The organism is Isoptericola sediminis (assembly GCF_013085345.1).
Classification (GTDB): domain Bacteria; phylum Actinomycetota; class Actinomycetes; order Actinomycetales; family Cellulomonadaceae; genus Isoptericola; species Isoptericola sediminis.
In genome coordinates, this window is record NZ_JABFAJ010000012.1 from 57672 (window position 1) to 98376 (window position 40705).

At 73.6% G+C, this 40705-nt stretch carries 40 protein-coding genes (1 of these 40 running past the window's edge); 29 read left to right on the plus strand and 11 right to left on the minus strand.

Features of this window, described 5'->3' with window-relative positions; translation table 11 throughout:
* The 3 genes from HLI28_RS07165 to HLI28_RS07175 all read left to right on the plus strand — a co-directional run.
* A protein-coding gene (locus HLI28_RS07165) for an MFS transporter (protein ID WP_343035711.1) crosses the window boundary here: on the plus strand, positions 1-994 show its 3' portion. It extends 389 nt beyond the left edge of the window; the window shows 994 of its 1383 coding nt (coding positions 390-1383); its start codon lies beyond the left edge, outside the window; the stop codon is at positions 992-994.
* Between the two features lie 10 nt (positions 995-1004).
* Complete coding sequence (locus HLI28_RS07170) at positions 1005-1538, plus strand: hypothetical protein (RefSeq protein ID WP_171246827.1); 534 nt, start codon at positions 1005-1007, stop codon at positions 1536-1538.
* A 63-nt stretch (positions 1539-1601) separates the two neighbouring features.
* On the plus strand, positions 1602-2213 hold the full coding sequence (locus HLI28_RS07175; RefSeq protein WP_171246828.1) for an STM3941 family protein: 612 nt from the start codon (positions 1602-1604) through the stop codon (positions 2211-2213).
* On the opposite strand, the gene HLI28_RS07180 is transcribed toward HLI28_RS07175, so the two are convergent.
* Positions 2179-3135, minus strand: coding sequence for an AraC family transcriptional regulator (locus HLI28_RS07180; RefSeq protein ID WP_171246829.1), 957 nt, complete (start codon positions 3133-3135; stop codon positions 2179-2181). The genes HLI28_RS07175 and HLI28_RS07180 overlap by 35 nt on opposite strands.
* Before the next feature lie 140 nt (positions 3136-3275).
* Between HLI28_RS07180 and HLI28_RS07185 the strand changes: the two genes are divergently transcribed.
* Genes HLI28_RS07185 through cutA form a run of 3 tightly spaced genes read left to right on the plus strand, consistent with a single transcriptional unit; the run spans position 3276 to position 4949 of the window.
* The gene (locus HLI28_RS07185; RefSeq protein WP_171246830.1) at positions 3276-4148 is read left to right on the plus strand and encodes a Rossmann-fold NAD(P)-binding domain-containing protein; all 873 of its coding nucleotides are present in this window, start codon (positions 3276-3278) and stop codon (positions 4146-4148) included.
* Entirely contained in the window at positions 4145-4600 is a 456-nt protein-coding gene (locus HLI28_RS07190) for an anthrone oxygenase family protein (protein ID WP_171246831.1), read from the plus strand. The genes HLI28_RS07185 and HLI28_RS07190 overlap by 4 nt, the downstream gene beginning before the upstream one ends.
* A 31-nt stretch (positions 4601-4631) precedes the next feature.
* Positions 4632-4949 (plus strand): divalent-cation tolerance protein CutA, encoded by a 318-nt coding sequence (gene cutA / locus HLI28_RS07195; RefSeq protein WP_171246832.1) that lies wholly within the window; start codon positions 4632-4634, stop codon positions 4947-4949.
* A 24-nt stretch (positions 4950-4973) separates the two neighbouring features.
* Here cutA and HLI28_RS07200 read toward each other — a convergent pair whose 3' ends face one another.
* The 6 genes from HLI28_RS07200 to HLI28_RS07225 form a co-directional block, all read right to left on the minus strand.
* On the minus strand, positions 4974-5711 hold the full coding sequence (locus tag HLI28_RS07200) for a hypothetical protein (RefSeq protein ID WP_171246833.1): 738 nt from the start codon (positions 5709-5711) through the stop codon (positions 4974-4976).
* A gap of 143 nt (positions 5712-5854) precedes the next feature.
* Entirely contained in the window at positions 5855-6424 is a 570-nt protein-coding gene (locus tag HLI28_RS07205; protein WP_171246834.1) for a DUF6318 family protein, read from the minus strand.
* A gap of 158 nt (positions 6425-6582) precedes the next feature.
* The gene (locus tag HLI28_RS07210; protein ID WP_171246835.1) at positions 6583-7428 is read right to left on the minus strand and encodes a hypothetical protein; all 846 of its coding nucleotides are present in this window, start codon (positions 7426-7428) and stop codon (positions 6583-6585) included.
* 10 nt (positions 7429-7438) lie between these two features.
* Complete coding sequence (locus HLI28_RS07215) at positions 7439-8056, minus strand: DUF4126 domain-containing protein (protein ID WP_216077474.1); 618 nt, start codon at positions 8054-8056, stop codon at positions 7439-7441.
* Positions 8056-9120, minus strand: coding sequence for a glutathione S-transferase family protein (locus tag HLI28_RS07220; protein WP_171246836.1), 1065 nt, complete (start codon positions 9118-9120; stop codon positions 8056-8058). The genes HLI28_RS07215 and HLI28_RS07220 overlap by 1 nt, the downstream gene beginning before the upstream one ends.
* A complete protein-coding gene (locus HLI28_RS07225) occupies positions 9117-9719 on the minus strand; it encodes an HhH-GPD-type base excision DNA repair protein (protein ID WP_171246837.1) in 603 nt (200 codons plus the stop codon). Before HLI28_RS07225 ends, HLI28_RS07220 begins: the two co-directional genes overlap by 4 nt.
* A gap of 30 nt (positions 9720-9749) precedes the next feature.
* On the opposite strand from HLI28_RS07225, the gene HLI28_RS07230 reads away from it, so the two are divergent.
* Entirely contained in the window at positions 9750-10136 is a 387-nt protein-coding gene (locus HLI28_RS07230; protein WP_171246838.1) for a DoxX family protein, read from the plus strand.
* 9 nt (positions 10137-10145) lie between these two features.
* On the opposite strand, the gene HLI28_RS07235 is transcribed toward HLI28_RS07230, so the two are convergent.
* Genes HLI28_RS07235 through HLI28_RS07245 form a run of 3 tightly spaced genes read right to left on the minus strand, consistent with a single transcriptional unit; the run spans position 10146 to position 13142 of the window.
* Entirely contained in the window at positions 10146-11048 is a 903-nt protein-coding gene (locus HLI28_RS07235; RefSeq protein WP_171246839.1) for an ATP-binding cassette domain-containing protein, read from the minus strand.
* Positions 11045-12118, minus strand: a complete 1074-nt coding sequence (locus HLI28_RS07240) for a putative F420-0 ABC transporter permease subunit (RefSeq protein WP_171246840.1) — start codon at positions 12116-12118, stop codon at positions 11045-11047. Before HLI28_RS07240 ends, HLI28_RS07235 begins: the two co-directional genes overlap by 4 nt.
* Complete coding sequence (locus tag HLI28_RS07245) at positions 12111-13142, minus strand: putative F420-0 ABC transporter substrate-binding protein (RefSeq protein ID WP_171246841.1); 1032 nt, start codon at positions 13140-13142, stop codon at positions 12111-12113. Before HLI28_RS07245 ends, HLI28_RS07240 begins: the two co-directional genes overlap by 8 nt.
* Before the next feature lie 224 nt (positions 13143-13366).
* Between HLI28_RS07245 and HLI28_RS07250 the strand changes: the two genes are divergently transcribed.
* Together HLI28_RS07250 and HLI28_RS07255 are read left to right on the plus strand one after the other, a co-directional pair.
* Positions 13367-14971: a molybdopterin-dependent oxidoreductase gene (locus HLI28_RS07250; RefSeq protein WP_171246842.1), complete on the plus strand. Its 1605-nt coding sequence runs from the start codon at positions 13367-13369 to the stop codon at positions 14969-14971.
* 88 nt (positions 14972-15059) lie between these two features.
* Positions 15060-15848, plus strand: a complete 789-nt coding sequence (locus HLI28_RS07255) for an SDR family oxidoreductase (protein WP_171246843.1) — start codon at positions 15060-15062, stop codon at positions 15846-15848.
* An 18-nt stretch (positions 15849-15866) separates the two neighbouring features.
* Here HLI28_RS07255 and HLI28_RS07260 read toward each other — a convergent pair whose 3' ends face one another.
* A complete protein-coding gene (locus tag HLI28_RS07260) occupies positions 15867-17216 on the minus strand; it encodes an MFS transporter (protein ID WP_171246844.1) in 1350 nt (449 codons plus the stop codon).
* Between the two features lie 345 nt (positions 17217-17561).
* Between HLI28_RS07260 and ileS the strand changes: the two genes are divergently transcribed.
* From ileS to rplS, 20 genes are all read left to right on the plus strand, one after another.
* Positions 17562-20912 (plus strand): isoleucine--tRNA ligase, encoded by a 3351-nt coding sequence (gene ileS / locus HLI28_RS07265; RefSeq protein WP_171246845.1) that lies wholly within the window; start codon positions 17562-17564, stop codon positions 20910-20912.
* Positions 20913-21208: 296 nt separating this feature from the next.
* The gene (locus tag HLI28_RS07270; RefSeq protein ID WP_171246846.1) at positions 21209-22630 is read left to right on the plus strand and encodes a glutamate ligase domain-containing protein; all 1422 of its coding nucleotides are present in this window, start codon (positions 21209-21211) and stop codon (positions 22628-22630) included.
* A gap of 101 nt (positions 22631-22731) precedes the next feature.
* Positions 22732-23727: a dihydroxyacetone kinase subunit DhaK gene (dhaK, locus tag HLI28_RS07275; RefSeq protein WP_171246847.1), complete on the plus strand. Its 996-nt coding sequence runs from the start codon at positions 22732-22734 to the stop codon at positions 23725-23727.
* Positions 23724-24368 carry a dihydroxyacetone kinase subunit DhaL gene (gene dhaL, locus HLI28_RS07280; protein ID WP_171246848.1) on the plus strand — a complete coding sequence of 215 codons (645 nt, stop codon included), beginning with the start codon at positions 23724-23726 and terminating at the stop codon, positions 24366-24368. Before dhaK ends, dhaL begins: the two co-directional genes overlap by 4 nt.
* Positions 24365-25126, plus strand: coding sequence for a dihydroxyacetone kinase phosphoryl donor subunit DhaM (dhaM, locus tag HLI28_RS07285; RefSeq protein WP_171246849.1), 762 nt, complete (start codon positions 24365-24367; stop codon positions 25124-25126). The genes dhaL and dhaM overlap by 4 nt, the downstream gene beginning before the upstream one ends.
* Positions 25127-25181: 55 nt before the next feature.
* Positions 25182-25628, plus strand: coding sequence for a DUF4233 domain-containing protein (locus tag HLI28_RS07290; protein ID WP_343035712.1), 447 nt, complete (start codon positions 25182-25184; stop codon positions 25626-25628).
* 24 nt (positions 25629-25652) lie between these two features.
* Positions 25653-26093, plus strand: coding sequence for a nucleoside-diphosphate kinase (ndk, locus tag HLI28_RS07295; protein WP_171246850.1), 441 nt, complete (start codon positions 25653-25655; stop codon positions 26091-26093).
* Positions 26094-26228: 135 nt separating this feature from the next.
* Positions 26229-29798: a chromosome segregation protein SMC gene (gene smc / locus HLI28_RS07300; protein WP_171246851.1), complete on the plus strand. Its 3570-nt coding sequence runs from the start codon at positions 26229-26231 to the stop codon at positions 29796-29798.
* Between the two features lie 10 nt (positions 29799-29808).
* Positions 29809-30177, plus strand: a complete 369-nt coding sequence (locus HLI28_RS07305; RefSeq protein ID WP_171246852.1) for a hypothetical protein — start codon at positions 29809-29811, stop codon at positions 30175-30177.
* Between the two features lie 37 nt (positions 30178-30214).
* Positions 30215-31360, plus strand: coding sequence for a signal recognition particle-docking protein FtsY (ftsY, locus tag HLI28_RS07310; protein ID WP_171246853.1), 1146 nt, complete (start codon positions 30215-30217; stop codon positions 31358-31360).
* Between the two features lie 193 nt (positions 31361-31553).
* Complete coding sequence (locus HLI28_RS07315) at positions 31554-32840, plus strand: ammonium transporter (RefSeq protein ID WP_171246854.1); 1287 nt, start codon at positions 31554-31556, stop codon at positions 32838-32840.
* Positions 32837-33175, plus strand: a complete 339-nt coding sequence (locus HLI28_RS07320) for a P-II family nitrogen regulator (protein ID WP_171246855.1) — start codon at positions 32837-32839, stop codon at positions 33173-33175. Before HLI28_RS07315 ends, HLI28_RS07320 begins: the two co-directional genes overlap by 4 nt.
* 5 nt (positions 33176-33180) lie before the next feature.
* On the plus strand, positions 33181-35043 hold the full coding sequence (locus tag HLI28_RS07325; protein WP_171246856.1) for a [protein-PII] uridylyltransferase family protein: 1863 nt from the start codon (positions 33181-33183) through the stop codon (positions 35041-35043).
* A 44-nt stretch (positions 35044-35087) separates the two neighbouring features.
* Entirely contained in the window at positions 35088-36719 is a 1632-nt protein-coding gene (gene ffh / locus HLI28_RS07330; RefSeq protein WP_171246857.1) for a signal recognition particle protein, read from the plus strand.
* Between the two features lie 18 nt (positions 36720-36737).
* Positions 36738-37850: an amidohydrolase family protein gene (locus HLI28_RS07335; protein WP_171246858.1), complete on the plus strand. Its 1113-nt coding sequence runs from the start codon at positions 36738-36740 to the stop codon at positions 37848-37850.
* Between the two features lie 192 nt (positions 37851-38042).
* Entirely contained in the window at positions 38043-38459 is a 417-nt protein-coding gene (rpsP, locus tag HLI28_RS07340) for a 30S ribosomal protein S16 (RefSeq protein ID WP_171246859.1), read from the plus strand.
* A complete protein-coding gene (locus tag HLI28_RS07345; protein ID WP_171246860.1) occupies positions 38459-38698 on the plus strand; it encodes an RNA-binding protein in 240 nt (79 codons plus the stop codon). The genes rpsP and HLI28_RS07345 overlap by 1 nt, the downstream gene beginning before the upstream one ends.
* A 106-nt stretch (positions 38699-38804) precedes the next feature.
* Complete coding sequence (gene rimM, locus HLI28_RS07350; RefSeq protein WP_171246861.1) at positions 38805-39344, plus strand: ribosome maturation factor RimM; 540 nt, start codon at positions 38805-38807, stop codon at positions 39342-39344.
* A gap of 1 nt (position 39345) precedes the next feature.
* A complete protein-coding gene (gene trmD, locus HLI28_RS07355) occupies positions 39346-40140 on the plus strand; it encodes a tRNA (guanosine(37)-N1)-methyltransferase TrmD (RefSeq protein ID WP_171246862.1) in 795 nt (264 codons plus the stop codon).
* Between the two features lie 169 nt (positions 40141-40309).
* Positions 40310-40666 (plus strand): 50S ribosomal protein L19, encoded by a 357-nt coding sequence (gene rplS, locus HLI28_RS07360; RefSeq protein ID WP_171246863.1) that lies wholly within the window; start codon positions 40310-40312, stop codon positions 40664-40666.
* Positions 40667-40705 lie beyond the last annotated feature (39 nt).

Here is a 40705-nt window from a genome sequence, read left to right on the forward strand (position 1 = left end):
GCTCGTCACCGCCGCGGTGAACAGCCTCCTGCTCTTCGCCCTGACCGCTGCGGTGTACGCCGCGGTGCCGGATCTCGTCGTGCTCGCGATCGCGTTCGCCATCGGCGCCACCGCGCCGCAGGTGCCCCCGATGTCGCGCAGCCGCCTCGTCGGCGTCATCCATACACGGCTTCCCGCGTCGCGCCGTCAGGTCATACTGAACCGCACCATGTCGTACGAGTCCGCCGCGGACGAGATCGTCTTCGTCATCGGGCCGTTCGTCGTCGGCCTGCTGGCCGCGGCGTTCGGTCCCGCCGCGCCCATGATCGCCGCGGCCGCACTGACCGCGCTGGCCGTCGGTGCGTTCGCCCTGCACGCCTCGGCCCGCACGACGGCGGGGACGGGCGCGGGTACCACGTCCGACGCCGCGCCGTCGGCCGCCCACCAGGCGCCGGTGCAGGATCTGTGGCGCGCCCGGGTCCTCGTGCTGGTGGCCGGGTTCGTCGGCATCGGGCTGTTCTTCGGCGCCACGCTGACCGCGATGTCCGCCGTCACCGGGGACGCCGGCCACTCGGAGCGGGCCGGCCTCCTGTACGGGTTCATGGGCATCGGCTCGGTGGTCTCGGCCCTGGCGGTCTCCGCGCTGCCCGCTCGGTTCAGCCTGCGGGCACGCTGGCTGACGGCAGCCGTCGTGCAGCTCGTGGGTGCCGTCGTCGTCGCGACCGCGGACTCGACCGGGGTGCTGATCGCCGGGCTCGTGATCGCCGGTCTCGGCATCGGTCCGAGCCTGGTGACGATCTACTCGCTCGGATCGCACCGCAGCCCGATCGGGCGTGGCACGACCCTGATGACGATGCTCGGATCGGCCATCATCCTCGGGCAGTCGGCCGCCTCGGCGGGCACCGGTGCCCTCGCCGACACCGTCGGGACGACCGCCGCTCTGGCGATGCCGGCCGTGGCCGCCGGCGTCGTCCTCGCGGCCGCCGCTGGGAACTGGCGGCAGGCCGACCGATAGACTCGGCTGAATGCCTCCTGCCGACCGCTGGGACCAGACTCTCGCCGACGATGGCGCGGTGCAGTTCAGCGCGTCGCGACGGTGGCTGTTCTTCCCGCTCGGTGTCGCGGTCGTCCTCGTCGGCCTCGGGGTTCAGCTCTGGAGCGATCCGGGGGCGTCTCGCCTGATCGCCGGTCTCGTCGTCGGGGTCCCCGCGGTCGGTGTCGTCGTCCTCCTCTGGCGTATCGCACGACCGTTCCGCCTCGTCGTCACCCCGGACGTCGTCCGGTACCGCCGCCTGGAGGTGCCGTGGAGCGACGTCGTCGCGGTGCACGACCGGACCACCGGGGCGAACCGGTTCCTGCTCCTGCAGTGCACCGAGGGCTCTGCCGCGCGGCTCGGGTCCCATCCCGGCCTGACGCGCCGGCTTCTGCGGCACGACGACGAGACGCGCGGCCGAGCGTGCGTCGAGATTCCGGGGCCGTTCGACCACCACGACGAGCTGGTGGCCTGGCTCGAGACCGTGCGCCTGCGCCGGTCGGACGGGGCGGACCGGCTCGGCTGATCCGAGTCGGCCGGCGCGGTTCGCGCAAATCGCCTGAATCGTCCGCCTCGCTACGCTGCGGCCATGAACGCCGTGGAGAAGTGGGACCAAGAGTTACTGCACGACGGCGAGGTGCGGATCGTCGCGTCCCGATGGCGGACGGCCGGCCATCTCGCTCTGACCCTCCCGTTCGTTGCCGGGGGCGTATGGATGTGGAGCGATCCTGACGGTGTCGTCGAACTACTCCTCGGGGCTCTCGGGACGGTGTTCTTCGGCCTGGGCCTCGTCCTGTTCCCGTGGCGCATCGTGCGGCCCGTGTCGTTCGTGGTGACGCCCGCCGGTGTTCGGTACCGGAGTCGTGAGTACGCGTGGAACGACCTGGTGGGCGTCAGCAGCTACTCCGTCGCGTCAACCGATCTCTTGCTCCTGCTGCTGACCGGTGTCGCGGCTGAGCGCGTGGCATCATCCTCGTCGCCGCTGAAGCGCACTCTGATGAGGAGGAACGAGGCAATGATCGGCGGCCCGAACGTCAGCATCCCTGGGCCCTTCCGCCATCACGCGGAGCTGGTCGGCTGGCTCGAGGCCACTCGTCGTCGCCACGGATCACGTTCGTCACGCAGGGGCCAGCCGGGGAGCGACACCTCAGGCGGCACGCTGGCCGTCATGCCGCCCGACGGCGGTGCTCGGCCGGACTGATCCCGCGCACGCGCTTGAACGCGGCACTCAGGGCGAACGGCGTCGAGTAGCCGACCGCGCGCGCCACGGAGGCCACCGTGGCGCCGTCGTCCGCCAGCAGCAGGTCCGCCGCGAGGTCGAGGCGCCAGCCGGTGAGGTAGGCCATCGGCGGCTCGCCGACCAGTGCGGTGAACCGCCTTGAGAACGCGGCCCGCGACAGCCCGACCTCGCGGGCGAGCAGCTCGACGCTCCACGGCCGCGCGGGCTCGTCGTGGAGGAGCCGGAGCGCGTGACCCACCGCATGGTCCGTGTCGGCGCGGAACCTGCCCGGCGCGTCCGGTCGGGAGATCCACGTGCGCAGGCAGGAGATGAGCAGGAGGTCGAGGAGCCGGTCCAGCACCGACTCCTGGCCCGGCAGGTCCTGCACCACCTCGCGAGCCAGCAGGTCGACGACGGTGGCGTCGATCTCGCCGCGCCGCAGGACGACACGGTGCGGCAGCATGCGCAGCAGCCGGCGGCCGACGGCACCGTCCATCGGGTAGGTGCCGGTGAGGAGCACGGTCTCGCCGTCGAGGTCGTTGCCCCACGACCGCACGCCGAACACCGTCATCGGCGAGGGGCCGCCGTCCACGGCACGGCAGTCCTGCGGGTTCGGGCCGACGACGACGGTCGGCACGGTCGTGGGGGAGTCCGTGACGACGTAGTGGTCCGGGCCGCGCAGCAGCACCACGTCGCCCGCCTCCACCCGGGTCCCCGGGTGCTCCTCGGCCACCGCCGTCCCGGGCTCACCAGGCCCCAGCCACGCGCTGCCGCGCAGTACCGGGACGATCGTCAGCGGCGACTCGTCCTCGATGCGCATCCCCCACGGTGCGGTCAGGTGGCTGCGCAGCAGGAACGCTCCCCGCGCACGGGGTCCGTCGAGCAGGCCGGAGACGACGTCCATGCCGCCCAGCCTAGGTCGGGGCGCCGGTCGCTGCGAGACGACAGCGTATGGCGTGGAGCGGATCAACCATGGATCGTCTCTAGGTGCGGCGGTTGACTCGGTGGTGGCTCGATCCCGCTTCTCGTCACCAGGAGGACGTCATGAGTACCGAACCCACCACCGCGCCGATCACGTCGACCGTCGTCGACGGCCGTGCCGGCGTCACCGTCGTCGCCGGGGGCACCGGCAAGACCGGACGTCGGGTCGCCGACCGGCTCGAGGCCGCCGGCGTCCCGGTCCGACGGGCGTCGCGCAGCACCGTGCCGCAGCTCGACTGGGACGACCCGTCGACCTGGGAGCCCGTTCTCGACGGGGCGACCGCCGTCTACGTCGCCTATGCCCCCGACCTCGCGATCCCCGGCGCGCCGGAGACCGTCACCCGCTTCGCCCGGTCGGCCCGGCCCGCCGGCGTGGATCGGCTGGTGCTCCTGACCGGCCGGGGTGAGGTGGAGGCGCAGCGTGCCGAGGACATGGTCGCGGAGGTCTTCCCGGCGCGGACCGTGCTGCGGTGCGCGTTCTTCGCCCAGAACTTCTCCGAGAGCTTCCTGCGTGAGCCGATGCTGGACGGTGGGCTCGCACTGCCCGTCGGGGACGTCGGCGAACCCTTCGTCGACCTCGAGGACGTGGCCGAGGTGGCGGTCGCCGCGCTCACCGACGACCGTCACGCCGGTCGGATCTACGAGCTGACCGGACCGCGGCTGCTCTCGTTCGCCGACGCTGTCAGCGTGATCTCAGCCGCGAGCGGGCGTGACGTGCACTTCGCGCCGATCGTGATGGGCGAGTTCACCGCCGGGCTGGCGGCGGCCGGGTTGCCCGGTGAGGAGATCGACCTGCTGCGGTACCTGTTCACCGAGGTGCTCGACGGGCGCGGTGCGTTCGTCACGGACGACGTCACGCGGGTGCTCGGGCGTCCCGCCGGGGACTTCCGTGCGTTCGCCGCACGGGAGGCCGCCTCGTGGCGGAGGGCGTCATGACCGCCTTCGAGGTGCTCGCGGCCGCGGCCGCCGTGGCGACCGGACTGGCCGGCGGCGTGTTGTTCGCCTTCTCCGGGTTCGTCATGGCCGGGCTGCAGCGACTGACGCCCGACGCTGCCGCAGCCGCCATGCGTGGCATCAACGTCACGGCCGTCCGCCCACCGCTGATGATCCTGCTGCTCGCTGCCGTCGTGCTGCCGGCGGCCACCGGCGTCATCGGACTCGTCACCGAGGCCGAGGGCGCGTGGTGGGCGCTGGCCGCGGCGCTGCTGACGTTCGTCGGGGTGCTCGCCGTGACCGGACTGCGCAACGTGCCCCTCAACGATCGCCTCGCCGCCGCCGAGGAGCCGGGCGTCGAGTGGGTCCGGTACGTCGGGCCGTGGCTGCGGTGGAACCACGTGCGCACGGCCGCCGGTGGGGTGGCAAGTCTCGTTCTCGCAGTGATCGCCTGACGGGACAGGTCCTGTCGGCTAGCGTCTGCGCATGGATGATGTCGTGCAGGTCGTGACCACGATCGACTCCGAGGACACCGCGAAGGGGCTGGTTCGCGACGCCGTCGCGCGCCGTCTGGCCGCCTGTGGGCAGGTGGACGGCCCCGTCACCAGTGCCTACTGGTGGGACGGCACGGTCGAGACCGCCACCGAGTGGCGGGCGACCTTCCGAACGACGGCGGATCGTGCCGGCGAGCTGCAGACATGGCTGATCGAGCGGCACCCGTACGAGGTGCCCGAGGTGCTCGTGAGCCCGGTGACCGACGGGAACCCCGGCTACCTGGCCTGGGTGCGTTCCGAGGTGGGCTGAGCCCCCTGAGGGCGAAACGACGCTTCAGCCCGTGAGCCGCACCTCCGCGTCATGCACCTCGATCGGGTCGGTGCTGTCCGTGGTGGTGAGCTCGCCGTCGATGTCGGTCCAGGTCGGTGTTCCGGTGATGCGGAACTGCCCGTGCCAGGTGGTGGTGAGGCTCGCGGTGAACGTGCCGGGTTCGGGGTAGGGCAGGTTGATGGCGTCGGCGCTGTCCCAGCGGCCGCCCGGATGGTCCGTCGTGGTCGGCGCGGTGTCGTCGCCGGCGTCCCAGGTGTACTCGGCGGGGTAGGCGCGGATCTGGACGGGGACGCCGAGGAGTGTGGTGTCCATGACCTGGTCCGTGTCGTCGGTGCGCGGATGGATCCCGAAGTTGACGATCGCCCAGTCGCGCTCGATCTCCAGATGAATCTGTGCGGGTTCGACGGGCATGTTCTGGAAGGCGCGCTCAGCCTCGGCCTCGAGGTCGGCCGCCGTGACGCAGGTTCCCTCGCTGATCAGCCGGGGCGCGGACTCGGAGCCGTTGGTCCCGAGGGTCACGGCGAACAGCCCGGCCAGCGCGAAGGCGTCGTCCGGGCAGTCGATGCCGGTAGCGATCGTCTCGGTGCCCTCGTCGCAGACTGTGCGGAGCACGGTGTTCTCCAGGTCGCTCAGCAGGCAGTAGTGCACCGTGGCACGGAAGTAGCGAGTGTTCGACGACGAGTCGCCGCCGGTGCCGTTGAGGAGGGCGTCCTGCTCTTCTAGCGTGGCGCCGACGTTCACGGAGGGTTCTTGGTCATCGACCAGGCCTGCATCGTAGATCGGGTCGCTCGTGCCGTCGGCGCCACTCGCAGGCACCCCGACGAGGACTAGTCCGAGAGTCGTAGTAGCGGCCAAGAGGCTCGTAGTCCGAACGAGCGCCATGCTCAGTCCTTCGGGATTTCTGCTCGTTCGACGAGAACCCACTCGCCGTCCACGAGTCCGACCTCAATCCGACGTTCTCCCGAGATGTCATCAGACTCGAAGAGGACCTCGCCCTCGACATCGGTGATAGTCGTCGCCGCCTCCTGAATCGTGACGTCGAACGGCCAGATGCCAGTGACCTCGTCACGTTGATAGACGGTGTCGATCTCAACCGTTTGGCTCCCGCCGGTGAACACGTCGCCCCGCCGTGCGATCGTCATGGCTTGGTCCAGTCGCGCGGCGCAGTAGTCGCAGGACCGGTGTGAGTGTCGTTCCCACTCGGCGGTGTTGCCTGAGACCATCATCGGCTGCTCGAGCCCGAGGATGTACTCGACCGCCGCCGCCGCGCCCTTCTCGTCCTTCCGGTCCATCGCCGCCGGGCGCTCCGGCTTCGCGGGACCCGTGGCCGAGGGTGACGGTGACGGGGTCGGCTCTGCTGACGGCGCCGTCGTCACAGGCGCGGAGGACGGCTCGCTCGCCTGCGCTTCCGGCTCCGGTTCATCTCCGGTGCACCCGGTGAGCAGCACGGCCACGACCAGGGCCGGGACGAGTCGTCGAAGCGGTGAGTGGTGCCGGGGTGTGCGCGCCATTGCGTCTCCAGGGCATCAGTGGCAGGACGTCACCAGACCCTAGCGACCCGGACACATCGGGTGAAACCTCTCGTCCCACCCTGTGGACGGAGCTGCCGACCTCAGGCGAGCAGGGCGGTGAGGACGATGTCCTCGCCGACCTCGAGCTGCACGTCCGCCAGCTCCACACCGGGCGGCAGGGACGCACCCAGGTCGACCTTGCGGCCCGCGGCGGCCTCGAGGCGGCCCTTGACGGCCCCGAGCATCGCCCCGACGATCGGGTTGCCGCTCGACAGCTCGACGTCACCGACCGTGAGCACCATCGCGTCGTCGACGGACGCCGACGCGGTCGCCGTCACCGTCGCGGACAGGAACGACTTCTTGATCCCGGCCTCGATCCGCAGCGACGCCGCGCGCGGTCCGGCCTGCTCGACCTGCAGGTCGAAGTCGTTGAGCGCGATGCCGTTGCCGGACAGCGCCACCGCCAGCAGCCCCTGCACGGTGCCGGCCAGCCCGTCGTGGGACACCGCGAGCCGGGCGTTCCCGGAGACCGGGGAGTCGTCGGACGGCTCGACGAGCTCGGCGCCGACCATGTCGTCGGCCGTGGTCAACCAGGCGAAGCGCAGCCCGGTGATGTCAGCGGTCAGGTCGACGGGCAGGTCGACGGCGACCATCGGATGCGCGTCGATCCGCAGCCGGCGCAGCACGGCGTCCTCGCGGCCGGTGATCTCCGGCCGCCACGGCGCGGGAGCCTCCTGGGCACCGGTCGGCATGCCCATCACCACGCCGGTGAGGTCCACGTCCAGCGAGGCGATGTCGTCGCCGTCGAGCACGGGCAGGACCTTGGCGTCGTCCAGGTTCTGGACCCGGTCGCCGGCCAGGGCGACGAGCGCGGCGCGCAACCGCGCGGCCAGGTCCTCGTCCGTGGCGGGGCGCGGGGCGGTACCGAGGGGGAGCAGTGCGTCCATGCGGTCGAGCCTAACCGCCGTCCCCGACGGTCGGCGCCACGGGTGGCGACGCCCCGGCTCGCCGTCGGGCGCGGACCAGCCGCCATCCCGCGATCGCGAGGAGGACCACCAGCGGGACGACCAGCAGGGGGAGCAGGATCGCCGTCAGCGACAGGCCGACCGACGCGCCGTCCTCGGCCGAGGACAGCACGGGCGCCGCGAGACCACCCGTGGCCGCGTTGGCGCCCGCCCGCACCCCCGCCTTGGTGAGGTGCACGATCAGCGCCAGGACGATGCCGAGCACCACAGGCACCCAGTCGCCGGACTCCACGAAGGCACCCGGGTCCTCGACCCGCGTGGTCGACGACGTCGCCCCGGCGCCGAACGCGATTCCGCCGGCGCCGGGACGGACCACCGTCTGCACGAGGTCGTTGATCGAATCCAGCACGGGCACCTTGTCGCCGACCGCCTCGAGGACGAGCAGGACCCCGAGGACGACCAGTACCCAGCCGTTCTCCAGCCAGGACCACGAGGCGGGGAGCGTCAGCAGGTCGCTGTACCGGGCGAGCAGCCCGAGCGCCAGCAGCGGGATCCAGGCGTTCAGCCCGGCGGCGAGCGCGAGCCCGGTCCCGGTGGCCAGCTCCAGCATCAGCGGGGCACGAGCGGGTTGTGCCCCGCCGTCACCTGTTCGCCGTCCCGCACCGGCCCCGGCGCGGTGCCGCCGCCCCAGGGGTCGCCGCCGAACGACTCCCTGCCGTGCGGCGTCAGCCATCCGGACAGGTCCGGCCCGACCGGGACGATCTGCGTGGGATTGATGTCGGTGTGCACCACGTAGTAGTGCTGCTTGATCTGCTCGAAGTCGACCGTGTCGCCGAACCCGGGCAGCTGGAACAGGTCGCGGGCGTAGGCCCACAGCACCGGCATCTCGGTCAGCTTGCTGCGGTTGCACTTGAAGTGCCCGTGGTAGACGGCGTCGAACCGCACCAGCGTGGTGAAGAGCCGCACGTCGGCCTCGGTGATCGCGTCTCCCATGAGGTACCGGCGGGTGCTGAGCCGGTCCTCCAGCCAGTCCAGCGCCGTGAACAGCCGCTCGTAGGCGCTCTCGTACGCCTCCTGCGACCCGGCGAACCCGCACCGGTAGACGCCGTTGTTCACCTCGGTGAAAACGCGCCGCATGACGGACTCCATCTCGGCGCGCTCGTCGGCGTCGGCCGGCCACAGCGTCGGGGCGCCGTCGCGGTGGTGCTCGGTCCACTCGGTCGACAGGTCGTGGGTGATCTGCCCGAAGTCGTTCGTGACCACGGCCCCGTCCCGGGTGTCGACGATCGCGGGCACGGTGATGCCGCGCGGGTACTCGGGGTCGCGGGCGAAGAACGCCTCCTGCAGGCGCTCGATGCCGAGCACCGGGTCGCGGCCGCCGGGGTCGAGGTCGAACGTCCAGCTGCGCTCGTCGTGCGTCGGGCCGGGCATGCCGATGCTGAGGACGTCCTCCAGTCCGAGCAGCCGCCGCACGATGATCGACCGGTTCGCCCACGGGCAGGCGCGGGCCGCCACGAGCCGGTACCGGCCGGGCTCGACGGGGTAGCCGTCGGCGCCGTCGCGGGTGATCCGGGTCGAGAGGTAGTTCTGGTCGCGCACGTACTCCTGGCCGGGGACCGTGTAGGTCCCGCCCTGGGCGTGCTCGGGACGCTGCGTGGTCTGCTGCTCGCTCACTTCGCCGCCTTTGCTGCCTTCGCTGCTGCCTTCTGGGCCTTCTTGAACTCCCGGACCTCCTGCAGGGACTCGGCGCTGGTCACGTCCGCGATGGAGCGGCGCGACCCCTCGTCGCCGTAGTGCCCGGCGGCCTCGCGCCAGCCCTCGGGCTCCACGCCGCGCTGCTTGCCGAGCAGCGCGAGGAAGATCTGCGCCTTCTGTGTGCCGAACCCGGGCAGGGCGTTGAGGCGCTGGAGCACCTCGGCCCCGGTGGGTGCCCCGCCCGACGCGCCGGGTGCGGTCCAGATCCGGGTCACGTCGCCGTCGTAGTCGTCGACGACGGCGCGGGCGACCGCCTGCACCCGCCCGGCCATGGAACGGCCGTAGCGGTGGATCGCCGGGGGAGTGGTCGCCATCTCGACGAACGCGTCGGGGTCGGCGTCGGCGATCGCGGCCGGGTCGAGCGTCCCGAACCGGTCGGCGATCTTGCGGGGGCCGGCGAACGCGTGCTCCATCGGGTACTGCTGGTCCAGCAGCATCCCGATCAGCAGCGCGAACGGGTCCTCGCTCAGCAGGCGGTCCGACGCGTCGTCGCCGGTCATCCAGAGCTGTGCGGTCATGGACCCCATCCTGCCCGATACCCTCGGCGGATGGCTCGACACCCCCACGTCCTGGCCGGCTCGCTCGCGGCCGCGCTCACCGTCACCGGCACCCTGCACTTCGTCAACCCTCGCGTGTTCGAGGGGCTCATCCCGAAGGCGCTCGGCTCCCCGCGCGCCTGGGTCTACGGCAGCGGCGCGGCCGAGCTGGCCTGCGCCGCGGCGGTCGCCGTCCCGGCCACGCGACGCGTCGGCGGTCTCGCCGCGGCGGCGCTGTTCGTCGGAGTGTTCCCCGGCAACGTGAAGATGGCCCTCGACTCCCACCCGGGTGCCCGGCACTGGTCGCGCAAGCCGTCGGTGGCCTGGGGCCGGCTGCCGCTGCAGGTGCCGCTCGTGGCCTGGGCGTGGCGGGTCGCGCGCAGCGCCGACCGCGACTGAGCGGGCGGCTCAGACCTCGTCGAAGGTGAGCACCGGCCGTCCGGTGCGCGGGTGCCGCAGCACGGTGGTGCGCACCCCGTAGGTCGGGTCGATCACCTCGGGCACCAGCACCTCCTCGACCGGCCCCGCCGCGACGACCCGACCGGCCGGCTCCGGGGCGAGCACGACGACGTGGTCGCACGTCGCGGCGGCCAGCGACAGGTCGTGCAGCGCCGCCAGCACCGTGACGCCGTCGGCCGCGAGCTCGCCGACCAGCCGCATCGTGGCGAGCTGGGCCGCGACGTCCAGGTGGTTCGTCGGCTCGTCCAGCAGCAGCACGCGAGGCTGCTGGGCCAGCGCCCGGGCCATGTGCACGCGCTGGCGCTCGCCGCCGGACAGGGTCGACACCTCCCGCGCGGCCAGGTCCCCGGCGCCGGCCCGCTCCAGGGCGGCGCGGGCGAGCGCGTTGTCGTCCTCGGTGGGACCGGCCAGCACTGACCGGTGCGGCGTGCGACCCAGCAGGACGGCGTCGAACACGGTCACCGGCAGCTCGGAGGCGGCGTCCTGCTCGACGAACGCCAGCGTGCGGGCCCGACGGCGGCGTGCCATCGCCAGCAGGTCCTCCGAATCCCCGGCCTCGCCCGGAGCGCCGGGCCGCGCGACCAGGGAGACCCGCCCGCCGTCGGGCCGCTCGACCCCGGCGACGAGCCGCAGCAGGCTCGACTTGCCGGTCCCGTTCGGTCCGACGAGGCCGGTCAGGGCTCCCGGGGGAGCGGTGACGTCGACGTCGTCCAGGATGAGCCGGCCGCCGACGGACCAGCGCACGCGCTCGGCCGCCAGGCCGGCGCCTCCCGCACCGTCGGCCGCACGGCCGTCTGTCCGCGCCGGGCCGGTCAGCGACTGCCCGGTGGTGTGCTCCGAGATCTGCGTCATGCCCGGGCCTTCCCCTTCCAGAGCAGCACCGCGAACACGGGTGCGCCGATCGCGGCGGTGACGATGCCGACCGGCAGCTCGCGCGGTGTGAAGACGGTGCGGGCCAGGGTGTCGGCCCACATGAGGAACGTGGCCCCGCACAGCATCGACAGCGGCAGCAGGGCACGGTGCCGGGCGCCGGTGATCGTGCGCACGGCGTGCGGCAGGATCAGCCCGACGAACCCGATCGCCCCGGACTGGGACACCAGCGCGCCGGTCAGCAGGGCGACGCCGATCAGCAGCACCCAGCGCACCGCCGCGACGGGGACGCCGAGCGTGGCCGCGGCGGTGTCGCCGAACGTGAAGGCGTCCAGCACCGATCCGGTCGAGGCCAGCAGGGTGCCCAGCACGAGCACGGCGCCGCCGGTGATGAGCACCGAGGACCACTGCGCGCCGGCCACCGACCCGAGCATCCACGACAGGATCTCGCGGTACTGGTCGCCCCGGGCGGACCAGAAGATGACGAAGCTGGTCGCCGCCGCCGCGAGCTGGGACACCGCGAGCCCGGCCAGCACCGTGCGTCCGGGGGACAGCCCGCCGGCACCGCGGCCGGCGGCGGTGGCCAGCGCCAGCGTCGCGACCAGGGCGGCGGCCGCGCCGACGAACGCCGCGACCGGCAGCACGGCCAGCCAGCCGAGCACGAGCACGCTGACGGCGCCCAGGGACGCGCCCGAGCTGAGCCCGAGGAGGTAGGGGTCGGCCAGCGGGTTGCGGGTCAGCGACTGCATCACCACGCCGCACACCGCCAGACCCGCGCCGACGGCCGCGGCGGTCAGCACGCGGGGCAGCCGCAGCTGCCACACGATGCCGTCGTCGAGCCGGTCGGGCGTGGCCAGCCCGAGCAGGTCACCCAGCCCGAGCCGGGTGGCCACGACCTGCCCGACGTCCGACGGCGTCAGCCCGGCCGGGCCGATCGCCACCGTGACGACGACGCTGGCCAGCAGCGCCGCCGTCGTCACGCCGAGCCACGCCAGCAGCCGGCCCCGCGACAGCGTCGCGGGAGCCGGCGCGCGCGTGGCCGTCTCACTCATCGAGGTCGAGCTCCGCGAGCTGGTCGGCGAGGTCGGCGGCGGCGTCGGCGTTGCGCACGCCCGCCTCCGTCGCGGGGAACGGCACGACCAGGTAGCGCTCCTCGCGTACCGCCGTCAGCTCGGAGGTGGCGGGGTTCTCCTCGAGGCGGGCGATCTTGTCCTCGGCCGAGTTCCAGGTGGCGTCCACCAGCACGATGACGTCCGGGTCGGCGTCGACGATCTCCTCCCACGACAGCGAGGTCCATGTGTCCTCGACGTCGCCGGCGACGTTGTCCAGCCCGACGGCGTCCAGGATCATCTGCGGGGCGCCGATCCCGGCCCCGACGTACGGGATGTCACTGCCGGAGGAGTACCACAGGGCGCTCAGGCCGCGGTCGTCCGGCGTGACGCCGTCGAGCACCTCCTGCTGCTCCGCGACCAGCTCGTCCGCGGCGCCGTTCACGTCGAAGATCCGGCCGACCTCGGTGATCTCGGCGAACACCTCGTCGAAGGTCAGCGGGTTCGGCATGTACGCGGGGTCCTTGCAGGCGGCCGGGGCGACGTAGCTGTTGACGCCGAGCGAGGACAGGGTCTCGCGGTCCCCGGCGCCGTCGGCGGCCACGTTGGACTCCCACCCGGCGTAGACCAGGTCGGGCTCGAGCTCGAGCACGGCCTCGGTGCCCGGCACCTCGTCGCTGAACGGCTCGGCGACGGCGGTGCCCTCGACGTCGTCGGCCAGCCACTCCGGCACGGGGCCGTCGAGGAACGCCGACCCGACGACGCGGTCGCCCAGGCCGAGCGCCAGCAGCGTCTCGGCGGTGGAGGACTTGATGGTGACGACGCGTTGCGGGGCGGCCTCGAACGTCACCTCGGTGCCGCAGTTGTCGAGGGTCAGCGGGTACTCGGTGGCCGCGGTCGTGGACTCGGCGGACTCCGCGGTCGACGGGGCGGCGTCGTCGGCCGGCACGGTCTCCGCCGAGCAGGCGGCGAGGGAGGCGACGGCGGTGGTCGCGAGGACGAGGGCAGCGATGCGCGCTCGGGGCACGGGTGGGTCTCCCGGAAGGCAGGTGGTATGGGTGGCGGGTGCGGCATCTCGCACCGACCGGACCTGCGGCCCAAAGAAGGGGCCGCACCGACGGGCGAGTCTCCGGTGCCCGTGGTCCGCGAGGACTCCCACCCTAGTACCCGCGCATTACGGGCTGATGACGGTCCGCCTCCGACGGCGGAACGGGCGCGGCGAAGGGCGCTCGCGGTGGCAGGGTGGACCGTATGAGGTTCCGAGCACGGGATGGGTGGGCCGCGCTGGCCGGCGTCGTGGCCGCTGGCGCGGGCCTGGCGCTGTCCGAGCTGGTCGCCGCCTGGGTCGACCCGGCCTCCTCGCCGGTGCTGGCCCTGGGCGGTGTCGTCGTCGACAACGTCCCGCCGTGGCTCAAGGACTTCGCCGTCGAGTGGTTCGGCACCGCCGACAAGCTCGTCCTGCTGTCCACGATGGGGGTCGTGCTCGCCGCCGGCGCGGCCCTGGCGGGGTTGCTGGAGCTGCGCCGCCCGCCGGCGGGACGGGTCCTCATGGGGGCCGTCGGCCTGCTCCTCGCGATCATCGCGGTGACCCGGCCCGGGGCCACACCGCTGTGGGCGCTCCCGGCGGTCCTCGGTGTCGGGAGCGGCGTCCTGCTGCTGCGGCTGCTCGTCGCCCGGGTGCCCGCGCCGGCCGCCGTGGTGCCGGTGGGTGCCGGCGCCGGGTCGGGCGGCGCGACCGACGTCCCGGCGGACGAGCCGCCTGCCGCCGCGTTGTCGGACGACGGCGCCTCACGCCGCACCTTCCTCATCTGGACGGGGGCGACGGCCGTCGGCGGTGTCCTCGCCCTGGCGGCCTCACGTGCCCTGGCCGCCGGCAGCCGGGCGGTCGAGGTGGTCCGCGAGGCCATCCGCCTGCCGTCCGCGGCCACCCCCGCGCCCGCGGTGCCGGCCGGCGCCGACCTCGGGGTGCCCGGCACCGAGCCCTACGTCACGCCCAACGCCGACTTCTACCGCATCGACACCGCGCTGCGGGTGCCGAAGGTCGACCCCGCCACCTGGTCGCTGCGGGTCACCGGTCTGGTCGAGGAGCCCTTCGAGATCACCTGGGACGAGCTGCTCGAGCTGCCGATGACCGAGCACCACGTGACCCTGTGCTGCGTCTCGAACGAGGTCGGCGGCGACCTCGTCGACAACGCCCTGTGGCTCGGCCACCCGATCCGTGAGCTGCTGGCCCGCGCCCGCCCGCAGGCCGACGCCGACATGGTGCTGTCGTCCTCGGTGGACGGCTGGACGGCGGGCACGCCGCTGGAGGTGCTCACCGACCCGGACCGGCAGGCGCTGGTCGCCGTCGGGATGAACGGCGAGCCGCTGCCCGAGGAGCACGGCTTCCCGGCCCGCCTGGTCGTGCCCGGCCTGTACGGCTACGTCTCGGCGACCAAGTGGGTCACCGAGCTCAAGGTCACGCGGTTCGCCGACGACCAGGGCTACTGGACGCCCCGCGGCTGGTCGGCGATGGGCCCGGTCAAGCTGCAGTCGCGGATCCACGTGCCCCGTCCGGGCGCTGCGGTCGAGGCCGGGCAGGTGACCATCGCCGGCGTCGCCTGGGCCCAGCGCACCGGGATCTCCGGCGTCGAGGTGCGCGTCGACGACGGCGAGTGGATGGCGGCCGAGCTCGCCGACACCGTCGGGCCGGACACCTGGCGCCAGTGGCGCCTCGACTGGGACGCCACCCCCGGTGACCACCAGGTGGCCGTGCGCGCCACGGACGCGAACGGCCAGGTGCAGACCGCCGAGCAGGCGCCGCCGGCCCCGGACGGTGCGACCGGGTGGCACGCGGTCTCCGTCACCGTCGGCTGATCCGCTCCCGGGAAGCTCTCGTCCCGGTCCCGGGCGTGGTTGGCTTTCCTCCGTGGCCGCGAACCGTCCGACCCCGAGGAGCCGACCCATGAGCAGCAACCCGTCCGCGCCCGCCCGCCGTGCCCTGGTCACCGGGGCGTCCTCCGGCATCGGGGCCGCCGTCGTCCGCCGCCTGCGCGCCGAGGGCTGGCGGGTGGTCGCCGCCGCGCGGCGTGCCGACCGGCTCGAGGCGCTCGCCGCCGAGACCGGGGCCGAGGCCTACCCCCTGGACATCACCGACGACGCGGCGGTCGCCGCGCTCGCGGCGCACCTGGAGGCGACCGGCGGGCTGGACGCCGTGGTCAACAACGCCGGCGGGGCACTGGGCCAGGACCGGGTGGAGGACGGCGACGTGGACGGCTGGCGGCGCATGTACGAGCTGAACGTGCTCGGCACCCTGCGCGTCACCCAGGCGGTGCTGCCGCTGCTGCGCGCGTCGGCCGAGGCGGCGGGGCCCGACGGCGGGTCCGACGTCGTCGTGGTGACCTCCACGGCCGCCCACGGCGCCTACGAGGGCGGGGCCGGGTACACCGCCGCCAAGCACGCCGAGCGGATGCTGTCCACGACCCTGCGCTGGGAGATCGCCGGCGAACCGGTCCGGGTCATGGAGATCGCCCCGGGAGCCGTCGCCACCGAGGAGTTCTCCCTCGTGCGGTTCGACGGCGACGCCGACCGGGCCGCGGCCGTGTACGAGGGCTACCAGCCGCTGCTCGCCGAGGACGTCGCCGACGCGGTCGCCTGGACCCTGACCCGCCCGGCCCACGTGAACACCGACCTGATGGTGATTAGGCCGCGGGCGCAGGCCCACAACCAGAAGATCGCGCGCACGGGCGTGTGACGGTCCGACCGGCCCGGGTCATGCCGGCCGGTCCGCGGCAGCCGCCCGGTCCGGTCCGGTCCGGGACCGGGCGGTCAGCGCCACCACGGGCAGCACGGCCAGGGCCAGCAGCCCGCCGCCGAGCGAGAGGACGGCGAAGCTGCTGGACGCCACGACGAAACCGGACCCGAGCCCGCCGGCCGCTCCCGCCAGCGCGAGCGAGAGGTCGACCGCGCCCTGGGTGCGGGCCCGGGTCGCCAGGGGCAGCGACGACGTGAGCATCGCGGTGCCGGACACCAGCCCGAGGCTCCAGCCCAGACCCAGCAGACCGAGGCCGACGGCGAGACCGACGACGGAGGACGACGGCACGAGTCCGGCCACGAGACCGGAGGCCAGGAGCGTCATGGCTGCGGCGACGGCCACGCGGAGCGGCCCGAACCGGTCGGTCAGCCAGCCGGACAGCGGCGAGGGCAGGTACATCATCCCGACGTGCACGGCGATGACGAACCCGGCGGTCGACACCGCGTGCCCGTGGTCGGCCATGTGGACCGGCGTCATCGTCATGATCGCGACCATGACGGCCTGCGTGAGGACCATGACCGTCCCGGCGACGAGCACCGCGCGGCGCACGGCCCCGGGGTCCCCGGCCGCGGTCTCCGCCGGGGCGTCCTCCGCCGTCGCGCCCGGTACGGCGTCGTCCGTCTCCGGGACCTCGACCGCGGCGGGCACCGTCGCGTTCTCGACCGCCTCCTCGTCGAGCCGCCGGGCCAGCAGCAGCGGGTCTGGCCGCAGCGCGACCCCGAGCACGATCCCGGCCGCCGCGTAGGCGGCGCCGCCGAGGATGAACGGGCCGGTCAGCGCCGGCAGCCCCCAGCCCGTGGCGACGTCGCCCATGACGCCCACGAGGTTCGGGCCGGCGACGGCGCCCAGCGTCGTGGCGACCAGCACGGTGCTCAGGGCCCGGGCCCGCCGGTGCGGTGCGGCGAGGTCGGCACCGGCGTAGCGCGCCTGCAGGTTGGTGGCCGTGCCCGCGCCGTAGAGCGCGAACGCCCCCAGGAGGACCCAGACGTTCTGGGCGGCCGCGGCGGCCACGACGACGAACGCGCCGACGGCGCCGGCGACGTAGCCGGCGGCGAGACCCGCGCGGCGGCCGTGGCGCTGCGACAACCGGCCGACGGCCAGGGCCGCCAGGGCCGACCCGCCGGTGAACAGCGCCGCGGGGAGGCCGGCGAACCGTGCCGAGCCCAGCAGGTCCGTCACGAGGAGCGCGCCGACGGTGATGCCGGCCGCGAGCCCGGCGCCGGACAGCACCTGGGCGAGGACCAGGACGCGCAGCGTGCGGCGCTGCACCTCCACGACGGGACGGGTGGATGCCGGGGCGGCGGACATGGTCCTCCAGGTCGTACGCGCAGGGATACCCCGCAGGGTACTCCTGAAAGCCGGTGCGGTTCCGGCGCGGCGCGGGCTACCATGGTCCGCACAGGCGTCGACCCGGCCATCACCGGCGAGCCTCCGGAAGAAAGGCGCGACCCGGCGCCGAGTAGAACCGGACGGGTGGGCCCGTCACAGCCTCCGACGAGCGGTGGACCGGTTCCTCGAGGGCACGGTCCGCAAGCGGGGTGGTACCGCGGCCCGGCACCTGAGTCGTCCGCCAGGACGGCGCGGGGAGCCGACGTCGTCCTCGCAGTGCACCACGACGACCCGTACCGCCCGCTCGTTCAGGAGAGCCCGCCCATGGCCTACCCGCTGCACCGCACGTCCGACGGCGCCGCCGACGCGCCCACCGCCACGCCCGGCGAGGCGTTCGGCATCGCCGGCGTCCCCGCGTCCCCGCAGCTGCCGCAGATCGAGCGCGACGTGCTGGCGTACTGGGAGGCCGACGACACCTTCCGCGCCTCGGTGGCCAAGAACCCGGCGGGGGAGCACGGCGAGAACGAGTTCGTGTTCTACGACGGCCCGCCCTTCGCCAACGGCCTGCCGCACTACGGCCACCTGCTGACCGGCTACGTCAAGGACGTCGTGCCGCGCTACCAGACCATGCGTGGCAAGCACGTGGAGCGCCGCTTCGGCTGGGACACCCACGGGCTGCCCGCCGAGCTCGAGGCGATGAGCCAGCTCGGCATCAAGACCAAGGACGAGATCCTCGAGCTCGGGATCGAGAACTTCAACGACGCCTGCCGCTCCTCGGTGCTCAAGTACACCGCCGAGTGGCGCGACTACGTCACCCGCCAGGCGCGCTGGGTCGACTTCGACCACGACTACAAGACCTTCAACCCCGACTACATGGAGTCGGTGATCTGGGCGTTCTCCGAGCTCCACCGCAAGGGGCTGGTGTACGAGGACTTCCGCGTCCTGCCGTACTGCTGGAACGACCAGACGCCGCTGTCCAGCCACGAGCTGCGCATGGACGACGACGTCTACCAGAACCGCCAGGACCCGGCGGTGACGGTGGGCTTCGAGGTCCTGACCGTGCCGGAGCGCGCCGCGTCGGCCGGGCTGACCGCGGGCGACCGGCTCCTCACCTGGACCACGACGCCGTGGACCCTGCCGTCCAACCTGCTCGTCATGGTCGGGACCGACATCGACTACGTGGTCGTCGAGGCCTCGCCGACGGGGTCGCCGCAGCGCTTCGTGCTCGCCGAGGCGCGCCTGGACCACTACGCCCGCGAGCTGACCGACTCCGGCGCCGAGGCCCCGCGCGTCGTGGCCCGGCTGACCGGTCGCGACCTGCTCGAGACCACCTACGCCCCGCCGTTCTCCTACTACGCCGGTCGTGAGCGCGCCCACCGCGTCGTCGAGGCCGACTTCGTGACCACCACGGACGGCACCGGCCTGGTGCACTCCGCCGGCGCCTTCGGCGAGGACGACAAGATCGTCTGCGACCGCGAGGGCGTGGCCAGCGTCATGCCGGTCAAGGCGGACGGCACGTTCACCGCACCGGTCGAGGAGTACGCCGGCCTGCAGGTGTTCGACGCCAACGCCCCGATCATCGACCACCTCAAGGCCCGCACCCGCGGCGAGGCCGACACGGGGTCCGTCAGCGCCGGGACGGTGCTGCTGCGCCGCGAGTCCTACGACCACGCCTACCCCCACTGCTGGCGCTGCCGGCAGCCGCTGATGTACATGGGCGTGTCCTCCTGGTTCGTCGAGGTCACGAAGATCAAGGAGCGGATGCTCGAGCTCAACGAGCAGATCGCCTGGACCCCGGACCACATCCAGCACGGCCAGTTCGGCAAGTGGCTGGAGAACGCCCGCGACTGGTCGATCACGCGCAACCGGTTCTGGGGCTCCCCGGTGCCGGTGTGGAAGTCCGACGACCCCGCCTACCCGCGCGTCGACGTCTACGGGTCCTTCGCGGAGATCGAACGGGACTTCGGGCGGCTGCCGCGCAACGCGGCGGGCGAGCCGGACCTGCACCGTCCGTTCGTCGACGACCTCACCCGGCCGAACCCCGACGACCCCACGGGGCGCTCCACGATGCGTCGCGTCGAGGACATCCTGGACGTCTGGTTCGACTCCGGCTCGATGCCGTACGCCCAGGTGCACCACCCGTTCGAGAACGCCGACTGGTTCGAGCACCACTACCCGGGCGACTTCATCGTCGAGTACATCGGCCAGACGCGCGGCTGGTTCTACACCCTGCACGTCCTGGCCACGGCGCTGTTCGACCGCCCGGCCTTCCGGTCGGCGGTCTCGCACGGCATCGTGCTGGGCTCCGACGGGCGCAAGATGAGCAAGTCGCTGCGCAACTACCCGGACGTCACCGAGGTCTTCGACCGGGACGGCTCGGACGCCATGCGGTGGTTCCTCATGGCGAGCCCGATCCTGCGCGGCGGCAACCTCGTGGTGACCGAGGACGGCATCCGGGACGCCGTGCGCCAGGTGCTGCTGCCGCTGTGGAGCACCTACTACTTCTTCACCCTCTACGCGAACAGCGCGCAGGACGGCGCCGGGTACGTCGCGAAGCCGGTCACGGGCGACCGCGTGCCGGGTCTGCCGGCCCTCGACCGCTACCTGCTGGCCCGCACGCACGACCTCGTCGGCACCGTCACCGAGCAGCTCGACGCCTACGACGTCGCCGGGGCGTGCGAGACCGTCCGCGAGCACCTCGACGTGCTGACGAACTGGTACGTGCGCACCCAGCGCGACCGCTTCTGGGCGGAGGACGCCGACGCGTTCGACACCCTGTACACCGCCCTCGAGGTGCTGTGCCGCGTCATGGCCCCGCTGGCCCCGCTGGTCACCGAGGAGATCTGGCGCGGCCTGACCGGCGGCCGGTCGGTGCACCTGGCCGACTGGCCGAGCCTGGAGGCGGCCACCGGCGCGACCGTCGGCTCCGCCGAGGCCGAGGCGCTCCTCGCCGACGACGCGCTCGTGGCCGCGATGGACGAGGTGCGTGCCGTCGTGTCCTCGACGCTCGCGCTGCGCAAGGCGAACCAGCTCCGCGTGCGCCAGCCCTTGGCCCGGCTCACGGTCGCCGTGCCGGACCCGGAGGCGCTCGCGGACTACACCGGGCTGCTCACCGGGGAGCTGAACGTGAAGGCCGTCGACCTGGTCCTGGCCGACGCCGCGGCCTCCGAGCGGTTCGGGATCACCGAACGGCTGGCGGTCAACGCCCGGGCGGCCGGGCCGCGCCTCGGTCGCGGGGTGCAGGCGGTCATCAAGGCGGCCAAGGCCGGGGCGTGGCACCAGGCCGACGGCGAGGTCGTCGTGACCACCGACGCCGGCGACGTGCCGCTGCTCGCCTCCGAGTACGAACTCACCACCGTGGTCGGGGACGAGGCCGGCGCCGACGTCGCGGCGAGCGTGCTGCCGGGCGGCGGGTTCGTCGTCCTCGACCTGGCGCTCGACGACGCCCTGCGTGCCGAGGGGTACGCCCGTGACGTCGTGCGGGACGTGCAGGACGCCCGCAAGGCCGCCGGGCTCGAGGTGAGCGACCGCATCGCGCTGACGCTCGAGGTCCCGGCCGGCGACGTGGCGGCCGTCGAGGCGCACCGCGACCTGGTCATGCGCGAGACGTTGGCCACGTCGATGACGGTGACCGGCGGCGACGGCGAGCGCGCCGTCCAGGTGGCCAAGGCCTGACGGGCTGCCGGGGCAGGACGTCGCCGGGCGGGTCAGGACAGCTCCTCGCGAGTCAGGACGGCAGGCCGGCGAGTCAGGACGAACACTCGCGAGTCAGGACGACCTCTCGCGAGTTAGGACGCCGCGTGGCGAGTCAGGACGGATCCGTCCTGACTCGCTGCGTGCGGTCCTGACTCGCTGCGTGCGGTCCTGACTCGCGACCGGGTGCCCGGATTCGCGGGACCGTGCCCTGACTCGGCAGGGGAGGGTGGGTGACCCGTGCGCTGATCCGGCGGACGGTCGCGTAATCTCGAGGCGTGAGCGACGAGCAGGGCAAGACCAAGAAGCAGAAGGCCGACGAGCGCAAGGCGGCCCGCGCCGCCGCGGAGGACGCGGCCGCGTCCGAGGACCTCGAGCGCATCTACGCCCACATCGTCTCCCGCGCGCCGGAGCACGACGTCTCGCCGACCCTCGACCGGGTCGCGCGGCTGCTCGAGCTGCTCGGGGACCCTCAGCGCACCTTCCGGGCGATCCACCTGACCGGCACGAACGGCAAGTCCTCCACCGCGCGGATGGCCGAGCGCCTCGTCCGGGAGCACGGGCTGCGCACCGGGCTGTTCACCTCCCCGCACCTGAGCAGCGTCACCGAGCGCATCCAGGTCGACGGCGAGCCGCTCGGCGCCGTCCGGTTCGTCGAGACCTGGAACGACGTGTACCCGTACGTCCAGGTCGTCGACGCGGAGCTGGAGGAGGCCGGGCAGTCCCGCCTGAACTTCTTCGAGGTCCTCACCGGTCTCGCCTTCGCCGCCTTCGCCGACGCGCCCGTCGACATCGCCGTGCTCGAGGTCGGCATGGGCGGCACCTGGGACACGACCAACACCGCCGACGCCGACGTCGCCGTCATCACGCCGATCAGCGTCGACCACGAGAAGTGGCTGGGGTCGACCCCGGCGGAGATCGCCGCGATCAAGGCCGGCATCATCAAGTCCGACGCGACGGCGTTCTCGGCCGTGCAGCGTCCCGAGGTCGACGAGGTCCTCGCCGAGCGGGCCGTCGAGGTCGGCGCCCGGCTGCTGCGCGAGGAGGTCGACCTCGAGGTCGTGGCGCGGCAGGTCGCCGTCGGCGGTCAGATGGTCACGCTGCGCACCCCGCTGGCCACCTACACCGACATCTTCGTCCCGCTGCACGGTGAGCACCAGGCGCACAACGCGCTCCTGGCGCTCGCGGCCGCCGAGCAGGCCCTCGGGGGCCGTGCCCTGGACGGGGGAGCCGTGGAGACGGCGTTCGCCGACGTCAGCGTCCCCGGACGGCTGGAGCTGGTCCGGTCCAGCCCGACCGTGCTCGTCGACGTCGCGCACAACCCGCACGGCGCCGAGGCCCTGGTGGCGGCCCTCGACGAGGCGTTCACGCTGCGCACCGTGGTGGGCGTCGTCGGGCTCATGGCCGACAAGGACGCCGAGGGGCTGCTCGCCGCGCTGGAGCCGGGGATGTCGCAGGTCGTGCTGACCCGCAACTCCTCGGACCGGTCGGCCGACCCGTTCGCCGTGGCGGAGATCGCCCGGGAGATCTTCGGCGACCACCGGGTCCACGTCACCGAGCGCCTGGACGAGGCGCTGCAGGTCGCCACGGACCTGGTCGAGTCGGCGGACACGGTCGGCATCGGTCATGGCACGGGCATGGTGGTGACGGGTTCCGTCGTCACCGTGGCGGACGCCCGCCTCCTCCTCGGCCGCGGCTGACGGGCACCGACGCCGGGCGGGTGTTTTTCCCGCGCACGCTGCGACGTCTCCGGCACGGGTGTTGGATGGGATCGGACACCCCGCGCTGAGGAGGTTGTGCGATGAAGAAGTTGCTTGACGACCCGGCACAGGCCGTCACCGATTCGCTCCGAGGATTCGGTCTGGCCCATGCCGACCAGATCTCGGTGCACACCGAACCCAACTTCGTGACCCGGGCCGGCGGGACGCCCGCCGGGCAGGTCGCCGTCATCAGCGGTGGCGGCTCCGGGCACGAACCGCTCCACGCCGGCTTCGTCGGAGCGGGCATGCTGGACGCCGCCGTGCCCGGGGAGGTCTTCACCTCGCCGACGCCGGACCAGGTCCTGGCGGCGGTGCAGGCCGCCGACGCCGGGGCGGGCGTGCTGCTCATCGTCAAGAACTACACCGGTGACGTGCTGAACTTCGAGACGGCCGCCGAGCTGGCCGAGGCCGAGGGCATCGAGGTCGCCAGCGTGCTGGTGAACGACGACGTCGCGGTGGAGGACTCGCTGTACACGGCCGGGCGTCGTGGCGTGGCGGGCACCCTGGTGGTCGAGAAGGTCGCCGGTGCCGCGGCCGCCCGGGGCGCCTCCCTGGCGGAGGTCGCCGCGCTGGCCGAGCGTGTCGTGGCCGGGGTGCGCTCCATGGGCGTGGCCCTGACCGCCTGCACCGTGCCCCACGTCGGGCGGCCGAGCTTCGACCTGGCGGACGACGAGGTCGAGATCGGCATCGGGATCCACGGCGAACCGGGTCGTCAGCGCGTCCAGGCGGCCGGGGCCAGCGACATCACCCGACGGCTGGTCGACTCCGTCCTCGACGACATCGACCTCGCCGCGGGCGCCCGGGTCCTGCTGTTCGTCAACGGCATGGGCGGGACGCCCGCCAGCGAGCTCTACGTCGTCTACGGCGTCGCCCGGCAGATGCTGGCCGACCAGGGCGTCGAGGTCGTGCGCTCGCTCGTGGGCAGCTACGTCACGTCCCTGGAGATGCAGGGGGTGTCGGTGACGGTCGCCGTGCTCGACGACGAGCTCCTCGAGCTCTGGGACGCGCCGGTCCGGACCCCGGCCCTCACGTGGTGACCGAGCTCGACGTCGGTTGGGCCGAGCGATGGATCCGGCAGGCGGCGAGCGACCTCAAGGCGGGTCGTGACGAGCTGACCGAGCTGGACCGTCGCATCGGGGACGGGGACCACGGCAACAACATGGACCGCGGCTTCACCGCCGTGGTGGCCAAGCTCGACGGCCAGGCGGAACCCCTCGAGACGGTCGGCCAGGTGCTGAAGCTGGTGGCCACCACCTTGATGTCCACCGTGGGCGGGGCCTCGGGGCCGCTGTACGGCACGGCGTTCCTGCGGGCGTCGAAGGTCGTGGACCAGGCCACGGCGGACGCGGGCCACCTCGTCTCCCTCGTGGAGGCCGCCACCGAGGGCATCGTCGCCCGAGGGCGGGCCCACGTGGGGGAGAAGACGATGGTCGACGCCTGGCAGCCGGCCGTCGAGGCCGCCGAGAGCGCCGCGGAGTCCGGTGACGCCCTCGCCGTGCTGCGCGCCGCCGCGGAGGCGGCGGAGGCGGGTGCGGTCGCCACCGTCCCGCTCGTGGCGACCAAGGGCCGCGCCTCCTACCTCGGCGAGCGCAGCGCGGGCACGGAGGACCCGGGCGCGCGGTCGACGGCGATGCTGCTGGCCGCGGCCGTGACCGCCGCGGAGGGAGCGGCGGCGTGAGCGTCGCCCTGGTGCTCGTCTCGCACTCGACACGCCTGGCCGACGGCGTCGCCGAGCTGACGGCCGAGATGGCGCCGGACGTCGTGGTGCGCTGCGCGGCGGGCGACGTCGACGGCGGGCTCGGGACCTCCCTCGAGCGGGTGCAGGAGGCCCTGGACGCCGCGCTCGCGGGTGCCGCGTCCGCCGTCGTGCTCGCCGACCTCGGGTCGGCGGTGCTCACCGTGGAGTCGGCGCTCGAGATCGACCCCGACCTCACGCGCCGCGTGCGCCTGGTCTCGGCCCCGTTCGTCGAGGGTGCGGTCGCCGCGGCGGTCACGGCCCAGCAGGGCGCGCAGCTGGAGGGCGTCGTGGCCGCGGCCGAGGACGCCGCCCGGTCGATCGGCCCGGAGCCGGTGTACGAGCTCGTCGAGTCCTCGGGGGCCGAGGGGCCCCCGGTCGCGGCGACGGGCACGCAGGGCGAGGTGGTCCCCGAGCCGGGAGCACCGTCCTCGGGCGCCGCGGACGAGGTCAGCACCGTCGTGGAGATCCGCAACCCCCTCGGGCTGCACGCCCGTCCTGCCGCCGTCGTCGCCCGGTCGGTGGCGGACTTCGGCGTGCCCGTGACGGTCGAGGGGGCGGACGCGACCAGCGTGCTCGCCCTGATGTCCCTGGGGACGACGGCGGGACAGCGGGTGACCGTCACGGCCCGGGGCGAGGGCGCCGACACCGCGGTCGCGCTCGTCACGGGACTCATCGAGGGCGGCTTCGGCGAGGCGTGAGATCGGTCACCCCGCCGCCGGCGGGAGGGCCCCGCGGGCCGGATACCCTGGGACGGTGAGCCGCACGAAGGACGACCGCCCCCGCCCCGGCGACCGCATCACGCCACGCAAGCCGGCGAAGGTCCAGTTCGCCGCGACGATGCTCCAGCTCGAGGCGTTCGTGGTGCTGTTCGCCGCGCTGGCCCTGTACGGCCTGCGCGACTCCGAGTTCGAGCGCGGACCCCTGGTCATCGACTCCATGGCGGCGATGTGGACCGTCACGGGTGTGCTCTTCGTCGTGCTGGTGGTGCTCTCCCGGATGGTCTCGCGGCCGGGCGGGTACGTCGCCGGCACGGTGGTGCAGGTCCCGGTGCTGGCCCTGGGTCTGCTGCTGCCGATGATGTTCCTCGTGGCGGGGATCTTCGTCGTCCTGTGGGTCGTCGCGCTGCGGCTCGGCGCCCGCATCGACGCCGAGCGCGCCGCGTACGACGCCGAGAACCCGGGCACCGCACCCAACGCGTGAGCGCCGCGCGGTTAGGGTGACGCCATGACCCAACCGACCACCTCCACCATCGAGCGCACGCTGATCCTCGTCAAGCCGGACGGCGTCCGGCGCGGCCTGTCCGGCGAGATCCTGCGGCGCGTCGAGGCCAAGGGCTACACGCTCGCCGCCGTCGAGCTCGTGCACGCCACCCCCGACCAGCTCGCCACGCACTATGCCGAGCACGAGGGCAAGCCCTTCTACGCCCCGCTGGTGGACTTCATGCTGTCCGGCCCGACCCTGGCTGTCATCGCCGAGGGCGACGGCGTCATCGCCGGCTTCCGGTCGCTGGCCGGTGCCACCGACCCGACGGCCGCCGCGCCGGGCACGATCCGTGGCGACCTCGGCCGCGACTGGGGCCTGAAGGTCCAGCAGAACCTCGTGCACGGCTCGGACTCGCCGGAGTCGGCCGAGCGCGAGATCGGCATCTGGTTCCCGCAGTCCTGACGTGCCGACCCGCGGTACCGCCCCGACGCCGCACGGCGCCGCGGGCGGGGGGACGTCCTCCGCCCGCGGCGCGGTCGCCGGGAACGCCGGGACAGATGCGCGGGTTCCTCGGCGACGGCGGATAGGCTCGCCGTCGTGCACCTCAAGACGCTCACCCTGCGCGGCTTCAAGTCGTTCGCCTCGGCGACGACGCTGAGGTTCGAGCCGGGGATCACGTGCGTCGTCGGTCCCAACGGGTCCGGCAAGTCCAACGTCGTGGACGCCCTGTCCTGGGTGATGGGGGAGCAGGGTGCCAAGTCGCTGCGCGGCGGCAAGATGGAGGACGTCATCTTCGCCGGCACGGCGGGTCGCCCGCCGCTGGGCCGTGCCGAGGTCTCGCTGACCATCGACAACACCGACGGCGCGCTGCCGATCGACTACACCGAGGTCACGATCTCGCGGACGCTGTTCCGCAGCGGCGGGTCCGAGTACGCCATCAACGGCAGCACCTGCCGGCTGCTGGACGTCCAGGAGCTGCTCAGCGACTCCGGCATCGGCCGGGAGATGCACGTCGTCATCGGCCAGGGCCAGCTCGACGCCGTGCTGCGCGCGACGCCCGAGGAGCGGCGCGGCTTCATCGAGGAGGCCGCCGGTGTCCTCAAGCACCGCAAGCGCAAGGAGAAGGCGCTGCGCAAGCTCGAGGCGATGGCCGGCAACCTCGCCCGGCTGACCGACCTCACCACCGAGCTGCGGCGTCAGCTCGGCCCGCTGGGCAAGCAGGCCGAGGCGGCCCGCAAGGCCCGGGCGGTGCAGAGCGAGGTCCGTGACGCACGGGCCCGGCTGCTGGCGGACGACCTCGCCCAGCTCGGTGCACGGCTCGAGCAGGAGCGTGCCGACGAGGCCGCGCTGAAGGAGCAGCAGCGAGCCACCGAGGAACGGCTGGCCACGAGCCGGCGGCGGCTGACGGGGCTCGAGGCGACCGCCGCCGGGACGGGTCGCGCGGCCGCGCGCGCCTCGGAGACCGTGCACGCCCTGGACGGGCTGCGCGAACGCCTGCGTGGGCTGGGTTCGCTGGCCGACGAACGCGTGCGGCTGCTCGGCACGGCCGAGCCCGAGCACCGCGGCCAGGACCCGGACGAGCTCGACGCCCAGGCCGAGCGCGCGCGGGTGTCCGAGGCGGAGCTGGCCCGCGAGGTGGAGCTGGCCCGCGAGGCGCTCGAGGCCGCCGAGGCACGCCGCGCGGACGCCGAGCGCGTCGCCCAGGACGCGGAGCGCGAGCTCGCCACCCTGCACCGTGGGGCGGCGGACCGGCGGGAGGGGCTGGCCCGCCTGGCCGGTCAGGTGTCCACGTGCCGCAGCCGGGTCGAGGCGGCCGACGCGGAGATCGAGCGGGTGCGGGACGGGCTCGCGGAGGCTGAGCGCCGCGCCGAGGAGGCCGCCCGGGAGTTCGCGACGCTGGAGGCGGAGGCCGTCGGCGCCGAGGCCGGTGAGGAGGGTCTCGACGCCGAGCACGAGCAGGCCGCCGAGGACCTCGCCCGCGCGCGGGAGGCCGTCGACCGGCTCACCGAGCTCGTGGCGACGGCCGAGAAGGACCGCGCGACCTGGTCGGCCCGGGTCGAGGCCCTCGAGCTGAGCCTGGACCGCAAGGACGGCGCCGGCGCGCTGCTCGCCGCCGACCAGCCGGGCGTGCTCGGTTCCGTCGCGGCGCTGCTCGGCGTGGAACCGGGGTTCGAGGAGGCTGTGGCCGCGGCGCTCGGCCCGTTGGCCGACGCCGTGGCGGTCGAGAGCCTCGAGGCCGCCGTGGACGCTCTGCGGCTGCTGCGCGACGACGACGGCGGACGGGCGGGCCTCGTGGTCGGCGCGTCGACGCCCTCCGCGACGGGCCGAGACCTGGGTGGGCTGCCGGCCGGCACGCGACCCGCGGTGGACGTGGTCACGGCCTCGGGAGCGGCCGGTGCCGCGGTGCGGACGCTGCTCGCCGACGTCGTGGTCGTCGAGGACCTGGCCGAGGCGCGGGCGCTCGTCGCCGCGCGCCCCGACGTCGTCGCCGCCACCCGGGCGGGCGACCTGCTCGCCGCGCACCGTGCCTCCGGCGGTTCGGCCGCCGCGCCGAGCGTGCTGCACCTGACCAGCGCCCTGGACGAGGCGCGTGCGGGACTCGAGGACGCCGAGCGCCGCGCGCAGCGGCACGGGGACGAGCTCACCGCCGCGCGCGGGGCGCGTGACGCCGCCCAGGAGCGCCACGACGAGACGCTCGGGCGGCTGCACGAGTCCGACGCCGCGCTCGCGGCGGTGGCCGAGCAGCTCGGGAACCTGGGCGCGGCCCGGCGTGCCGCTCAGACGGAGGCGCAGCGCCACCGCGCGACGATGGACTCCGCGACCGAGCGGCGCCGCACCGCGCAGGAGGAGCTCGTCGGGCTGCAGCGCCGGCTGGAGGTGGCCGAGGCCGAGCCGGCCCGCTCGGAGGAGGACGTGGCGGCGGCGACCGCGGCGCGCGACGCGGCCCAGCAGGCCGCGACGGCGGCGCGCCAGGCGGAGACGGAGACGCGGCTCGCCCTGCGCACGGCCGAGGAACGGGCCCGCGCGGTGGCCGGGCGTGCCCAGGGGCTCGCCCGGGCGGCCGAGCAGGAGCGCCAGGCGCGGGAGCAGGCGGCGCTGCGCGCACGCCGGCGCGCGGCGCAGGCGGCCCGGGCGGCGGAGGTGCGGGCGGACGTCGGCACCGCGCTCGACGCCCTCGGCCGCTCGATCGAGCGCGCCCGGGACGAGCAGGCTCGCGCCCGGGCCGACCGGGACCGGCAGCGACGAGAGGTCGACGAGGTGCGGGCCGAGGCGGAACGTCTGGCCGGCGAGCTGCGCGACCTGACGGACGCGGCGCACCGGGACGAGGTCGCGCGGGCCCAGCAGGTCGCGCGGCTGGAGCAGCTGCAGACGCGCGCCGTCGACGAGCTCGGCACGGATCCCGACGTGCTCGTCGAGGAGTTCGGCCCGCACCACCTGGTGCCCGTGGCCCGCCCGGCGGACGCCGCCGAGGACGACCCGGACCCGGACCCCGTCCCGTACGTGCGCGCCGAGCAGGAGAAGCGGCTGGCGTCGGCGGAACGCGCCCTCAAGCGGATCGGCACGGTCAACCCGCTCGCGCTGGAGGAGTTCGCGGCCCTGGAGGAGCGGCACCAGTTCCTCGCCGACCAGCTCGCGGACCTGAAGAAGTCGCGGGAGGACCTGCTGCAGATCGTCGCCGACATCGACGACCGCGTGCAGCAGGTGTTCGCCGAGGCGTTCCGGGACACCGCCGAGCAGTTCGAGGGGGTGTTCTCCCGGCTGTTCCCCGGCGGCGAGGGCCGCCTCGTCCTCACCGACCCCAGCGACCTGCTCACCACGGGCCTGGAGATCGAGGCCCGGCCGGCGGGCAAGAAGGTCAAGCGCCTGTCGCTGCTGTCCGGGGGCGAACGGTCGCTGACGGCCGTCGCCTTCCTGGTCTCCATCTTCAAGGCGCGCCCCAGCCCGTTCTACGTCATGGACGAGGTCGAGGCCGCCCTGGACGACGTGAACCTGGGGCGCCTGCTGGAGATCTTCCGCGAGCTGCGCGACGACTCGCAGCTCATCGTCATCACCCACCAGAAGCGCACGATGGAGATCGCCGACGCCCTGTACGGCGTGACGATGCGCGGCGACGGTGTGACGACGGTCATCTCCCAGCGGTTGAGCGAATCCGCCGAGGCGGGGTGACAATGCTGCCGTGGTCACGTTCGTCGTCTGGTCCCTCGCCTCGCTGCTGCTGTGCGCAGCGGTGTTCCTCGTGGCGAGCGTGATGGAGAACGGGGACGACGACGGCGAGGGTCTGCGCGGCTTCGTCCGGGACTTCCGGGCGGGGCTGAGGAACCGGGGCGCCGCTCCGCCCCCGCCCCCGGTGGACACCGACATGGACGCCTTCTTCGCGGCCAACGTCGAGGAGGCGCCGGGCTACGTCGACGCCGACGAGCTGTCGGACGCGCTGCAGCGCGCCCAGGGCCGCGTCCGTCCGCACGGCCCGGTCATCCGGCCCCTGGGCTCCGTCCGTCCGCGCGCCCCGAGGACCGGGTCGTCGCCGCCGGCCGGCGACCGCTGACGTCCCTCCCGCCCGCGGTCTGGGAGACTGAGGGACCGTGACTGACTTTCTCTGGCTCTGGATCCTTCTGGGTGTCGTCGTGGTCGTGGGGTTCGGCTCCGCGCTCGTCGTCCCCCGCCTGCGTCGTGGCCGCTCCGACGGCTCCGCGACCATCACCCGGCCGCCGGAGGCGGCCGAGGACGCCGCTGACGACAGCGCCGGCGCCGAACCCGCTGCGACCGCGACCGCGGTCCTGGAACGTCCCGCCCCGGCCGATGGCCGCATGGTCCGGCTGCGCGACCGGCTGGCCCGGTCCGGCTCGCCGCTGGGTGCCCGGCTGCTGACGATGCTCTCGCGCGAGCAGCTCACCGAGGACGACTGGGACGAGATCGAGGAGACGCTGCTGCTGGCTGACCTCGGCACCGGCCCCGCCGAGGAGCTCCTGGAGGCGCTGCGCACGCGGGTGCGGGTGCTCGGTGTGCGCGAGCCGGCGGCGGTGCGCGACCTGCTGCGCGAGGAGCTGCTGAAGATCGTGGACCCGACCCTGGACCGGTCCCTGGCGCTGGACCGGCCCGTGGTCGACGGCGAGACCAAGCCGGCGGTCGTCCTCATGGTCGGCGTGAACGGCACGGGCAAGACCACGACGGTCGGCAAGCTCGCCCGCGTCCTGGTCGCGGAGGACAAGTCCGTGGTGCTCGGTGCCGCCGACACCTTCCGTGCCGCGGCCGCGGACCAGCTGCAGACCTGGGGCGCGCGCGTCGGGGTGGAGACGGTCCGGTCCGACCGGGACGGTGCCGACCCGGCCGCGGTGGCGTTCGACGCCGTGCGGACCGGCGCCGCGGACGGTGCGGACGTCGTCGTGGTGGACACGGCCGGACGCCTGCAGAACAAGGCGGGCCTGATGGACGAGCTCGGCAAGATCTCCCGCGTCATCACGCGCGAGGCGCCGCTGGGCGAGGTCCTGCTCGTCCTGGACGCCACGACCGGGCAGAACGGGATGCAGCAGGCGAAGGTCTTCTCGGAGGTCGCCGGCGTGACCGGCATCGTGCTGACGAAGCTCGACGGCACGGCCAAGGGCGGGATCGTCGTCGCCGTCCAGCGCGAGCTCGGCGTGCCCGTGAAGCTGGTCGGGCTCGGGGAGGGACCGGACGACCTGGCGCCCTTCGACCCCGAGGACTTCGTGGACGGGATCCTGGGGCTCTGACCCGGGGTCACGGGCGGATCACGGGAAGGTCACGACGGCCCCCAGGTGTCTCGCAGTCCGGACAGAAACTGGATGTTTACCCTCGGTGGGCGTTCGTCACACGGACGTAACGTCCGGACACTCCAGGTGAAACCCCGCGACGTCACGGTGGTCACCGACCGGCCACACGGGCTGGCGAGGGGAGTAACACACGATGGAGCTGGATACCGGAGTGACCGCGTGGATGCTGACCTCAGCATCCCTCGTGCTCCTGATGACGCCGGGACTGGCGTTGTTCTACGGAGGCATGGTTCGCGGCAAGTCCGTCCTGAACATGATGATGATGTCCTTCGGCGCGATGGCCGTCGTGGGGGTCATCTACGTCCTGTGGGGCTGGTCGATGTCCTACGCCACCGGCGTGGGGCCGGAGGGCTACTCGCTCTTCGCCAACCCGTTCGAGCAGTTCGGTCTCGGCGGGGGTGCGATCCTCGACGAGTCCGGAGGGTTCGTCGGTGAGGGCCTGCCCGTCGTCGTCGACGTCGGCTTCCAGGCCACCTTCGCGATCATCACCGTCGCGCTCGTCTCCGGTGCGCTCGCGGACCGCGTCAAGTTCGGCACCTGGATGGTCTTCGCGGGCCTCTTCGCCACGCTGTCGTACTTCCCGCTGTCGCACATGGTCTGGGGCGGCGGTCTGCTGTCCGACGCCGGGCCGTTCGTCTTCGGGGACGCCGCGCCGATCGACTTCGCCGGCGGCACCGTGGTGCACATCAACGCCGGTGTGGCCGCCCTCGTGCTGGCCCTGATCGTCGGCAAGCGCAAGGGCTTCGGCCGCGAGCCGATGCGGCCCCACAACCTGCCGTTCGTCATGCTCGGTGCCGCCCTGCTGTGGTTCGGCTGGTTCGGCTTCAACGCCGGTTCCGCCTACGGCGCCGACGGTGCCGCGGGTCTGGCCTGGGTCAACACCACCACCGCGGCCGCCGCCGCGATCATCGGCTGGCTCGTCACCGAGAAGCTGCGCGACGGCTCGGCCACCTCCCTGGGTGCCGCCTCGGGCGTCGTCGCCGGCCTGGTCGCGATCACCCCCGCCGCGGGCGACGTCTCGCCGGTCGGCGCGATCTTCGTCGGCCTCGTCGCCGGCGTGCTGTCCGCCTTCGCGGTGGGCCTGAAGTTCCGGTTCGGCTACGACGACTCGCTCGACGTCGTCGGCATCCACCTCGTGGCCGGCCTGTGGGGCACGCTGTCCCTCGGCTTCTTCGCCACCGGCACGGGCCTGTTCTACGGCGGTGACTTCGCCCAGCTCGGCGTGCAGGCGGTCATCGCGCTCGTCGCGATGGTGTTCGCCGGTGTCGTGACCCTGGTGATCGGCCTGGCCCTCAAGGCCACCATGGGCTGGCGCATCCCGGAGGACGCCGAGGTCAGCGGTATCGACCTCGCCGTGCACTCCGAGACCGCGTACGAGACGATCCAGCAGGGTTCTGTCATCAAGGAGGTTCGTTCATGAAGCTCGTCACCGGAGTCATCCAGCCGCACCGTCTCGACGACGTGAAGTCCGCTCTCGAGGCATCGGGGGTCCGGGGCATGACCGTCAGCGAGGCCAGCGGGTACGGCCGGCAGAAGGGCCACACCGAGGTCTACCGCGGTGCGGAGTACACCGTGGACCTGGTCCCGAAGGTCCGGATCGAGGTCCTCGTCGGGGACGCGGACGCCGCGTCCGTCGTCGACGTCGTGGTCAACGCGGCGCAGACCGGCAAGATCGGTGACGGCAAGGTCTGGACGGTCCCGGTCGAGGACATCGCCCGGGTCCGCACCGGCGAGCACGGCGACGCCGCGCTCTGACGCCGATGGCCGACCACCCGATCCCGGGCGGCGGCCCCGCGCAGCAGGCCCCGCACCCCACCACCGGGGTGCGGGGCCCTGTCGTCGGGCTCCGCGACGAGCTGCTCGCCGCCGCACGGGACCTCACCGGTCCGGGACGCTCCGGCGTCGCCCGCCGGGCCACCCTCCAACAGCTCGTCACCGACCGCGTCGGCGCGCTGTACGCCGAGGCCACCGCCGGTGTCGATCCCACCGGGCTGGCGCTCGCCGCGGTCGGGTCGCTGGGGCGCGGCGAGCTCGGGCCGCTGTCCGACCTCGACCTCGTGCTCGTCCACGACGGACGCACCCACAAGCCCGACGAGCTCGCGCAGGTCGCCGAGCGCCTCTGGTACCCCCTGTGGGACTCCGGCGTCGACATCGACCACGCGGTGCGCTCGCTCAACCAGACGCGGCAGCTGGCCATGCGCGACCTGCCCGCCGCCGTCGGCTGGCTGGACGTGCGCCCCGTGGCCGGCGACGCCGTCGTCGTCCACCGGGCGGCCTCCGGGATCCTCACCGACTGGCGGTCGGCCGCCCGGCGACGACTGCCCGAGCTGCTCTCCAGCGTCCGCGAGCGGGCCGAGCGGTCCGGCGACCTCGCCTACCTCATCGAACCCGACCTCAAGGAGGCCCGCGGGGGCATCCGGGACGCGGTGGTGGTCTCGGCGCTGGCCGCGACGTGGCTGACCGACCGGCCGCACGGTCGGGTGGACGCGGCGTACGCCCACCTGCTGGACGTCCGGGACACCCTGCACGTCGTCACGCGCCGGCGGTCCACGCGCCTGCTGCTGGCCGACCTCGACGAGGTGGCCGCGCGCTGCGGCCACGACGACCCGGACGAGCTCCTGGCCAGCCTCGCCGAGGCCGGGCGCGAGATCTCCTTCGCCCTCGACTCCACCGTGCGGCGGGCGCGGCAGGCGCTGCAGCGTCCCGCGGCACGTCGGCCCATGGTGGTGCGCGGTCGTCGCCAGCCACCCCGGCTGCGATCGGTGGGGGACGGGCTGGTCGAGCACGACGGTGAGCTCGTGCTCGGTGTCAACGTCGTCCCGGCCGAGGACCCGCAGCTCTCGCTGCGCGCCGCGGCGACGGCGGCACGCACCGGCCTGGTGCTCTCCCCGGTCACGATGCAGTCGTTGGCCGAGTGCCCGCCGGTCCCGGAGCCCTGGCCCTCGACCGCGCGCAACCACCTGCTCACGCTCCTGGCCTCCGGGCCGGCGCAGATCCACGTCTGGGAGGCCCTCGACCTCGCCGGGGCGGTGACGACCTGGATCCCGGAGTGGGCGGACGTGCGCAACAAGCCCCAGCGCGCCGCCGTCCACCGTCACACCGTGGACCGGCACCTCGTGGAGACCGCCGCGCTCGCCACCGGGGTGCGCAAGCGGCAGATCGCCGACGGCGTGCCGTCTCGCCTGCTGCCGTCGGACCTGCTGCTGGTCACGGCGATCCTGCACGACATCGGCAAGCGCCGGCGGGCCGCGAGCACGGACCACTCGGTCGAGGGCGCGGCCGTGGCCCCCGGGATCGTGCGCCGGATGGGATTCCCGGAGCCGTTCGTGGCCGACGTCGAGCGCCTGGTGCGCCATCACCTGACCTTGTCGGGACTGGCCACGCGGTCCGACCCCGAGGACCCGGCGACGGTGCGGACCCTGCTGGAGGCCGTCGACCACCGCGCCGACCTGCTGGAGGTGCTGCGGGCCCTGACCGAGTGCGACGCGACGTCGCTGGGCCCCGCCGGGTGGACCGGCTGGCGGGGCAGTCTCGTGGACCAGCTCACGCAGCGGGCGCGCGCGGCCCTCGCCGAGGAGACGGCGAGCGAGGGCGGGTCGGACGACCGCGGGTCGGGCCGGTAGGCTAGGGCACCGCACTTCATCCATCCCGTGAAGAGGACCACCTGGTGTTCAACTCCCTGTCGGACCGTCTCTCTGCGACGTTCAAGAACCTGCGCGGCCGGGGACGGCTGTCCGAGGCGGACATCGACGCGACCGTGCGGGAGATCCGGCGCGCGCTGCTCGATGCCGACGTCGCCGTGCCCGTCGTGCGGGAGTTCACGCGCGCCGTGCGCGAGCGTGCGCTCGGCGCCGAGGTCTCGGCGGCCCTCAACCCCGCCCAGCAGGTCGTCAAGATCGTCAACGACGAGCTCGTCGAGATCCTCGGCGGGCAGACCCGTCCGCTGTCGCTGGCGAAGAACCCGCCGACGGTCATCATGCTGGCCGGCCTGCAGGGCGCGGGCAAGACGACCCTCGCGGGCAAGCTGGCGCTCGCGCTGAAGGAGCAGGGGCACACCCCGTTGCTGGTGGCGGCGGACCTGCAGCGGCCCAACGCGGTGACCCAGCTCTCGGTCGTGGCCGAGCGCGCCGGGGTGCCGGTGTTCGCGCCACACCCGGGCAACACGTCGAGCGAGGACACCGACGCGGTCATCGGCGACCCGGTCGGGGTGGCCCGCGACGGCGTCGGTGAGGCGCGGTCCAAGCAGCACGACGTCGTCATCGTCGACACCGCCGGTCGGCTCGGCGTCGACCAGGTGCTCATGCAGCAGGCCTCCGACATCCGCTCGGCGATCGACCCCGACGAGGTCCTGTTCGTCATCGACGCGATGATCGGTCAGGACGCGGTCAGCACCGCCAACGCGTTCGCCGAGGGTGTCGACTTCACCGGTGTCGTGCTGTCGAAGCTCGACGGCGACGCCCGCGGTGGTGCCGCGCTGTCGGTGGCGAAGGTGACCGGTCGCCCGATCATGTTCGCCTCGACCGGCGAGAAGCTCACCGACTTCGAGGTCTTCCACCCGGACCGGATGGCGTCGCGCATCCTCGACATGGGTGACGTGCTCACCCTCATCGAGCAGGCGGAGAAGGCGTTCGACGCCGAAGAGGCCGAGAAGATGGCGGCCAAGGTCGCCGGTGGCGAGGACTTCACGCTCAGCGACTTCCTGGTGCAGATGCAGCAGATGAAGAAGCTCGGGTCGATGAAGAAGATGCTCGGGATGATGCCCGGCATGGCCCAGATGCGCGAGCAGATCGAGAACTTCGACGAGCGCGAGGTCGACCGGGTCCAGGCGCTCATCCAGTCGATGACGCCGGCCGAGCGGGACAACCCGAAGATCATCAACGGATCGCGCCGGGCGCGGATCGCCCGTGGTGCGGGGCAGACCACGGCGGCCGTCAACGGCCTGCTGGACCGCTTCGCCCAGGCGCAGAAGATGATGCGCCAGATGGCCTCCGGCGGCGGCATGCCGGGCGGTGGCCCCGGCGGCATGCCGGGGATGCCCGGGATGCCGGGCATGCCGGGCGGCGGCAAGAAGTCCCGCGGCAAGCAGGCGCCCAGGAAGAAGGTCAAGGGCAAGTCCGGCAACCCGGCCAAGCGGGCCCAGCAGGAGCGAGAGGCCATGCAGCGCGCACTGGGCGGTGGCGGCCGCAAGCCGGCGTCGGCGGGCTCGGCCTTCGGCGTCGGCGGTGACCAGCCCGAGGCCGCGGACGTCGAGAACCTCGAGCTCCCGTCCGACGTCAGCAAGCTCCTCGGCGGCCGGTGACGCCGGTAGGCTGACGACATGTCGGTGCCGCACGTCCCCCTGCACGTCACCGGACGGATCCTGCTCGACGGCGACCGCGGGGTCGGCGAGATGTGGGTCCGCGACGGACGCCTGAGCCTGCTGCGCCCGACGCCGCAGGGCAGCGCCGCCACGGAGCTCGAGGGGTGGGTCGTCCCGGGGCTCGTGGACGTGCACTGCCACGTCGGGCTCGACTCCGGGGGAGCCACGGACGTCGGGACGGCCGCCAAGCAGGCGCGCGTCGACCGGGACGCGGGTGTCCTGCTGATCCGCGACGCCGGGTCGCCGCTGGACACCTCGTGGGTCGCCGACCGTGCCGACCTGCCGCGGCTCCTGCGGGCCGGCGCCCACCTGGCGCGGCCCAAGCGCTACCTGCGCCACTACGGGCTCGAGCTGGACGACGTCGCGGACCTCCCGCGGGTCGTCCGCGAGCAGGCACGTGCCGGGGACGGCTGGGTCAAGCTCGTCGGCGACTGGATCGACCGGGACCTCGGCGCCGACGGCGACCTGCGGCCCCTGTGGCCCGTGGACGTGCTGACCGAGGCCGTCGCCGCGGCCCACGCCGAGGCGGCCCGGGTGACCGTGCACGCCTTCTCGGAGGAGGTGGTCCCGGACCTGCTGGCCGCCGGGGTCGACGGCATCGAGCACGGCACCGGCCTGACCGAGGACCAGATCGCCGAGGTGGCCCACCGCGGCATCGCGGTGACGCCCACCCTGCTGCAGGTCGACCAGTTCGAGAACATCGCCGCGCAGGCCGACGGGAAGTACCCGGTCTACGCCGCGCGGATGCGCCGCATGCACGCGCGCCGCTACGAGCAGGTGCGCGCCCTGCACGAGGCGGGCGTGCCGCTGCTGGTGGGCACGGACGCGGGCGGCACGATCTCGCACGGTCGGATCGCGGACGAGTGCGCCGAGCTGGTGGCGGCGGGCATCCCGCCCGCGGAGGTCGTGGCCATGGCCACGTGGCGCGCGCGATCCTTCCTCGGCCAGGCCGGGATGGTCGAGGGCGCCAGCGCGGACTTCGTGGTCTACCCGGCCGACCCGCGCGAGGACATCGGCGTGCTGCGCCACCCGACGGCCGTCGTGCTGCGGGGACGCGTCGTCGCACCGTAGCGGCCTGCGCCGGGTCGGCGTGTGACGCACCTCCGGGTTGGGGGTGGGCCGCGCGTCTGGCACAATGGCGGGGTACTCGGCGTGCCCAGGCCCCTCTCACCTGCGTTCGCCCGGTCCTGATCCGATCGTCCGCCGGACACCCCACCCGCGTGACGTCCCGGACACCCCACAAGCACAGGAGAGTCCACACCCGTGGCCGTCAAGATTCGTCTGAAGCGTTTCGGCAAGATTCGCAGCCCGTTCTACCGTGTCGTCGTGGCCGACTCGCGCACCAAGCGCGACGGTCGCGTCATCGAAGAGGTCGGCAAGTACCACCCGACCGAGGAGCCCTCGTTCATCGAGATCGACTCCGAGCGCGTGCAGTACTGGCTCGGCGTCGGCGCCCAGCCGACCGAGCAGGTCGCCGCGATCCTCCGCGTCACCGGTGACTGGCAGAAGTTCAAGGGTCTCCCGGGCGCCGAGGGCACCCTGAAGACCAAGAAGCCCGCCGCCGAGACGACGTCGGCCGTCGACGCCGTCAACGCCGAGGCGGAGAAGGCCAAGGCGAAGGCCTCCGCCGCGAAGGACGCCGACACGTCGGCCGACACCGAGGCCGAGGCCGAGGCCTGATGCTGGCGGACGCCCTCGAGCACCTCGTGCGCGGCATCGTGGACAACCCGGACGACGTCCGGGTGTCCGCCCGCACGCAGCGCCGGGGCGACCTGCTCGAGGTCCGGGTGCATCCCGACGACCTCGGTCGCGTGATCGGTCGGGGCGGTCGGACCGCCAAGGCGCTGCGCACCGTCGTCGGTGCGCTGGCGACCGACGGTCCGGTGCGGGTCGACGTCGTGGACGTCGACCGCCGCTGACCCGCCCGGCGCGGCGCAGAGCAGTCTCGACGAGGCCCGGTCCCCCCGCGGGGCCGGGCCTCGTCGTGTTCACTGGGCACGGGCGGCCCGAGGAGAAGGAGACGACATGGAGCTGGTGGTGGCCCGCGTGGGCCGTGCGCACGGACTGCGGGGCGAGGTCTCGCTCGAGGCGCGCACCGACGTGCCCGACGAGCGGTTCGCCGTCGGGGCCGTGCTGAGGACCGACCCGGCGGACGCCGGACCGCTGACCGTCGAGAGCGCGCGGACGCACCAGGGTCGCTGGCTGGTGCGTTTCGCCGAGGTGGCCGACCGGACGGCGGCCGAGTCGTTGCGCGGCATCGAGCTGCTGGTCGACGTCGAGGACTCCGTCGAGGAGGACGCCTGGTACCCGCACGAGCTGCAGGGGCTGCGGGCCGAGCTCGGCGACGGGACCGTGGTCGGCGAGGTCGTGGGGCTGGAGCACCTGCCGGCGCACGACGCGCTCGTCGTCCGGGAGGACGGGGGAGCCCGGACGCTCGTCCCGTTCGTGCGCGCCATCGTGCCCGTCGTCGACGTCCCCGGCGGTCGGGTCGTGCTCGACCCGCCCGGAGGGCTCCTCGCGCGCGACCAGGATGCGGACGGCGACCTCGGCGAGCCGGAGGCCTGAGGTGCGCATCGACGTCGTCACCATCTTCCCGGACTACCTCGCCGCCCTCGACCTGTCGCTGGTGGGCAAGGCACGGCGTGCGGGTCTGCTCGACCTGCGCGTGCACGACCTGCGCGACTGGACCGACGACCGTCACCGCACGGTCGACGACACCCCTTTCGGCGGCGGCGCGGGCATGGTCATGCGTCCCGACGTGTGGGGGCGCGCGCTGGACGACCTCCTGCCCGCCGACGGGCCCGCGCGGCTCGTGGTGCCCTCGCCGTCGGGTGAGGTCTTCACCCAGCGGCGTGCCGAGGCCCTGGCGACCGAGGAGCACCTGGTCGTGGCCTGCGGGCGGTACGAGGGCATCGACGCCCGCGTGGTCGAGCACTACCGGGACCGCGGCGTCGCCGTCGACGAGCTGTCCCTGGGGGACTACGTCCTCAACGGGGGTGAGGTCGCCGCGCTGGTGATGGTGGAGGCGGTCGGCCGGCTCCTGCCGGGCGTCGTGGGCAACCCGCACTCGCTGGTCGAGGAGTCGCACGGGGAGGCCGGGCTGCTCGAGTACCCGGTCTACACCAAGCCGCCGGTCTGGCAGGGGCGCGAGGTGCCCGACGTGCTGCTCTCCGGCCACCACGCGAGGATCGAGCGCTGGCGCCGCGACGAGGCGTTGCGCCGGACCGCCCGCCGACGTCCCGACATGATCGCCGCCCTCGGCGAGGACGCCCTGGACCGACGGGACCGCGAGGTGCTGGCGGAGGCGACGGGTGACGCCGACGCGTCGGTCGGTGAGGCGTCTCACGACGCCGACGCCTGACCCCGGTCGGTCCGGTGTGGCAGAATAGGGCGCCGGTGTGTCGCGGCCCGAGCTCTGCCACAGGGGAGACCATCGGGCTCCGAGCCGACACACCCACCATGACGACATCCGGTCCGCACCGGCGGACCCAGAGCTTGCGCTGACCTGTGGCAGCGTGGGGGAGACAACCATGAAGACGCTCGACTTCGTCGACGCAGCCTCGCTGCGCTCGGACATCCCGGACTTCCGCGCCGGCGACACCGTCAAGGTCAACGTGAAGGTCATCGAGGGCAACCGCTCTCGTGTCCAGGCGTTCCAGGGCGTCGTGATCGCCCGGCGCAACAGCGGTGTGGGCTCGACCTTCACGGTCCGCAAGGTCAGCTTCGGCGTCGGCGTGGAGCGCACGTTCCCGGTGCACGCCCCGACGGTCGACTCGGTCGAGGTCGTCACCCGCGGTGACGTCCGTCGCGCCAAGCTCTACTACCTGCGCGAGCTGCGCGGCAAGAAGGCGAAGATCCGCGAGAAGCGCGAGACCCCCAAGAAGTGATCGCCGGCGGCTCAGGCCGCCGCCGCGAGCCCGACGGGC

Bases quoted from the DNA above. Each gene is read 5' to 3' on its own strand.
- HLI28_RS07175 (WP_171246828.1), top strand. From the start codon at position 1,602: ATGAACGCCGTGGAGAAGTGGGACCAAGAGTTACTGCACGACGGCGAG.
- HLI28_RS07235 (WP_171246839.1), bottom strand. From the start codon at position 11,048: ATGACGCAGATCTCGGAGCACACCACCGGGCAGTCGCTGACCGGCCCG.
- HLI28_RS07230 (WP_171246838.1), top strand. From the start codon at position 9,750: ATGGCTCGACACCCCCACGTCCTGGCCGGCTCGCTCGCGGCCGCGCTC.
- HLI28_RS07180 (WP_171246829.1), bottom strand. From the start codon at position 3,135: ATGGACGTCGTCTCCGGCCTGCTCGACGGACCCCGTGCGCGGGGAGCG.
- rimM (WP_171246861.1), top strand. From the start codon at position 38,805: ATGGAGCTGGTGGTGGCCCGCGTGGGCCGTGCGCACGGACTGCGGGGC.
- cutA (WP_171246832.1), top strand. From the start codon at position 4,632: ATGGATGATGTCGTGCAGGTCGTGACCACGATCGACTCCGAGGACACC.
- HLI28_RS07185 (WP_171246830.1), top strand. From the start codon at position 3,276: ATGAGTACCGAACCCACCACCGCGCCGATCACGTCGACCGTCGTCGAC.
- HLI28_RS07315 (WP_171246854.1), top strand. From the start codon at position 31,554: ATGGAGCTGGATACCGGAGTGACCGCGTGGATGCTGACCTCAGCATCC.
- rplS (WP_171246863.1), top strand. From the start codon at position 40,310: ATGAAGACGCTCGACTTCGTCGACGCAGCCTCGCTGCGCTCGGACATC.
- HLI28_RS07325 (WP_171246856.1), top strand. From the start codon at position 33,181: ATGGCCGACCACCCGATCCCGGGCGGCGGCCCCGCGCAGCAGGCCCCG.
- HLI28_RS07250 (WP_171246842.1), top strand. From the start codon at position 13,367: ATGAGGTTCCGAGCACGGGATGGGTGGGCCGCGCTGGCCGGCGTCGTG.
- HLI28_RS07345 (WP_171246860.1), top strand. From the start codon at position 38,459: ATGCTGGCGGACGCCCTCGAGCACCTCGTGCGCGGCATCGTGGACAAC.
- HLI28_RS07215 (WP_216077474.1), bottom strand. From the start codon at position 8,056: ATGCTGGAGCTGGCCACCGGGACCGGGCTCGCGCTCGCCGCCGGGCTG.
- HLI28_RS07170 (WP_171246827.1), top strand. From the start codon at position 1,005: ATGCCTCCTGCCGACCGCTGGGACCAGACTCTCGCCGACGATGGCGCG.
- ileS (WP_171246845.1), top strand. From the start codon at position 17,562: ATGGCCTACCCGCTGCACCGCACGTCCGACGGCGCCGCCGACGCGCCC.
- HLI28_RS07260 (WP_171246844.1), bottom strand. From the start codon at position 17,216: ATGTCCGCCGCCCCGGCATCCACCCGTCCCGTCGTGGAGGTGCAGCGC.
- ndk (WP_171246850.1), top strand. From the start codon at position 25,653: ATGACCCAACCGACCACCTCCACCATCGAGCGCACGCTGATCCTCGTC.
- HLI28_RS07225 (WP_171246837.1), bottom strand. From the start codon at position 9,719: ATGACCGCACAGCTCTGGATGACCGGCGACGACGCGTCGGACCGCCTG.
- HLI28_RS07335 (WP_171246858.1), top strand. From the start codon at position 36,738: ATGTCGGTGCCGCACGTCCCCCTGCACGTCACCGGACGGATCCTGCTC.
- HLI28_RS07240 (WP_171246840.1), bottom strand. From the start codon at position 12,118: ATGAGTGAGACGGCCACGCGCGCGCCGGCTCCCGCGACGCTGTCGCGG.
- HLI28_RS07190 (WP_171246831.1), top strand. From the start codon at position 4,145: ATGACCGCCTTCGAGGTGCTCGCGGCCGCGGCCGCCGTGGCGACCGGA.
- HLI28_RS07320 (WP_171246855.1), top strand. From the start codon at position 32,837: ATGAAGCTCGTCACCGGAGTCATCCAGCCGCACCGTCTCGACGACGTG.
- HLI28_RS07255 (WP_171246843.1), top strand. From the start codon at position 15,060: ATGAGCAGCAACCCGTCCGCGCCCGCCCGCCGTGCCCTGGTCACCGGG.
- dhaK (WP_171246847.1), top strand. From the start codon at position 22,732: ATGAAGAAGTTGCTTGACGACCCGGCACAGGCCGTCACCGATTCGCTC.
- HLI28_RS07210 (WP_171246835.1), bottom strand. From the start codon at position 7,428: ATGGACGCACTGCTCCCCCTCGGTACCGCCCCGCGCCCCGCCACGGAC.